This window comes from Mycobacterium palustre (assembly GCF_002101785.1).
Lineage (GTDB): Bacteria > Actinomycetota > Actinomycetes > Mycobacteriales > Mycobacteriaceae > Mycobacterium > Mycobacterium palustre.
Window position 1 is genome coordinate 56,540 of the sequence record NZ_LQPJ01000107.1, and the last position, 53,884, is coordinate 110,423.

59 protein-coding genes and 4 pseudogenes (1 of these 63 only partly in view) are annotated in these 53,884 nt (G+C 64.6%); 40 read left to right on the top strand and 23 right to left on the bottom strand.

The window, feature by feature from the left end:
- From AWC19_RS15605 to AWC19_RS15615, 3 genes are all read right to left on the bottom strand, one after another.
- A protein-coding gene (locus tag AWC19_RS15605; RefSeq protein ID WP_085078964.1) for an acyl-CoA dehydrogenase family protein crosses the window boundary here: on the bottom strand, window positions 1-1,140 show its 5' portion. Its footprint begins 33 nt before the window's first position; only the first 1,140 of its 1,173 coding nucleotides appear in the window; it begins with the start codon at window positions 1,138-1,140; its stop codon lies beyond the left edge, outside the window.
- Between the two features lie 39 nt (window positions 1,141-1,179).
- A complete protein-coding gene (locus AWC19_RS15610; protein ID WP_085078965.1) occupies window positions 1,180-2,094 on the bottom strand; it encodes an LLM class flavin-dependent oxidoreductase in 915 nt (304 codons plus the stop codon).
- Between the two features lie 61 nt (window positions 2,095-2,155).
- Window positions 2,156-3,397 carry an LLM class flavin-dependent oxidoreductase gene (locus tag AWC19_RS15615; RefSeq protein ID WP_085078966.1) on the bottom strand — a complete coding sequence of 414 codons (1,242 nt, stop codon included), beginning with the start codon at window positions 3,395-3,397 and terminating at the stop codon, window positions 2,156-2,158.
- A 546-nt stretch (window positions 3,398-3,943) separates the two neighbouring features.
- Here AWC19_RS15615 and AWC19_RS15620 point away from each other — a divergent pair.
- From AWC19_RS15620 to AWC19_RS31210, 9 genes are all read left to right on the top strand, one after another.
- The gene (locus tag AWC19_RS15620) at window positions 3,944-5,371 is read left to right on the top strand and encodes an aldehyde dehydrogenase family protein (RefSeq protein ID WP_245849003.1); all 1,428 of its coding nucleotides are present in this window, start codon (window positions 3,944-3,946) and stop codon (window positions 5,369-5,371) included.
- A 111-nt stretch (window positions 5,372-5,482) separates the two neighbouring features.
- Window positions 5,483-5,764, top strand: coding sequence for a TetR/AcrR family transcriptional regulator (locus AWC19_RS15625; protein WP_085078968.1), 282 nt, complete (start codon window positions 5,483-5,485; stop codon window positions 5,762-5,764).
- Window positions 5,765-6,034: 270 nt separating this feature from the next.
- Window positions 6,035-6,706, top strand: a complete 672-nt coding sequence (locus AWC19_RS15630; RefSeq protein WP_085078969.1) for a Rieske 2Fe-2S domain-containing protein — start codon at window positions 6,035-6,037, stop codon at window positions 6,704-6,706.
- A complete protein-coding gene (locus tag AWC19_RS15635; RefSeq protein ID WP_085078970.1) occupies window positions 6,646-6,918 on the top strand; it encodes a hypothetical protein in 273 nt (90 codons plus the stop codon). The genes AWC19_RS15630 and AWC19_RS15635 overlap by 61 nt, the downstream gene beginning before the upstream one ends.
- Window positions 6,909-7,202: a hypothetical protein gene (locus AWC19_RS15640; RefSeq protein WP_085078971.1), complete on the top strand. Its 294-nt coding sequence runs from the start codon at window positions 6,909-6,911 to the stop codon at window positions 7,200-7,202. The genes AWC19_RS15635 and AWC19_RS15640 overlap by 10 nt, the downstream gene beginning before the upstream one ends.
- A complete protein-coding gene (locus AWC19_RS15645; protein WP_085078972.1) occupies window positions 7,199-7,381 on the top strand; it encodes a hypothetical protein in 183 nt (60 codons plus the stop codon). Before AWC19_RS15640 ends, AWC19_RS15645 begins: the two co-directional genes overlap by 4 nt.
- Window positions 7,382-7,445: 64 nt before the next feature.
- The gene (locus AWC19_RS15650) at window positions 7,446-8,444 is read left to right on the top strand and encodes a cytochrome P450 family protein (RefSeq protein ID WP_245849004.1); all 999 of its coding nucleotides are present in this window, start codon (window positions 7,446-7,448) and stop codon (window positions 8,442-8,444) included.
- Window positions 8,425-8,625, top strand: coding sequence for a hypothetical protein (locus AWC19_RS30630; RefSeq protein ID WP_245849006.1), 201 nt, complete (start codon window positions 8,425-8,427; stop codon window positions 8,623-8,625). Before AWC19_RS15650 ends, AWC19_RS30630 begins: the two co-directional genes overlap by 20 nt.
- Window positions 8,567-8,695, top strand: coding sequence for a hypothetical protein (locus AWC19_RS31210; protein ID WP_281255283.1), 129 nt, complete (start codon window positions 8,567-8,569; stop codon window positions 8,693-8,695). Before AWC19_RS30630 ends, AWC19_RS31210 begins: the two co-directional genes overlap by 59 nt.
- A 113-nt stretch (window positions 8,696-8,808) precedes the next feature.
- Here AWC19_RS31210 and AWC19_RS15655 read toward each other — a convergent pair whose 3' ends face one another.
- From AWC19_RS15655 to AWC19_RS15665, 3 genes are read right to left on the bottom strand one after another with little or no spacing between them, the layout of a single operon-like run.
- Window positions 8,809-10,047 (bottom strand): cytochrome P450, encoded by a 1,239-nt coding sequence (locus AWC19_RS15655; protein ID WP_085079017.1) that lies wholly within the window; start codon window positions 10,045-10,047, stop codon window positions 8,809-8,811.
- A gap of 20 nt (window positions 10,048-10,067) precedes the next feature.
- Complete coding sequence (locus AWC19_RS15660; protein ID WP_085079018.1) at window positions 10,068-11,222, bottom strand: acyl-CoA dehydrogenase family protein; 1,155 nt, start codon at window positions 11,220-11,222, stop codon at window positions 10,068-10,070.
- Between the two features lie 49 nt (window positions 11,223-11,271).
- Window positions 11,272-12,936: an AMP-binding protein gene (locus AWC19_RS15665; protein WP_085078973.1), complete on the bottom strand. Its 1,665-nt coding sequence runs from the start codon at window positions 12,934-12,936 to the stop codon at window positions 11,272-11,274.
- A 94-nt stretch (window positions 12,937-13,030) separates the two neighbouring features.
- On the opposite strand from AWC19_RS15665, the gene AWC19_RS15670 reads away from it, so the two are divergent.
- Genes AWC19_RS15670 through AWC19_RS15680 form a run of 3 tightly spaced genes read left to right on the top strand, consistent with a single transcriptional unit; the run spans window position 13,031 to window position 15,694 of the window.
- Window positions 13,031-13,897, top strand: a complete 867-nt coding sequence (locus AWC19_RS15670) for an enoyl-CoA hydratase/isomerase family protein (protein ID WP_085078974.1) — start codon at window positions 13,031-13,033, stop codon at window positions 13,895-13,897.
- Window positions 13,884-14,531, top strand: coding sequence for a TetR/AcrR family transcriptional regulator (locus tag AWC19_RS15675; protein WP_142281216.1), 648 nt, complete (start codon window positions 13,884-13,886; stop codon window positions 14,529-14,531). Before AWC19_RS15670 ends, AWC19_RS15675 begins: the two co-directional genes overlap by 14 nt.
- A gap of 56 nt (window positions 14,532-14,587) precedes the next feature.
- Window positions 14,588-15,694 (top strand): acyl-CoA dehydrogenase family protein, encoded by a 1,107-nt coding sequence (locus AWC19_RS15680; RefSeq protein WP_211284934.1) that lies wholly within the window; start codon window positions 14,588-14,590, stop codon window positions 15,692-15,694.
- 268 nt (window positions 15,695-15,962) lie between these two features.
- Here the strand turns inward: AWC19_RS15680 and AWC19_RS30635 are convergent, their stop codons facing one another.
- The 5 genes and pseudogenes from AWC19_RS30635 to AWC19_RS30650 all read right to left on the bottom strand — a co-directional run bounded on the left by AWC19_RS30635 (window position 15,963) and on the right by AWC19_RS30650 (window position 17,924).
- Window positions 15,963-16,232 (bottom strand): hypothetical protein, encoded by a 270-nt coding sequence (locus tag AWC19_RS30635; RefSeq protein ID WP_245849031.1) that lies wholly within the window; start codon window positions 16,230-16,232, stop codon window positions 15,963-15,965.
- Between the two features lie 81 nt (window positions 16,233-16,313).
- Window positions 16,314-16,541: pseudogene (locus AWC19_RS31620) on the bottom strand (FAD-dependent oxidoreductase); the annotation flags it as partial.
- A gap of 388 nt (window positions 16,542-16,929) precedes the next feature.
- Window positions 16,930-17,070: pseudogene (locus AWC19_RS30645) on the bottom strand (helix-turn-helix domain-containing protein); the annotation flags it as partial.
- Entirely contained in the window at window positions 17,071-17,691 is a 621-nt protein-coding gene (locus AWC19_RS15695) for a spirocyclase AveC family protein (RefSeq protein WP_245849008.1), read from the bottom strand. It lies immediately after the preceding pseudogene.
- Window positions 17,580-17,924: a hypothetical protein gene (locus tag AWC19_RS30650; RefSeq protein ID WP_245849009.1), complete on the bottom strand. Its 345-nt coding sequence runs from the start codon at window positions 17,922-17,924 to the stop codon at window positions 17,580-17,582. The genes AWC19_RS15695 and AWC19_RS30650 overlap by 112 nt, the downstream gene beginning before the upstream one ends.
- 135 nt (window positions 17,925-18,059) lie before the next feature.
- On the opposite strand from AWC19_RS30650, the gene AWC19_RS15700 reads away from it, so the two are divergent.
- From AWC19_RS15700 to AWC19_RS31625, 5 genes and pseudogenes are all read left to right on the top strand, one after another.
- Window positions 18,060-18,299: a hypothetical protein gene (locus tag AWC19_RS15700; protein WP_142281217.1), complete on the top strand. Its 240-nt coding sequence runs from the start codon at window positions 18,060-18,062 to the stop codon at window positions 18,297-18,299.
- Window positions 18,300-18,347: 48 nt separating this feature from the next.
- Complete coding sequence (locus tag AWC19_RS15705) at window positions 18,348-18,656, top strand: hypothetical protein (RefSeq protein ID WP_085078980.1); 309 nt, start codon at window positions 18,348-18,350, stop codon at window positions 18,654-18,656.
- A 54-nt stretch (window positions 18,657-18,710) separates the two neighbouring features.
- Window positions 18,711-19,082 (top strand): hypothetical protein, encoded by a 372-nt coding sequence (locus AWC19_RS30655; protein ID WP_245849011.1) that lies wholly within the window; start codon window positions 18,711-18,713, stop codon window positions 19,080-19,082.
- A complete protein-coding gene (locus tag AWC19_RS30660; protein ID WP_245849013.1) occupies window positions 19,037-19,504 on the top strand; it encodes a hypothetical protein in 468 nt (155 codons plus the stop codon). The genes AWC19_RS30655 and AWC19_RS30660 overlap by 46 nt, the downstream gene beginning before the upstream one ends.
- Window positions 19,444-19,575 (top strand): annotated as a pseudogene (locus tag AWC19_RS31625) (PEP-utilizing enzyme); the annotation flags it as partial. The gene AWC19_RS30660 and the pseudogene AWC19_RS31625, both read left to right, overlap by 61 nt.
- A 79-nt stretch (window positions 19,576-19,654) precedes the next feature.
- Here AWC19_RS31625 and AWC19_RS15715 read toward each other — a convergent pair.
- Window positions 19,655-20,347: a TetR/AcrR family transcriptional regulator gene (locus AWC19_RS15715; RefSeq protein WP_245849015.1), complete on the bottom strand. Its 693-nt coding sequence runs from the start codon at window positions 20,345-20,347 to the stop codon at window positions 19,655-19,657.
- Window positions 20,348-20,351: 4 nt separating this feature from the next.
- Here AWC19_RS15715 and AWC19_RS15720 point away from each other — a divergent pair, with 4 nt between their 5' ends.
- A complete protein-coding gene (locus tag AWC19_RS15720) occupies window positions 20,352-21,950 on the top strand; it encodes a phytoene desaturase family protein (RefSeq protein WP_085078981.1) in 1,599 nt (532 codons plus the stop codon).
- 4 nt (window positions 21,951-21,954) lie between these two features.
- Here the strand turns inward: AWC19_RS15720 and AWC19_RS15725 are convergent, their stop codons facing one another.
- Window positions 21,955-22,602, bottom strand: a complete 648-nt coding sequence (locus tag AWC19_RS15725; protein ID WP_245849025.1) for a TetR/AcrR family transcriptional regulator — start codon at window positions 22,600-22,602, stop codon at window positions 21,955-21,957.
- Between the two features lie 166 nt (window positions 22,603-22,768).
- Here AWC19_RS15725 and AWC19_RS15730 point away from each other — a divergent pair, with 166 nt between their 5' ends.
- The 4 genes from AWC19_RS15730 (at window position 22,769) to AWC19_RS15745 (ending at window position 26,354) form a co-directional block, all read left to right on the top strand.
- Complete coding sequence (locus AWC19_RS15730) at window positions 22,769-23,578, top strand: hypothetical protein (protein ID WP_142281218.1); 810 nt, start codon at window positions 22,769-22,771, stop codon at window positions 23,576-23,578.
- An 8-nt stretch (window positions 23,579-23,586) separates the two neighbouring features.
- Window positions 23,587-24,630: a DUF7064 domain-containing protein gene (locus AWC19_RS15735; protein WP_085078984.1), complete on the top strand. Its 1,044-nt coding sequence runs from the start codon at window positions 23,587-23,589 to the stop codon at window positions 24,628-24,630.
- Window positions 24,631-24,671: 41 nt separating this feature from the next.
- Window positions 24,672-25,790, top strand: coding sequence for a phosphotransferase family protein (locus tag AWC19_RS15740; RefSeq protein ID WP_085078985.1), 1,119 nt, complete (start codon window positions 24,672-24,674; stop codon window positions 25,788-25,790).
- A 318-nt stretch (window positions 25,791-26,108) separates the two neighbouring features.
- Window positions 26,109-26,354 carry a hypothetical protein gene (locus AWC19_RS15745; protein WP_085078986.1) on the top strand — a complete coding sequence of 82 codons (246 nt, stop codon included), beginning with the start codon at window positions 26,109-26,111 and terminating at the stop codon, window positions 26,352-26,354.
- Between the two features lie 55 nt (window positions 26,355-26,409).
- On the opposite strand, the gene AWC19_RS15750 is transcribed toward AWC19_RS15745, so the two are convergent.
- The 4 genes from AWC19_RS15750 to AWC19_RS15760 form a co-directional block, all read right to left on the bottom strand.
- Window positions 26,410-27,135, bottom strand: a complete 726-nt coding sequence (locus tag AWC19_RS15750) for a crotonase/enoyl-CoA hydratase family protein (RefSeq protein ID WP_245849028.1) — start codon at window positions 27,133-27,135, stop codon at window positions 26,410-26,412.
- Window positions 27,136-27,212: 77 nt separating this feature from the next.
- A complete protein-coding gene (locus AWC19_RS30085; RefSeq protein WP_211284935.1) occupies window positions 27,213-28,217 on the bottom strand; it encodes an acyl-CoA dehydrogenase family protein in 1,005 nt (334 codons plus the stop codon).
- Window positions 28,214-29,368 (bottom strand): acyl-CoA dehydrogenase family protein, encoded by a 1,155-nt coding sequence (locus AWC19_RS30090; protein ID WP_211284936.1) that lies wholly within the window; start codon window positions 29,366-29,368, stop codon window positions 28,214-28,216. Before AWC19_RS30090 ends, AWC19_RS30085 begins: the two co-directional genes overlap by 4 nt.
- A 242-nt stretch (window positions 29,369-29,610) precedes the next feature.
- The gene (locus tag AWC19_RS15760) at window positions 29,611-31,179 is read right to left on the bottom strand and encodes a PEP-utilizing enzyme (protein WP_158090888.1); all 1,569 of its coding nucleotides are present in this window, start codon (window positions 31,177-31,179) and stop codon (window positions 29,611-29,613) included.
- Window positions 31,180-31,399: 220 nt separating this feature from the next.
- On the opposite strand from AWC19_RS15760, the gene AWC19_RS15765 reads away from it, so the two are divergent.
- The 5 genes and pseudogenes from AWC19_RS15765 (at window position 31,400) to AWC19_RS30670 (ending at window position 34,279) form a co-directional block, all read left to right on the top strand.
- Window positions 31,400-31,894 (top strand): Clp protease/crotonase-like domain-containing protein, encoded by a 495-nt coding sequence (locus AWC19_RS15765; RefSeq protein ID WP_085078989.1) that lies wholly within the window; start codon window positions 31,400-31,402, stop codon window positions 31,892-31,894.
- Between the two features lie 67 nt (window positions 31,895-31,961).
- Window positions 31,962-33,077, top strand: a complete 1,116-nt coding sequence (locus tag AWC19_RS15770; RefSeq protein WP_245849017.1) for a TIGR03857 family LLM class F420-dependent oxidoreductase — start codon at window positions 31,962-31,964, stop codon at window positions 33,075-33,077.
- Between the two features lie 97 nt (window positions 33,078-33,174).
- Window positions 33,175-33,306 (top strand): annotated as a pseudogene (locus AWC19_RS31630) (hypothetical protein); the annotation flags it as partial.
- 68 nt (window positions 33,307-33,374) lie between these two features.
- Window positions 33,375-33,725 (top strand): bile acid:sodium symporter family protein, encoded by a 351-nt coding sequence (locus AWC19_RS30665; protein ID WP_245849019.1) that lies wholly within the window; start codon window positions 33,375-33,377, stop codon window positions 33,723-33,725.
- 56 nt (window positions 33,726-33,781) lie between these two features.
- Window positions 33,782-34,279 (top strand): bile acid:sodium symporter family protein, encoded by a 498-nt coding sequence (locus AWC19_RS30670; RefSeq protein WP_245849021.1) that lies wholly within the window; start codon window positions 33,782-33,784, stop codon window positions 34,277-34,279.
- Between the two features lie 268 nt (window positions 34,280-34,547).
- Here the strand turns inward: AWC19_RS30670 and AWC19_RS15785 are convergent, their stop codons facing one another.
- Window positions 34,548-35,564, bottom strand: a complete 1,017-nt coding sequence (locus AWC19_RS15785) for an LLM class flavin-dependent oxidoreductase (protein WP_085078992.1) — start codon at window positions 35,562-35,564, stop codon at window positions 34,548-34,550.
- Window positions 35,565-35,577: 13 nt separating this feature from the next.
- Entirely contained in the window at window positions 35,578-36,621 is a 1,044-nt protein-coding gene (locus AWC19_RS15790; protein WP_085078993.1) for an LLM class flavin-dependent oxidoreductase, read from the bottom strand.
- 136 nt (window positions 36,622-36,757) lie between these two features.
- Here AWC19_RS15790 and AWC19_RS15795 point away from each other — a divergent pair, with 136 nt between their 5' ends.
- From AWC19_RS15795 to AWC19_RS15805, 3 genes are read left to right on the top strand one after another with little or no spacing between them, the layout of a single operon-like run.
- Window positions 36,758-37,651: a DUF1295 domain-containing protein gene (locus AWC19_RS15795; protein WP_085078994.1), complete on the top strand. Its 894-nt coding sequence runs from the start codon at window positions 36,758-36,760 to the stop codon at window positions 37,649-37,651.
- A 1-nt stretch (window position 37,652) separates the two neighbouring features.
- Entirely contained in the window at window positions 37,653-39,209 is a 1,557-nt protein-coding gene (locus tag AWC19_RS31215) for a phytoene desaturase family protein (protein WP_085078995.1), read from the top strand.
- A gap of 23 nt (window positions 39,210-39,232) precedes the next feature.
- Window positions 39,233-39,985, top strand: coding sequence for a hypothetical protein (locus AWC19_RS15805; protein WP_085078996.1), 753 nt, complete (start codon window positions 39,233-39,235; stop codon window positions 39,983-39,985).
- 62 nt (window positions 39,986-40,047) lie between these two features.
- On the opposite strand, the gene AWC19_RS15810 is transcribed toward AWC19_RS15805, so the two are convergent.
- Together AWC19_RS15810 and AWC19_RS15815 are read right to left on the bottom strand one after the other, a co-directional pair.
- Window positions 40,048-41,379: a protoporphyrinogen/coproporphyrinogen oxidase gene (locus tag AWC19_RS15810; protein WP_158090889.1), complete on the bottom strand. Its 1,332-nt coding sequence runs from the start codon at window positions 41,377-41,379 to the stop codon at window positions 40,048-40,050.
- 1 nt (window position 41,380) lies between these two features.
- Window positions 41,381-42,043 carry a hypothetical protein gene (locus AWC19_RS15815; RefSeq protein ID WP_142281219.1) on the bottom strand — a complete coding sequence of 221 codons (663 nt, stop codon included), beginning with the start codon at window positions 42,041-42,043 and terminating at the stop codon, window positions 41,381-41,383.
- A 376-nt stretch (window positions 42,044-42,419) separates the two neighbouring features.
- Here AWC19_RS15815 and AWC19_RS15820 point away from each other — a divergent pair, with 376 nt between their 5' ends.
- From AWC19_RS15820 to AWC19_RS15860, 10 genes are all read left to right on the top strand, one after another.
- Window positions 42,420-43,763 carry a protoporphyrinogen/coproporphyrinogen oxidase gene (locus AWC19_RS15820; RefSeq protein ID WP_085078999.1) on the top strand — a complete coding sequence of 448 codons (1,344 nt, stop codon included), beginning with the start codon at window positions 42,420-42,422 and terminating at the stop codon, window positions 43,761-43,763.
- A 197-nt stretch (window positions 43,764-43,960) separates the two neighbouring features.
- A complete protein-coding gene (locus AWC19_RS15825; protein ID WP_085079000.1) occupies window positions 43,961-45,601 on the top strand; it encodes a PEP-utilizing enzyme in 1,641 nt (546 codons plus the stop codon).
- Window positions 45,602-45,635: 34 nt separating this feature from the next.
- On the top strand, window positions 45,636-46,406 hold the full coding sequence (locus AWC19_RS15830) for a hypothetical protein (protein ID WP_142281220.1): 771 nt from the start codon (window positions 45,636-45,638) through the stop codon (window positions 46,404-46,406).
- A gap of 280 nt (window positions 46,407-46,686) precedes the next feature.
- Window positions 46,687-48,072, top strand: a complete 1,386-nt coding sequence (locus AWC19_RS15835; RefSeq protein WP_158090890.1) for a protoporphyrinogen/coproporphyrinogen oxidase — start codon at window positions 46,687-46,689, stop codon at window positions 48,070-48,072.
- Window positions 48,065-49,129, top strand: coding sequence for a phosphotransferase family protein (locus tag AWC19_RS15840; protein WP_085079003.1), 1,065 nt, complete (start codon window positions 48,065-48,067; stop codon window positions 49,127-49,129). Before AWC19_RS15835 ends, AWC19_RS15840 begins: the two co-directional genes overlap by 8 nt.
- A gap of 11 nt (window positions 49,130-49,140) precedes the next feature.
- A complete protein-coding gene (locus tag AWC19_RS29220; protein ID WP_142281221.1) occupies window positions 49,141-50,166 on the top strand; it encodes a DUF7064 domain-containing protein in 1,026 nt (341 codons plus the stop codon).
- Between the two features lie 5 nt (window positions 50,167-50,171).
- A complete protein-coding gene (locus tag AWC19_RS15845; protein WP_158090891.1) occupies window positions 50,172-50,993 on the top strand; it encodes an enoyl-CoA hydratase/isomerase family protein in 822 nt (273 codons plus the stop codon).
- A gap of 71 nt (window positions 50,994-51,064) precedes the next feature.
- Window positions 51,065-51,313 (top strand): helix-turn-helix domain-containing protein, encoded by a 249-nt coding sequence (locus tag AWC19_RS31635; RefSeq protein WP_085079005.1) that lies wholly within the window; start codon window positions 51,065-51,067, stop codon window positions 51,311-51,313.
- The gene (locus AWC19_RS15855) at window positions 51,271-51,702 is read left to right on the top strand and encodes a hypothetical protein (protein WP_142281223.1); all 432 of its coding nucleotides are present in this window, start codon (window positions 51,271-51,273) and stop codon (window positions 51,700-51,702) included. Before AWC19_RS31635 ends, AWC19_RS15855 begins: the two co-directional genes overlap by 43 nt.
- A gap of 108 nt (window positions 51,703-51,810) precedes the next feature.
- Window positions 51,811-53,061 carry an aminoglycoside phosphotransferase family protein gene (locus tag AWC19_RS15860; protein WP_085079007.1) on the top strand — a complete coding sequence of 417 codons (1,251 nt, stop codon included), beginning with the start codon at window positions 51,811-51,813 and terminating at the stop codon, window positions 53,059-53,061.
- Window positions 53,062-53,064: 3 nt separating this feature from the next.
- Here AWC19_RS15860 and AWC19_RS29225 read toward each other — a convergent pair whose 3' ends face one another.
- Together AWC19_RS29225 and AWC19_RS15865 are read right to left on the bottom strand one after the other, a co-directional pair.
- The gene (locus AWC19_RS29225) at window positions 53,065-53,343 is read right to left on the bottom strand and encodes a hypothetical protein (protein ID WP_142281224.1); all 279 of its coding nucleotides are present in this window, start codon (window positions 53,341-53,343) and stop codon (window positions 53,065-53,067) included.
- Between the two features lie 95 nt (window positions 53,344-53,438).
- Entirely contained in the window at window positions 53,439-53,819 is a 381-nt protein-coding gene (locus tag AWC19_RS15865) for a phytoene desaturase family protein (RefSeq protein WP_142281225.1), read from the bottom strand.
- Between the last annotated feature and the right edge of the window lie 65 nt (window positions 53,820-53,884).

Here is a 53,884-nt window from a genome sequence, read left to right on the forward strand (position 1 = left end):
GGCCACGAAGTTAAGAATCATCTCCTTCGACACCGGCCCCATATTGAGCATCCGAACCAACCAGAAGTACGGTGCGAGCTGGTATTCGTAGGTCACACCGTTTCCGCCATGCACCGCGACAGCAGCGTCCAGTGCTTCCAGCCCCGCGGCCGCACCAAGGTATTTCGCGGTGTTGGCGAGCTCCCCGACCTCCGCTCCGCTGTCGTAGAGCGCGCAGGCACGGTCGGTGACGAGTTCGGCGGCCTGCAGGTGGATGTGTGCGGCCGCCAGCGGATGAGCCACGGCCTGGTGCGCACCGATGGGCGTGTCCCACACCCGTCTTTGGTTCGCGTAGTCGACCGCCTTGGCCAAGGCGTAGCGTCCGATTCCGGTACATAACGAACTCGCGAGGATGCGTTCGGCATTGAGTCCGGTGAAGGCCACGGCAAGTCCCTTGTTGACCGCTCCGATCAGGTTCTCGGCCGGCACTTCGACATTGTCGAAGAAGACCTGGTGACTTTTGTCCGGTTGGTTCATCACGGTGCGGATCGGTGTCCAGGAGAGCCCGGGAGAATCTTTGTCGACCATGAACACCGACAGCTTCCCGCGTCCGCTGGCCTCGTCCAGGCTGGTCCGCGCGACCACCATCACCCACTGAGCCGACTCCATACCGGTGATGAACACCTTCTGACCGTTCAGAACGTAGCGGTCACCTTCGTGCCGGGCGGTCGTGGAGATCCGGTGCGCGTTCGAGCCGGCATCCGGTTCGGTGATGGCGAAGGACAGCCGGACATCGCCGCTGGCGACGCCGGGCAGCCAGCGTTCCTTCTGCTCGTCGTCCGCGCTGCGGTCCAAGATCGTGCCCGTCACACCGGATGAAAACAGCATCGACTGCATCGGACAGCCGGCGATGGCCGTCTCGCGGACGACGATCGCCAGCTCGCCGAGACCCAGCCCGCCGCCGCCGTACTTCTCGGGCAGGTGGACGCCCAGATATCCGTTGCTGCCCAATACTTTCCACAGCTCCGCACAGTTGCCGCCGTCGTCGACCTGTTGCTGGTAATAGGCGGGCCCGAATTTGGCTGCGATACCGCCGACCGCTTCGCGGATCGCGCGATGATCGGCCGTTTCCTCCAGGACGGTGCCGGTTTGTACGGCCATGGTCGGTCTCCCTTCTCGTAGAACAGTCAGCCCTCGGGTCTAAAAATCGTGGACTTTCGCCAACACATCCCTCGCGAGAGTCTCGATGATCCGGGTGCGATGCTCGCCGGATTGCGCGGCGATCTGGATCAAGACGGAGTCCACCCCCGCTTCTTTGAACTCAGCCAGCCGTTCGGTAACCGTGTGCGGGTCGCCGAGCAGCAGGTACCGGTCGGCCAATCCCGAGAAATCCTGTCGATAGGCGGCGCTGACTGTCGCGATGCCGGTGGTGCTTGCCCACGACGAGTCTTGGTCGACGGCCGTCCAGGCGAACAGCGCCGCCGACACCGCATCCTCGCGGCGCCCATGCTCGATTGCTGCGGCACGAACCCTGGCCAGCCCGCGGCGCACCTGCTCGGGTTCGACCATGTACGGCATCCACACGTCGGCGTACCGCCCGGCGCGGCGAAGTGCGCCATTCTTCCTTCCGCCCAACCAGATCCGCGGACCGCTGGGCCGAGGCGGCGGCGGATCGAGCGTGATGCCCGACAGCGCGGCGAATTCGCCCTTGAACGTCACCGGGCCGCCGGTGAAAAGCCGGCGAACGATCTCGAGTCCCTCGTCGAGGCGACGAAAGCGCGTGACCGGGTCGACGCCGGCGGCCGCGAACTCGGGTGGATACTCGCCGCCGGCGCCGACGCCCAACTCGAACCGGCCACCCGAGATGCAGTCGATGACGCTGGCCATTTTCGCCACCAACGCAGCCGGATAGAGGGGTAGCAGTGCGATCGACGTGACCAGACGGATCCGCGACGTCACCGCCGCGGCCGCGGCCAACATCGCGAACGAGTTCGGCGTCGGTCCGTGGAAGGACAGATGTTCGCCACAACCGAGGAGGTCAAACCCGAGCTCTTCGGCGCGGCGTGCTTCGGCCACCACGGTGGCCGGATCATCGGCGGTGATCCCCACTTTCATCCTGACCGCGTCCCTACCGTCACGCTCGGCCGCATTGTGCACGCCGCCTTAGCCGCAGTGGTCATCTGATGGCTCCTGGTGCGGAACGATCGTTAGCATACGGCTGGGTCCGGCCGACGCCGTCGATCGTCAAGGTCGCCGATGCCGGGTCGCGCCCCTTGAGAATTGCACAGACCTCGACGGCGCGCCGGCTCGCATCCGAGGCCTCCTCGGCGTTCATCACGAACGGCAACACGTCGGCCATCATCGTCCACGTCACACCAGCGTCGACGTACGCCTGCAGTTCCGCGGCGACCTTTTCCGGGGTGCCGATGAAGAAACACTTTTCGATGGTCTTGCGCGGGATGCCAGCGGTCACCTCCTCGACTTCTGCGGCCGACCACTGCACCGGCAGCAGTTTCATCGCATAGTGCCAATCCCGCGGCATCAGCGGTTCGATGCCCTCCTTGTCCCAATCGGACTGGTTAATCCGCCCGAACACCGCAGCCAGCCAACGGATCAGCGGGTTGCTCATCGCTGCTTCGACCAAGTCCTCGCGGCCTTCGTCGTGCAGGATCAGCAGGGGCCACAGGCCGAAATCGAATGCCTCCGGGTCACGGCCCTTGCTGTCTAGAGTCTGCTTCAGCTTCGAGATCTCTTCCCCCGCATGGTCGGCACTGGTCCAGACGCTTGGCGCGATGGTCGCGAAACCATCGGCATATGTGGTGGTCAGGTCGATGATCTTCGGACCACCGCCGAGGCCCCACACCCGCGGACGGCGCCCCTTTGAGCCGCCGATCCAGGCGTTGTCGAAGTTCCACCTGTTTCCCTTCAGGGTGACAGGGCCGTCGGAATTCCAGAATGCCTCCATGTAACGGAAGTGGTCTTCGAGCGAGCTGAGTCCCTGGGATCTCTTCCAGCCGAATGGCTTACACTGCTTGAGCTCGCCTGCCCCCAGCTGCAGGATCGGTGCGCGCCTGCCTGCGAGGTTGGAGATGGTCAGCATTGTCTGCATCAATTCGGCGGGTCCGCGGCGAATCGCATCACTGCTGATGCACATGCCCAAGTCGGGCGTGGCGTAGGCGCCGACGGCACCGAGGGCGAATTGGTCGGGAAATGAGTCGATATCGGGCAGCGCATTCGCCAGCGGCGTGACTTGGGGATTCCACATCTCCGGCGGCCACCAGCTGGTCAGCTGATCCCAGAGGTGGGCGTAGTCGACGACGCCCGTAGCCTCCAGGCCCTTGACCCGGTCGACGAACGTCGCCAACGCCATGTGGCGGCTCGCATCGACAACAATGGCGGTCTCGACTCGTTGAGGCATCTTCGTCTCCTACCCACCGGGGGTCGATTGATCAGACCTGATCGAGCGCGGCGAGGCGCAAGTCGCGCGACCACCGGTGTCGACCATCCCGAGCTGTTTATTCCGGATAAGTTGTTGCACAACGGTCCTGCCGGTTCTACCGGCGCTGCGGCGGTAGCCGCCCGTGGCGGATCGGCTATCGACGCAACTCGTCGACGATCCGACACTCATGGACCCACTACGCGCAACATTGATGATTGCTGACTCCGCCACTATGAACGATCGTTCACGCGTTGTCAATCTTTTCCCTTGCACACTTCAACGGCTCTAACGGGGGTGGCGGCAGTACCAACAGATCATTCCCCGCGCGGTCCGGGATCTTCGTGAAGTTCTCTCCTCAATCCCGCGCGACAAGGGCGAAATCGCATAAAAATTCCGCTTCACGGGCCAGGCGCCGCGTGAGGGTCGCGTGACTGGCCGCTGCTTGCCTCTCCGCCAGATTCGGCGCGATCGCGGAGGCCGCATCGCTGCGCTTTTTCCCGCCCTCAGCGTAGCCATGGCTTCGCCGTGGCCCGCAGGCTGCGCGTTGCTCAGCCGGCCTGGGCGGCGATGGGTTTCCAGGCCCGCCGCGTTTGGCTGGAGCGCTTCCGGGATTGGATTCTGGACAACGAGGATCGCCTACTGCGGCTGGTGCAGGACGAGACGGGCAAGACCTGGGGGGACCTACCGATCGGTGAAATTGTCGCGTCGGTCGACGTGCTGAACTATTGGGCCCGCAACGCCGAGAAATTCCTGGCGCCGGAGAAAGCCCGCCCGCACAACGTGATGATGGCGACCAAGCGGATGCGGGTCACCTATCAGCCCCACCAACTCGTCGGCTCGATCACCCCGTGGAACGCCCAGCTCGCTATGCAGATGCTCGACATTCCGGCCGCGCTGATGGCCGGCTGCGCCGTGCTCACCAAGGCCTCTGAGGTGACACCACTGGCCTGGGCCGCGGCGGTCGACGGTTGGAAGGAGATCGGCGCCCCGGATGTGCTCGACGCGGTGACCGGGCGCGGCGAGGCGGGCGCGGCCGTCGTCGATGCCGTCGACATGATCCAGTTCACGGGCAGCGTGGGGACCGGCCGGCGCATCGGCGTGCGCGCAGCCGAACGGATGATCCCCTGCTGCCTGGAACTGGGCGGAAAGGACGCGATGATCGTCCTGGCCGATGCGGACATCGATCGCGCGGCCAAGGCCGCGGTGTGGGGCGGCTTCTACAACGCCGGCCAGATCTGTGTCTCCATCGAGCGCGTTTACGTCGAAGCCCCGGTGTACGACGAATTTGTCGCCAAAGTCGTCGAGTTGACCCGCAAGCTCCGCGTCGGCACCGATGCCCCCAACAGCTACGACGCCGACATCGGAGCCGTCGCCACGCCCGACCAGCTGTCGATCATCGAGCGTCACGTCGCCGATGCCGTCGCCGGCGGCGCGACCGTCGCCACTGGCGGCCGCAGGGTTCCCGGGCCGGGACTCTTTCACCAACCCACCGTGCTGCTCGGCGTCGACGAGTCGATGGCCTGCATGAGGGAGGAGACGTTCGGGCCGACGCTGCCGATCGTCAAGGTCGCCGATGCCGACGAAGCTGTGCGGCGCGCGAATGACTCGGAGTTCGGACTCGCCGCCAGCGTGTTCACCCGCGACCATGCCAAAGGCCGGGCAATTGCGGAACGGGTCGACTCCGGTTCGGTCAACGTCAACAACGTGATGACCAATGTGTTCCAGTTGCCGGTGCCGTTCGGCGGTCGCCGCAGTTCCGGTTTGGGTGCCCGCCACGGCGGCGCTGAGGGCATCCGCAAATATTGTTGGCAGAAGTCGATCATCGAGGAGCGCTTCAACCTGCCCTCTGAGATCTATTGGTACCCAACCAAAGCGCGCAACATCCGCTTGATGACCCGCGCGGCGCGGTTGCTGTCGGCCGGCGACTGGAAGCGCCGCCTGCACCGGCGCTGATCAGCGATTCGTGGGCGCATCCGAGCCCGAATGCGGCACCATCTGTAGCCATGTGGCACAGCAGATCACCGGGTCGGCCGGACACGGCGCCGCTCGACGGAGTTACGGGTGATGGTGGTCGAGGCCGCCGAAAACGCGTTCAGCCAGCTCGGATACAAGGGCGGCATGATGGCCGGCATCGCCGAACGAGCCGGGGTCACCGGGTCGGAGGTGACCCGGCACTTCGCGACGAAGGCTGAACTGTTCGCCAAGGTGATGACCAAACCGCTGCTGCAGTTCATCGACGAGTGGACGCGCCGCTTGACCAGCCGGCTCGACGGCGAGCCCACCGAGCCCGAACTGGTCTATGAGAGTTCATCTCCGATCTCTACCGCAACAGCCGCGCCCACGTAGGTGCGCTGCGGCTGCTGATGTTCTCCGACGAGCACCTCGATCCCCTAGTGCGGCAACTGGTTTGGGCAACCCTGAACGAGGGCCTAGACGCTGTGCTGGAGATCGCGAACCGTGAGATCGGCTCACATGGCTACCCGACCCGTCATGTCGACGTGACCGTCCGGGCGCTCATCAGCATGGTGCTGGGCTACGTGACCTTGGACCCGGCCCTGTTGCAGACCGCGACGACGGACGACGACGAGGTCGCAGTACCCGACGTCGTATTGGCAGATCGCCTTCTCCGGCGACGTGGCCAGGGGGTCCGTGATTCCACTGCGGGTTCTCGAGCACGACGTCGTCCTGTGGCGCGACTCGGGCGGGACACTGCATTGCGCGGCCGCTCACTGCCTCCATCTCGGCGCCAACCTCGGGTTCGGTGGCGAAGTGGTCGGTGACACCCTGCGCTGCCCGTTTCACGCCTGGCGCTACAACGGTGACGGGAAGGTCGTGCACGTGCCGGGCCTCACCGAGGCGCCGAAGACCAAGGCGTGTCTGCCGACGTATCGGGTGATCGAGCGCTACGGGACCGTCTTCTTGTGGAATGGCCCTGAGCCGGCCGACCACGAGCTGCCCGACTTTCTGGCCGACGAGGGCATCGACGAGGAGTCAATCGTCTTCGAGCATGTCCGGTACAAGCTGCCCTTCCCGGCCAAGTGGTTCGTCGAGAATCTGCCCGACTCAGCCCATTTCGCGGGGCTCCATCGGTTGGGGTCCTGGGGCGACACCGAGGTTCTTTCCAAGTCGGACACCCGAATCGAGTACATCTGTCACTTCTACGGCCGGGCGCCCTATGTCGGATGGCAGGACCTCAAGCGCAGCTACCAGCGCGGCGAAATGTGGGGGTGTCCGATGCCGCCGGCGGCGACTTCCATGCCACGACCTACGGCGGTGGTCTGCACCTGATCGATCTGACCACGTCGCCGCCGGAGCTGGCGGAAAGCCGCGCCAAAGTGACTGCGCGTCTGCCGCGGGCCATGATCACGCTCACCGAGAAGATCAACGATCTCAGCGACAGCGCGCGGCTGATTCTCAGCTTCACGCCGGTCGACGCCGACAGTCACATCGTCTACCTGACGATGATCGTGCCGAAGTCAAGAACCCGGCGTTGCGCCTGATCGGTCGCCCGATCGTGCGGTCGTTGTTGGTGCGGCGCAACTGGTTTGCCATCATGCAGGACACCGCGTTGATGATCCATCGGCAGGAGCCCGAGCACCCGGCATACAACCGGTTCGATCGCGGCCTGGTGAAGTTCCGCCGCTTCTGGGACAGCCGACTCCTGGACCGCAGCCTGTGGGCCGGGGACAACGTGCACAGCGCCGGCGCCCGCGCGGGCTGCGCCTGGCCGGACGACCCAACCAGGACGGCGAACGGTAACGGAGCGGCAGGGGGCGCGCCGTGAACCGCGTCCGCGTCGGTAAGGTCGTCATCCCGCTGGCGGCGAGCGTCACGGGCTGGCAGGTTTACCGCCGGCACCGGCGCCGCCAGCTGGTACTGATGCCCAAGGGAATCAACGCGGCACACGGAATCACGATGCGCAGCACCATCAAGGCGGCCCGGCCGACCTCGGTAGGCCGCTGAGCGGCAACCACTTTGGGCGCAGGCCAAACCGACCCCGACCGATATCTGAACGGAACAACCGACAATGACTGCTGCCACACAACGACGGGCCGCGATCGGCGTGCTCGACCCCGACGTCTACGCCAGCGGCAACCCCGACACCTATGGTCTGCCCCTCGACCAGTACGCGTACCTGCGCGACAACGAGCCGGTCTACCTCCAGAAGTTCGACGACCCACTGCTGATCAACCAGGTGTGGGTGGTCTCCCACTACGAGGACATCTCCACCATCGACCGCGACCCGGAAACATTCGCCGCCAACCGCGGTCATGTCAACATCTGGACCGTCAACCCGATCGACCCGACCGTTGGCGGCAAACCCGCGATGCTCACCCAGGACGGGGCCGACCACAAGCGCCACCGGCAAGTCATCAACCGTGGCTTCACGCCGACGGTGGTGCGGCGCCTCGAGGAGAAGTTCCGCGACTACGCCCGCGTGGTGGTGGACGAGGCATTGGCCAAGGGCACCTTTAACTTCGTAACCGACGTCGCGCACGCCATGCCGATGGAGGCGCTCGGGGACGTCCTCGGGGTGCCGCCGGACGAACGGCCGCAATTCTTCGACTGGGTGGACCGCTTCGCAGCCCCGTTCGACACACGCCTCACCCCGTCATTCGAGACTGTCCTGGAAGCGATCTTCAATCTCACGGGTTATGCCGGTGATCTGGTCGCACGTAAAAGGGAGTCACCGGCCGAGGATGTTATCTCGCAGATGGTCCAGGCGGACAAGGACGACACGCTCTCGGAGGACGAGATCCTGGGCAATATTGTCCTGCTGGCCAGCGGCGCAACCGAACGCACCCGCACGGCCTTGAGCCATGGATTGCATCAGCTGATGCGCGACCCCGACCAGATGGCCTGGCTGCGGTCGCACGCCGACGATATCCCGGCCACGGCCATCCAGGAAATAGTCCGCATCGCAATCTTTCCTGCACTTCGTGCCTACCGTCACCAAAGACATCGAATTGCACGGACAATCCATCTCCAAAGGAGAGCGAGTGTGCATGCTGATGGCTGCGGGTAATTTCGACCCCACCGCGTTCGACGATCCGAATCGCTTCGACCTGGCACGCAGCCCCCAACCGTCACCTGAGTTGGGGCCGGGGCCCGCATACCGGCCTGGGCAAGCACGTCGCGGCGCTGGAGATGAAGATCCTTCTCGAGGAACTATTGCAACGGACCAAGGACATCCGCCCGGCCGGTGAAATCTCCTACGTCCGTGACGTATTCACCCGTGGTGTGTACCAACTACCGGTGACGGTGACCCCGGCCTGACCTATTAATCCGGAATGTCGTAGACGATCGCTGCCCGCTTGTCAGCGCCGACTGGTCAGGTCGGGGATCGCGGCATCGTCGAAGCCGGCTGTCCACTCGTCGCGCGTTCGGCGTCATGCCGGCGTGATAGTGATGGGCAGCTGATATACCCCGCGCGAGAAGGCATCTCGAATGTAGTTGATGTCGCCGGCGGGCGTGATGTCTTTGGTGCGTTGGAGCAGTTCTTCGAGCAGGATCTTCATCTCCAGCGCCGCCACGTGTTTGCCCAGGCACTGATGCGGGCCGCGGCCGAAGCTGACGTGCGGGTTCTTCTCGCGGCAGAGGTCGAAGGTGTTGGGGTCGTCGAAGGCGCGCTCGTCGAAGTTTCCCGCAGTAAACAGCATCAATACGATGTCGCCCTCTTTGATGTGCCGGCCGTGCAGCTCGTGATCGGCGGTGGCGGTGCGCACCAAGTGGGTGAACGGGGTGGCGATGCGCACGATCTCCTGGATGGCGGTGTTGGGGATGTCGTGGGCGTGTGCGCGCAGCCAGGCCATCTGCTCCGGGTTGCGCATCAGCTCGTGCATGCCATGCGAAAGCGCGGTGCGGGTGCTCTCGGCGGCCCCGCTGGCCAACAAGGCGACGTTGCCCATCAGTTCGTCCTGGGAGATCACCTCGGCGCCGGCCTGCACCAACTGGGTGATCACATCGTCACCGGGCTCGTGCCGTTTGACCTCGGCCAGCTCCACGGCATAGCCCAGCAGATCGAAGATCGCCTGCAGCACGTATTCGAACGACGGGGTGATGCGGGTGTCGAACGGCGCGGCGAAGGTGTCCACCCAGGCGAAGAATTTCGCCCGGTCGCCGGGCGGCACTCCCAGCACGTCGCCGAGGGCCTCCATCGGCATCGCATGCGCGATGTCGGTGACGAAGTTGAACGTGCCCTTCTCCAGGGCCTCATCGACGATGTTGACCGCGTAACCGCGGAACTTCTCCTCAAGCTTCTTGACCATGCCCGGGGTGAACGCCTTGCTCATCACCGCCCGCTGCTGACGATGCTTGGCCCCATCCGCCGTCAGCATCGCCGGCTTGCCACCCACACTCGGATCGAGCGGGCTGAACTTCCACATGAGCACGTGCCCACGATCAGCGGCATAAAGCTCGGAATTCTTGTCGACGGCCCAGATGTCGGCGTTGCGGCTGACCACCCAGGCCCGATCGATCAGCATCGGGTCGTCGAACTCGTACAGGTAGCACGGTTGCTCGTCACGCAGATACGCGTACTGCTCTAACGGCAGCCCGAATGTGGTCGGGTCGCCGTTGGCGTAGGTGTCCGCGTCCAGGACACGGATCTCCGGCTGTGTTGTCGTCATCATTGACTCCTTGAACGCTCTCAGTAAGACCGCGGCAGGCCCAGAGTGTGCTCCGCAACGTAGTTCAGCACCATTTCGTGGGACACCGGCGCGAATTTGATCATCCGCGCCAACCAGTACATGTCGGTCAGGCCGTATTCGAGCGCGACCCCGTTGCCGCCGTGCACCTGGATGGCATGGTCGAGGCAATTCACCCCGGCCTCCGCGGCGGCGAATTTCGCCATGTTCGCCACCTCCCCAACGCCGGGATCCCCGACGTCGTACATCATGCACGCCTTTTGGACGAAAAGCTTCGCGGCCTCGAGTTCGATCTTGGCCTTGGCCAGCGGATGGGCAACGGCCTGATGGGCACCGATCGGCACCCCCCACACATTGCGTTCTTGGGCGTATCGCACCGCCTTGTCCAGGGCGTACCGGCCGATCCCGATAGTCTGGATCGCGCCGAGGATCCGCTCGGGGTTGAGCCCATCGAACACCGCGCGCAGGCCCTCGTGTTCCTTGCCGATGAGCCGGTCAGCGCCCACGGTGACGCCATCGAAGAACAGCATCCACTGCTGATCGGGAACCTCTACCGCGGTCGGGACGTGTTGACGGGTCAGCCCTTCGGCGTTGGGATCGACGACGAACAGCGACAGCAACCCCCGCCCGTCCGGGCGCCTACCCGTCCGCGCCACCACCACAATCTGATCGGCACTCTCGACCCCGGAAATGAACGTCTTCGTTCCGCGCAGCACCCACTGGTCTCCCACCTTTTCCGCAGCGGTGCTGATGTTGTGGGAGTTCGAACCCGCATCGGGTTCGGTGATCGCGAACGAGAACCGCTGCGCACCGGTGACGATGCCCTCCAGCCAGGCGTCCTTCTGCTCGGTGGTGCCGTACTTGGCGATCAACTGCCCGCAGATGGCCTGCGAAAACACCAGCGGCACCATCGGGCAGCCCGCCGCCGCGAGTTCCTCGGCGACAATCATCAGCGTCCACAGGCTCTGACCACCACCGCCGTACTCCTTCGGCAGGCAAACCCCGAGGAACCCCTGTTCGCCGAGGGCATTCCATAGCTCGGTCGCCGATCCGCCCTCGCGCACCTGCTGCATGAAATACGAATGTCCGAAGCTCTGGGCGATCTGCGCGACGCTTTCTCGCAACATTTTTTCTTCGTCCGAGGGCACCAACCGCATGACTGGTTCGGCGCCGGGGTCGGTCTGGGTGATGGCTGTCATCTCTTCTCTACCTCACTTCTTCTGTCGTCGATAGTTGTGCGTCGCGGTCTCGATTTTTGTTGAGCCGCAACCCCAGTCGTTCGAAGTCCCACACGCGATCGTCCAGTGGTCGCTCACGCAGCTTGTACTTTTGGATCCGCCCCACCGCGGTTCGGGGAAGGTCGTCGAAAAATTCGACGTACCGCGGTATCGCGTAGGACGGCAAATGCTCACCAAAGAACGCGAACAGTTCCTCCGGTGTCACTGTGACCCCTTCGGCTAACACGACACACGCCTTGACGTCGTCTTCGGTCAGCTCCGAGGCAACGCCGTGCACCGCGACGTCAACGACCTTCGGGTGCGCCCGGATCGCCGCTTCGAGTTGGATGCTCGAGATGTTCTCGCCCCGTCGGCGCATGGCGTCTTTCCGGCGGTCGAGGAACTCGAGTTGCCCGCTGGGCAGGAGACGACCGTAGTCACCCGTGTGGTACCACCGGTTGCGGAAGGCCTGCAGCGTGGCCTCCGGCTGATCCCAATAGCCGTCGAACATGACGAACCGGTCCTTGGGCCGGATGGCGATCTCGCCGGCCTCCCCGTCAGCAACGGGACGGTCGTCGTCGTCGAGCAACGCGACCTCGAGATCGCCCATCGGCGCCCCGCAGCCGGACGGATCACGAGCGTCGGACAACGCCGTGCAGGTGATCGGCATGCATTCCGTCTGGCCGTACATCTGCGCATGCGGCTCGATTCCAAACCGCTCGCGAAATGCCTGCTGCGACTGCGGCGTCAAGGGAGCGACCACCATCGTCCTGAGTCGGTGGGCCCGATCGGCGGGGCCCACGGGTGTCGCCAATAGCGCGTTCCCCATGGCCCCGACGGCGAAGGCGACGGTCGCGTTGACCTCGCCCGCGCGCGCCATGAAATTGCGGGCGCTGAAGGCGGGATCGATCACCGCCGGAATCGCGTACACCAGCCCGCCGATCAGGCTGCTGAACATCGCCGCGGCGTGGAACATCGGCAGAGTGGTGAACAGGACGTCGTGTTCGGTCACCTCCACGCCGCGGCCCACGGCGCGGGCCGCGCGCTGGTAGTAGCCGTGGCTGAGCAGGCAACCCTTCGGGAAGCCGGTGGTCCCCGAGGTGTACATGATCGTCATGGTGTCGCTCGGATCGACCATCACCCGAGGGGGCTCCGCGTTAGACATCACCAATTCCCGGTAGCCGATCCGCTCCATACCGCCCAACCCGGCACCGCCTTGCCGGCCGTCGAGCAGCACGCACAAACGAAGATCGGGCAGCCCGCCCAGCACGACATCGAGCGCGGCCGCCCCATCAGAGTCAACCACGATGACCGAGGCCCGCGATTGACTGAGCTGATAGCGCAGGAAGTCGCCTTTCAACGCGGCGTTGAGCGGCACCTGCATCGCACCCAGCTTGGCCAATGCGAAGAACACTTCCACGACCTCAGGACGATTCGGGGTCAGCAGTGCCACCCGGTCACCGACACGCACGCCGTGGGCACGAAGAGCCGAGGCGACCGCGTCCGATCTGGCGTCGAGTTCAGCAAACGTGTAACCGCGCCCGCTGACGGTCACGTACGGGCGATCAGGCAGTTCCACGGCCCGGGTGCGCAGCAGCTCGCCGAGCGAGAGCCCGTTCTCGGAGCCCTGATCAGTCGTTTGTGCGAACGACATCAGCCGTGGTGCTCCACGTCAGGCCTCCTCCTCGCGAGAAAATCATCTTCGAGCAAGGTTTATATGCTCATATAACTTATGTTACCATATAACAATGACGTCGCAGAAAAAGCAACAAGGCGCGGACGAAGGCCGTGATGTGCTGGTGGAGCGCCACAACGGCACGGTCGTGGCGCGGCTCAACCGCCCGGAGTCCGGCAATTCTGTTCAGGGCACGCTGATGCGGGATCTCATTGACGCGTTCGAAGCGGCGGACGGCGACGAAACCGTCTCGGCAATCGTGACGATCGGAGAGGGCTCCACCTACTGTGTCGGAGCGGATCGTGAAGTGTTGCGCCGCGTCAACTCAGAGGGCGGAATCGACTTCCACGACCTCGGTTACCAAGGCACGCTCGGCGGCGACTGGGGTATGCCGCGACTGTCCGCCACGCAAAGGCGTTCGGACACCCTGGGCTTCGGGCGCTGGGTCAGGCGGGTCCTCGATGTCGGCACCCCGACGATCGCCGCAATCAACGGGGGCGTGGCCGGTGGCGGGCTGTCGCTGGCGTTGCTGCACGACATCCGCATCGCATCCAGAACAGCCAAGTTCGCGCCCAGCTTCCTAGCCCTGGGCGTTTCCCCGGAGATGGGTTTGAGCTGGTTGCTCCCTCGGATCATCGGAATGCCCAAAGCTTTCAACCTACTGACCCGGATCCGTCCGATCGGGGCGGACGAAGCGCTCGAGATCGGCCTGGTTGAGGCCGTCGTCGAGCCGCACGAGCTGCTTGACGCCGCGCTGGCGCGAGCGGCCCAGTTTGCCCAGCTGCCGTCGGTCTCGGTGCGGATGGCTAAGCGACTGCTGCGGCAATCGACGGAATCCACACTCGAAACCCAACTCGAGCGCGAATGGCATAATCAGACGCGACTTTTCGGCTTCGCCGACACCGGCGCCGCCGTCAAGGCCTACCTTGAACGCCTTTGAGACTGCCATGAGTGAACCAGACCTCGTCGTCATCGAAAACGGGCGGGAGCGCGGTAAAAGGCTGCGCGCTCAACGGATCATCGCCACCGCGCGTGAGCTTATCCATGAGCAGCCCGACCAGAGCCCCACCATCCCAGAGGTTGCTGCTCGCGCCGGCGTGGCACCGATGACTGTCTTCAACCTGATCGGAACGCGCGACGATCTCTGGGCGGCATTGGCCAACGAGTCACTGGCGGACTGGCAAGGCTTCGCGGCCGATATAAAAGACCCGCGTGAGCGTGCGCGCAAGATCGTCGACGAGGTGATGCGCATCATCAGCACGGAAGCCCCCGTCTGGCGCGCGCTGATCTCGGAGTGGCGCGACAGCGGCCGCGTGCTCGAGCGCGAACCCAGCAAGGCGCTAGTCGAATGCCTGCAGCAGGCGGCCGAGGACGGCGCAATCTCCGCCGGAGTCGACGTGCGCCGCCTCGGCGCGATGATTTTCAGTGGCCTGGTCGGCATCGTCCACCAGTGGGCCGCCGGCCTCATCGGTGACCGCGCGATGCGCCGACGCGCCCGTGACCTAGTCGACATCGCCTTTGCCGCCGGCCGGCCCGACAACACCTCCCCGGCGTGGGAATTGGGGTCCGACTAGCTCACCGAACGAGACGGCGACATGAGCGCAATCTCGCCCGGCTCCCAAGCCCACCGGTGCTGCCTCTGATTCCCGCCGATGAAGACCGGATGTTGCGGGAAGCCGTGTTCGCGATCTCATTTGACTTCGGCCCGGCCTACCACAAGAAGGTCAACGGCGAAGGAAGTTCACCGGTCGAGCTTTGGAATGCGTTGGGAGGGAGAGGTTTTAGACGTCTACTGCCCGGGGAGTATGGCGGTGCGGGACAGGGGCTCCGGCAGTTGACGGCGGTGCTCGAGGAGACGACGGCCGCGGGATACCCCCTGCTGCGACTGCTGATCTCCCCCGGCATCATCGGCACCATCCTCAACGTCACGCCACACCGGACCAAAAGGACCGCTGGTTGCGCGGAATCGCCTCGGCGCAAATGCGCTTCTCGTTCGGGCTCACCGAGCCGGCGCGGGATCGACTCGCACACCAGTTCGACCACCGCCCGGCGCGACGGTGACAGATATGTGGTCAACGGACAGAAGTACTACATCTCCGGGGTCGACGAGTGCGACGAGCTGCTGCTGGTCACAAAGACCGGCACCGATCACAAGGGCAGGGGCCAGCTGACGCTGCTCATGGTGGACCCGCACAGTCCGGGACTGTCCATGCAGCCCGTCGACACCGCCCTCGAAGAGCCCGAGAAGCAGTTCACGCTGTTCCTCGACAACGTCGAGGTGCCTGCCGATCGCCTGATCGGACAGGAGGGCCGCGGCCTGCAGGCCGCATTTGACGGTCTGCACCCGGAACAAATTCTCTCCGCGGCGGTCTCGATCGGCACTGCGCGTTACGCGCTGGACAAGGCCGCCGCCTACGCCCATACCCGCACGGTGTGGGACGGTCCCATCGGCGCGCACCAAGCGATCGCGCATCCGCTGGCCGAGGGCAAGATCAAACAGGAATCGGCAGGGCTGCTGACCCAGCGCGCGGCGGCCCTTTACGACGCGGGGCTTCCCGCCGGGGAGTCGAGCAACATCGCCAAGCTCGCCGCCGCCGAAGCCGGGGTGCTCTGTCTGGATCGGGCGATTCAAACCCACGGCGGCAACGGCGTTGCGCGCGAATCTCGTAATGAGCGCGGGGTACCGATCCGGGCAACCGGCAGACTCTGGCATACCGAACGACACCCCGCTCTGTAAAGCCGGCACCGATGTTGTTGGTGCCGCCACCGACGACCCACATATCGACCGCGTCGTCGTAGGCACTCATCATGGGCGGCAAACCTCCGGTGCCTGTAGGCACCCAGAACCCGCTCCCTGGCGCTGCGCATCTGCAGCTCGAGCACCCCACCGTTGCCGAGTGCCAACTTCGCGCCATCGATCAACCCGAAGTGTTCCGGTTGATGCCCACATCGGTGATCATGCCTTCCTTGCTCGGCCGAATCGAGGCGTCACCCGAATGACGCCATCACACCGCGGCAAAGCGCCGGCGCGGCGCGCGCAGCTGACCCAGTAACTCGGCCGCCGCGCGCTCGCCGGCCACCGTGGCGGTGCACATGTTCGACGACGAGCGGAACACGCCAGCCAACTGGATGCGCGACGTGACGGCCGCTTGCCGGGCCTGGAATTGCCCAAGTTCCTTGTACAGCCCGGGCCTGCTGTAGACGATCACTTCGTTCCACCGGGCGATGCGCGTGTAGTCAACGGTGTCGCTGACACCCGGGATCAGCTTCTCCATCCTGCGCAGGATCTCGGCGCGGATGGTGGCGCCCTCCTCCATGAGGTAGCCCTGTTCGCGGTGAGTGTGGATCATCCCGCCGGTTCGATCGCGCTTCTCCAAGACGACGACCGAAACCCCTCGAGCCCGTAAGCGGTAGGCCGCGGTGAGGCCGGACGGCCCGGCACCGACGATGAAAACCGGTCCGCGCTCGGCTAGTCCGTTCTTGCCGTTGGCTGTCATCTCTTCGCTCTCTTTCTCGGGTACCGCGTTGTGCGACCAGGGAGGGCAGCACGAAGTCGGTGACGAGCGCCTTCTCGGCTTCGGCATCGAGATCCTCGCGCAGCATCAACATCAGGTAGACGCCGCGCAGCCATTCGACGGCGCGGTCGTCGCTGACTTCGGGCCGGATCTCGCCGCGCTCACGGGCGCGCCGCAGCATGGGGCCCAGGACGTCCAAAACGATTCCCTGCATGGACGATTCGTGGCCGGTGATCAACCGGCGCAGGGACACGGTTTCGGTGGTGTCCAGCAGATGCCCCAATTCCGGATCGGAGCGGGCTGCGTCCACTGTGGCGATCGAGGTCTCCAACAGCAGCTCGTCAAATGGGGCGTCGCGGTCGGCGATGGGCCGGATGCCCTCTCCCAATTCGCGCAGTCGGGTCACGATCGCGGCTTCGGTGATCTCGCGGCGAGTCAGGCCGAGCCGGTAGACGCCGGTGCGTCCGATACCCGACTCCTTGGCGATGTCCTGCATCGTGGTCCGGTCAACGCCATAGCGTGCGAAACAGCGGCGAGCGGCATCGATCACCCGGTCGGGGAGGGCAAGTTGGTCATTGTCGGAAAGCACAGCGACCATCTAACCGCCTCCGGTCGCGGTGCTGCGGGTGTATTTGAGCTGTGTCAAATACTGGTTGGGGCACAGCGGTTTTCCGGGTTGACCGCAATAGATGCTGCCCTGCTGATAGGACGGCAGCACGGGAATGCTGGTCATGCCACCGGTCATCGCCACCCAGTCGTTGGGGATCTGGTAGGCCACCAGGGTGGTGAAGCCCGCCCAGCCACAGACCGCAAGGATGGATAGCAGCGTCTTGATCCGGGGGCCGACAGCCAGCTTGTCTACGTCACGGTCCACCGCGCAGCGACCGTTCGCGTCCCGTCCGTCCCGCAGCCAGGTGAACATCAAGCAGTACGACGAAATGAACAGCAGCTCGGTCAGCGGTAGCCGGTGGGTGGTGCCGGCCCACAGTGTCAGTGCGTCCGGCGAGGACACATAGGTGTACACGCCCATTCGGTTCCCGAAGGTGGCCAGATATCCGAAGGCCACCATGAAAGACGCCAGCACGACGGCATACAAACCGACGGTGCTCAGGGACGAGAACCGTGTGCGCAGGGCATCAAGGTACGCGCATCCCACGATGGCGGCGCCCACCCCAGCCAGATGTAGGCCGGCATGCACCAGCCCAGGCTCCACGCCCATCGATCGGCCTGGGGCGCGGCGAATCCGGGGAACTGCCTGGCCCAGGTGCCCAAGCTCAGGGAGTGGGCGTTCATCGCCCAGGTGGGGTTGAACATCTGGCACAGCACGTCGAGGACCGAGGCGAATAGTCCGCCCAGGAACAGCTTCCCGTCCAGAGTGACGGTCCGCTCGCGGTAGGCCGGGCGCACCAGCGTGAGCCAGAGCAGGAACGCGAACACCGAAAGGCTGACCACCTCGGTCAGCCGGATGACCCAGCCGAAGGAATACGGATCGGGACCGGGGTCGACGGGCGTGGCCTGTGGGGATAGCAGCCACCTCGTCCAGCAGGTCCCCCCGTACTTTGTTCCAGATCGTATATATTGACCCCGATGAGCAACTCACCAACGCCCTTGGTCGAGCAGCCGAACCTGCTGCACATGGTCAGCTCCCCCGACACCTTACTTTTCCACGGGCAACGTCGCCGAGGCGGCCCCCGGCGTGCACACACCGCTCGGCTGGAGCACGGCCTGACCCAACTGGTGCTTTCTGAGGTCGTCGTCGCACTCGGCGCATGGTCGCGCCGGCCTGACGTGTCCGACGCCAACCGGCGGTTCGGCTGCATCCTCTAAGGACCATACGCCGCCAACATCAACACTTTTCGTGCCTTCGGCGATCGAATGCCCGGAACCACGGGCGGCGCGGTGGAGATCCAGTTCTTCGGCGCCAAGATGTCGCAAGAGCGCAATCGCCCGGTCCGCCACACGTATCCGGTTGTGGCGGTCAAGATGCCATGGAATGCGGTGCAGACCCCGCGTCAGGTCGCCGCGTACCGGGCAGACAACTACACCTGGTGGACGAACCGGGTTTGCGACCGTCCACCGTCCGGGCTGGCCGAAGGACTTGCGGCCCTTACCGAAGGCAGCCGACGCTACGTTCCGGTCATGCGTGCGCACTGCATCGTCACGCTTCGCCCAGGCCTTCTATGACCGACTCGCCAAGCCGTGCGCCGCCGCCGGAATGGAGGGCCGGGAACGGAGCTGGTGAGCGGGTACGGCGGCATGGAGGAGTCGGCCGTGGTCGCCGATGTGCGCGAACTGGCCGACGGTCACCTTACGGAGAAGGAGTTCATCCGCCGGCACGAGTACCACGGCCGCGGCGAGGGCGACGTGTCGAGCCGCTCCTGGCGCGAAGACCTCACGCCGATCCGGGCATTGGCCGGGGCCTACCGCAAGTCCGGGGCCGATACCCTGGCCAACGCGGCGTCCACCCGAACATCACGTCAATCCGCAGAACGGGAACTGCGAGCGCGCCTGCCCCGGTCGCGCAGGCCGTTGGGGGCACCGACGCTGGCGCTACGCGCCGGTTCGTGCTCGGCCACGAGGTCGGCAAGGCCGGGTTCCTGTTGGCCATAGATGGGATGCGCGCCGGCGCCCGGGCCGCCGGCCCAGCGCTGCCCGTCGAGGGTGTATTGGACAACACCGAGGACGTGTTCTTCCTGACCCTCGACGAAATACTCACCGACCCCCGAGTCGACCGTGGCGACGTGATCGGCGAGCGCCGAACGTATTACACCCGGTACAAGACGTTGGACCTCCCGCTCACCTGGCAGGGCAACCCCATACCGGTGCCGTTAGACGCAGCGACCAGCCTGCCCAACGCGTCGATATCGTCTCGGGCATGGGTGTCAGCGCCGGAATCGCCGAAGGCACGGTGCGGGTCGTCCGCGATGCCGACAGCGACCAGGCCGATGATTTCGAACCCGGCGACATCCTGGTGTGCCGCATCACCGACCCGTCGTGGGCTCCGCTGTTGTCAGTCGCCGCGGCCGTCGTGATCGACATCGGCGGGTCGCTGTCCCACGGCGCCATCGTTTCCCGCGAACTCGGAATCCCTTGTGTCATCGACACTGTGGACGGCAGTCGCAAATTGCGCACGGGCGAACGGGTGACCGTCGACGGTGGTGGCGGGCTCGGTGCGGGTGCAGCTACGGTAGCGGCCGGCGGGCAATCTGTTTCGCGGTGGCCGAGTCGACACCGAAGCCGCGCAGCATCATCTCCGCTCCCCGCGACTCCGTCTTGGGGCCCGGCGGAATGCGGCCGGCCAAGATGGCCCGGATGGCCGCCAAGGCCGCGCCGACGATCGATGTCAGGGCCAGCTCGAGATCGTCGACGGCGAATCGACCGGATTTCCGTCCCCGGGAAAGGGTCTCCATGGCCCAGGGTGTCACCGCATCCTCGAAAATCGCATTGACGCGGTCGAGTTCGACGAGGACCCGCGCCAGTTCGGGCTCGTCCCGACTGAAACGCAGGAAACGCCGGTACGACACCGAGGCCGCCTCGGCGGGATCGGCGAACTCGAGCGCATCGGCACCGATCGTCGCGGCCAGGCCGGCAAGTACATCGGCCACGACCGCCTCGATGAGGGCGTCCTTGGACTCGAAATACGTGTAAAAGGTGCCGAAGCCAAGGTCGGCGCGATTGGTGACGTCGCCTATCCGAAGGTCCGACACACCGTTCTCGGCGATCAGCCGGTGGGCCGCGGTCAGGAGCCGTTGCCGAGCCTCGGCCTTACGACGATCGCGGCGTCCCATGGGGGCGGCCGACAGAGTCACGAGGACAGTATCGCATTCGATCCCTACCTCATTCTTGATTTTGTAATCGAGTTCGATGAGGATCACAGGTATGACGAAAGCCGCCCTCCCCACCGAAGCCGACTACGTGGTGATCGGGGCCGGTCACAACGGCCTGACCGCCGCGTGCTACCTGGCCCGCGCCGGGTTTCGCGTGGCCGTCCTGGAGGCATCGCCCACCGTGGGCGGCATGACCTCCACCAACGCGACGCTGCCGAAGGCGCCGGGCCACTATTTCAACGAGGGCGCAATCCAGTTGACCGGGATCTTCCGGCTGTCCGGTGTTGCCGAAGAGCTCGAGTTGCACAAGTACGGCCTGCAGCAGATCTCGGTGGACCCCGCACACATCCAGTTGGCTCCCGACGGCAGCTCGTTGGCGATCTGGAAGGACGCCAGTCGCACCGCCGACGAGCTACGCCGGTTCTCGCCGAAGGACGCCCGAGCCTGGCTCGACATGTCCAACGCGCTGGCACCGATCATGGACGTGGTCGTCGCGTACATGAAGTCCCATCCGCTGCGGCCATTCAACCGTGAGATGGCCGGCTCACTGCTGGGTGCCACCCGCCATCTCAAGCGGGTGTGGGGCCTGCGGAACATGCTGACCGCGTCGCACACGGAGTTTCTCGAGGAGACATTCGAAACCGAGTTGCCCAAAGGCGCACTTGCGGCCATGGCCGCGTTTTCGCAGATGCGCCTGGATGCGACGGCCTGGGCGATGATCTATCTCGGTGTCGTACAGAAGATTTCGAACGCGATGCCGGTCGGTGGCACGGGCGCGCTACCGGCCGCATTGCAGCGCTGCCTCACCGCGCTTGGTGGCACGGTGCACACCGACAGCCGGGTGGAGCGGCTCGCCGTGTCGAGTGATCGCGTGACCGGAGTGCTCCTCGAATCCGGACAGTTCATCAGATCCCGTCATGGTGTGCTGACCACCTGCAGCCCAGTCGTCACGCTGAACGAACTGCTGCCGCCGAACACGCTGAACACCAAATTGTCGGTGCGCGCCAAAGACATTCCGATCCGCAAGACGCACGCCACGTCGCTCAAGATCAACGTCGCCCTCGAGGGCCGCGTGACGATGAAAAAACACGAGGAGTGGCGCGGAGACGGTCTGGACCTGCGCAAGTACCTCACCGCCTGGCACACCCTCGAAGAGCAGGATGCCGGCTGGAACGCTCTGGTTCGCGGCCGGTGGCCCGACCCGGTCCCGGTGAGCTGCGCCATCATCCCCACCGCGGTCGATCCCACCCAGGCCCCCGAGGGGCGCGACAACCTGTGGCTGTGGTCCGGCGTTGTCCCCGTGACGCCAGAAGAGCCGTGGGAGGACGTGCGCGACAAGATCGGCGACAACGTGTTACGCGATGCCGCACAATATTACAACGGTCTGGACAAACTCGAGATCGATCGGTCTGTGTTGGGCGGACCCGATCTCGAAGCGAGGTTCAATGCCCCGGCGGGCAACGTCTATCACGTCGACCCGCTGATCTCACGGTTCGGGCCGCTCAAGCCGGCGGCCGGACTGGCTGGCTATCGGACACCGGTCAAGGGGCTGTACCTCAGCGGTGCGGGCACCCATCCCGTCGGCGGTGTGTGCGCGCTGCCGGGCAAGCTCGCCGCCCAGACGGCCATTCGCGACCACAAGAAGGGGTGACGGGCTAGTCGACCTTCTTGCCTTGCTTCGAATCGGCCGCGCGAACGACGGCTTCCGCCTCGTGCGGGGGTAGGCCGAGTGACGCCAGCACGTGACGGGCGAATGCCTCGTGGGCGTGCGCACCGTGGCGACCAGCAAGGATCTCCCGGATCAGCGCGAACGCGCCGCCGATCACCGCGGTGAGCAGGACCTCGATATCGGCGACAACAAAACGCCCGCTTTCGATTCCACGCTCGACGGCGATGCGCGCGGGCTGGTGAACGGCGTTGCCGAACAATGCTTCCGAGTGGCCGATGTTGACGAGCAGGCGGGCGAAGTCCGGCTCGTCGTAGGCGAGCCGAATGACGCGAAGATTGGCAAGCGCCACGACCTCGGCCGGGTCGGTGTCGTCGTCGACGTTGGTGATGATCGCCGACGTCAGGTCCGACAGACTCTCGCTGATAACGGCCTCGAGGAGCTCCTCCTTGGACTGGAAGTAGTTGTAAAAGGAACCCAGGGCGACGTCGGCCTCTTCGGTGATCTCCTGAATACGCAGGCCGGCAACGCCTTTCGCGGCAATCAGCGTCCGGCCGGCGTCCAGCAACAAGCGGCGGGTGCGCAGCCGCTGACGCTCGACACGCGTCGTAGCCTTGGGCTTGGTTTCCGACGGCACATCCGAATTCTTACCGGATGAATCGGTTTTCACTCTTGAAAATCCATTCATTGGCCGTTAGTTTAGTCCTACTGGCGTTGACTGGCTCACAATTGGGGGAGCGGCGATGATCACGACGACCTTAACGACAATTCCGCAGCCGCCGGTCGATGCTGTGATGCCCAAGGTGGCTGAGACGATTTTCAACATCTTCATCTTCATTCCGCTGGGCGTCGCGCTCGCCCTGGCGTTACGCAAGCTGTTTAAGGGCGGGGGGCCGCTGCTGCTCTACTGCATCCTCGGCGGCGCCCTGGCGGCCGGCTTCGAGCCGGTCGTCGACGTACTCGGCTTGGTGTTCTTGAAGGAGCGGGGCGCGCTGGGCACCTTCACGATCCTGGATCGCACGATGCCGCTCTACATTTGCTTCGTCTACCCCTGGTACGTGGGAGGGCTGGGCTACCTGGCCTACAAGCTGTTCACACGCGGCGTCACGATGCGTGACCTGTTTCTGCTCTGGGCGACAGACTTTCTCGTCGATATCTTCTTGGAAAGCCCCGGCATCCTCGCGGGTACCTACCTGTATTACGGTCACCAGCCGTTCAACCTCTGGGGATTTCCCCTGTGGTGGGGATTCGTCAACCCGGTGATGCCGATGGTGGCCGGCGCGTTGATCTTTCACCTCCGGCCGCATCTCGACACGGCGTGGAAGCTGCCCGCCGTGATCGCGTGCATCCCGATGGCCGACGGCATCGCCAACGGCGCCACCGCGGCGCCGATGTGGGCGGCGCTCAACCAAGCCGACGTGTCCTACGTCTGGACATACCTGGCCTCCTTCGTCACACTCGGGCTGGCACTGTTCTCGGTGTGGATCATCGGGCTCTCGGTCGTCGGCCGCGGCGACCTCGCACACCCGGAGTCGGAAACGTTGTGGCAGAAGCTTAAAGCGATCTCGGCGCCGTCCCCTCGGACTTCCGCACCAAGGCCCGTCAACGTCTAGGAGCGATCATGGCCCTTCCCACACATCCCGCCGAATCCGACCTGTGGCTGCCGCTGCCGGCGGCCGGCGAGCAATGGGATCCGCATCTGATCCACACGCACTACTTCGGCTTCTGCGTTCCCGAAGCCGCCATCGGCGCGTTCCTCTACGTGCGCTACCAGCCGGCGTTCCCGCTGTCACAGGGCGGCGTCTGCATCTTCGAGGGCACCGACAACGTCGAGTACACCGACATGGCATTCCTCGATTACGAGGTCACCATGCCCTGGCCGCGCGTCCAGGGAAACACGATCACCACGGATAACGGGTTGACCATCGATTTCCTCGAGCCCGGCAAGATCGCGCAGATCACTTACCGCAGTACTGACGGGGGCACCGCCATCGACGTCGTCGCGGAGGCCGTGACGCCGCTACTGGCCCGCGGACATGTTATGCCCGGTGAGGAAGACCACCACGATATGGCACGCGAGCCTGGCGGCACCGAGCAGTTCATGCACATGACCGGCGAATTGCTGCTGGACGGCACCACGTATCCGGTCGACTGTTATGCGCCCCGCGACCGCTCCTGGCGCCAGATCCGGGTGGAACGCCGCGGTGCGGTACGGGTCCCGCCCGTCGGCTGGTCACCCATGTACTTCGGTCCCGACCTCATCTTCAACCAGATCAGTTTCGAGCCGCCGGACACCAACCCCGCCTGGGCGGGGCTGTACGACGTCGGGGACCGGCCGTCGCATCACTTCGCTTGGGTTCAGCGGGGAGCGGAAACCCGGTCGATCAAATGGGTGCGCCGCAACGTCTTCGAATATCACCCGCGCATTCATCTGCCAATCCGACAAGAGATCACCACCGAAGACGAAACCGGGGAGATCTACCGATTCCAGGGTGAGGCGATTGCGTGCGCGTCGCTGCCTGCCTGGCCCAACGCGGCATTCCACGACAGCGTGTACCGCTGGACCGATGAGCGGGGCCGAACCACTCACGCGACGTACCAGGAACTCTGGTTCGACGAATACCAGCGGATGATGAAGCGCCGGGCTTTGGCGGCCTGGCACTAACGCGCTGTCGCACGCGCATATTGGCGCAAAAGGAGCATACGATGGCCTTGCAGAACGTCATCGATACGGAGCTGGCCGCCGAGCGCCTCGCCGGCTGGCTGCAATCGAAATGGCCACGGGCGCGGGACATCACGGTGACCGACGTGCTCATTCCCGGCGCCGGCGGACTCTCCAACGAGACGGTGCTGTTCACGGCGAGCTGGGTCGACGCCGGCGGCCCGCAGACCCGGGGCATGGTCGCCCGCGTACAACCCGTCCGTCCGGGAGTGTTTCCCGAATACGACCTGAACAAAGAAGCGACCGTCATCACCGCGCTCGCCGATCACTCTGACGTTCCGGTGCCAGCGGTCTACTTCTTCGAAGACGACCCGTCCGTCTTCGGTGCGCCATTCCTGGTCATGCAGCGCATCGACGGTCGCATACCCGCTGACGACCCACCGTTCACCGCTACGGGATGGGTGTTGGACCTGACGCCGGATCAGCGACGCCAAATGTGGCACAACAGCATCGACGTTCTGGCGCAGATCCACAGCGTCGACTGGCGCGCGCTCGGGCTGGAATTCCTGGACTCACCAGGAAACCAAAGCGGCCTCGACGCTGGTCTGGCCCAATGGCGACGCACCTTCGACTGGGCGGCCGAGGGCGAACCGAATCCGACGCTCGAGGCGGCGCTGCACTGGTTGGACGAGCACCGTCCAAACCCCGATCAACCCAAAGTTCTCAATTGGGGCGATGCCCGGGTGGGCAACATCATCTTCTCCGACGACCTCGCCCCCGCGGGTGTACTCGACTGGGAGATGGTGGCACTGGCCAGCCGTGAACAAGACCTGGGCTGGTGGCTGTTCTTGATGCGCCACCACACCGAAGGCGTCGGTCTCCCCCTCCCGGCCGGTATCCCCGACCGCGAGGAAACCATCGACTACTACCAACGGGCGACCGGTCACACACTTCGCCATCTCGACTACTACGAAGTCCTGGCCGGCACCCGCCTGGCCATTCTGATGGTTCGCGCCGCGCACATGATGATCGACGCGGGACTGCTGCCGCCGGACTCCCCCATGGCACAAAGCAATCCGGCAAGCCAGCTCGTCGCGAAGCTCCTTGACTTGCCAGCGCCCGCCGGCACCACCACCAGCTTTATCGGCAATCGAGGCCATTGACACGATGCCCAGGCGACGTTTCAGCGCATTTGCGCCTACAGCGGCATCATCTGCGTGCTGCTGTCTTCGCCGGATTTGTGTCCGCCGGCTTCCTATCCCCGCTGTGCCCATCCATCTCGGCGGCGCGGGTTGCCGCGAATGGGCCGTTCGTCGTCTGGATCCCAGCACGGTGTTCGTGGCCGCACCCCTGGATGCGGAAGCCACCGCACCCGGGGTTGTGTGAGATACCTAGTCTCAATATACTGGCTGATCGGTCGGAGAACTGGGCAGCACGCGACGATTCCCACGTGCCAATTGCCGGCATCGGGAGGGGGTTTTATGCCCGTCATCAAAAGGGCCGCGCTCATCTTGCTGGGCGCCATGACGACGGGTCTGTGTCTTGCCGTACCGGCCGGCGCCGACCCGGGCTTCGACCCTTGCCGCTCCAGCGTGCCCTTCATCTGCCGGATGTTCCCGATGATGCCCGACCTCGACCATGACCTTGATCTGACGCAGAATCCCGAGACGCGGACAGCCGGGCCCGGTCAGGTCGATCAACCGGACGCGGGCCTCGGCAGTGGCTAGACCCGTCCGTTTGTGGTGGCGCATCACATCGCTGCGAGATCGTTGAGCGGACCGCCTATCGACCCTGCCATTGCGGTGCACGTTTTTCAGCGAACGCAAGGGCACCTTCCTTGGCGTCGGCCGATTCCCTGACCCGACCGGTGATTTCACGCTGCCATTCAAACGCCGAAAGGTCGGTCCAATTGCTCTGGTGCGCAAGGATTTTTTTCGTGGCCCTGACGGCCAGCGGCCCGTTGGCGGCGATCTTGGCCGCGACGTCGCGCGCCACGGCCAACGCCTGGCCCGGTTCGGTGAGCACGGCGACAAGTCCATGACGCTCCGCAACATCCGCGGTGATCGGTTCGCCGGTCAAGGCGGTCAACATCGCCAGCGAGTATGGCAGCGCTTTCGGAAGCCTGAGCAGCCCGCCCGCGGCGGCGACCAGCCCTCGCTTGACCTCCGGCAACCCGAATTTGGCGGCCGTGCTCGCTACCACGATGTCCGCGGTCAGGACCAGTTCGCAACCACCGGCGAGCGCCCAGCCCTCCACCGCCGCAATCAGAGGCTTGGTCGGCGGACTTTCGGTGAGCCCGGCAAAGCCACGCCCCGGAATGGATGGTGACTCGCCACGCAGAAACGCCTTGAGATCCATACCCGCACAGAACGTTCCGTCAGCCCCCGTCAGGATGGCCGCGGTCAGGTCGTCGCGAGACTCCAAGTCGTCGATCGCCGCGGCGATACCGGTGGCGACAGAGCTGTCGATTGCGTTTTTGGCTTGGGGGCGGTTGATGGTAATGACCATGACGCGGTCCGCCGTGTCGACCAAGACGGTGTCACTCACTGATTGCCTCCTGAGGTCTTGCGCGGGGTCGCTTCCGGCTAAGCCGAGATGCTTTCCCACAACTCGGTTTCGCCTTCTGCGCGAACCCTTGCACCGAGCCGGCGGGAGTAGGCGAATTCGGACTCGTCGGCGTCTCGCAGCGCCCACAACTTGCTTGTATATCGATGCAGACCGTACTCGGCCGTGATACCCACCGCCCCGTGCAGTTGGTGGGAGGCTCGCGCCACCAGAGTCGCGGTGGTCGCCGTGGCGATGCGGGCGGCCGATACGGCGCCGAACCGCCGCAGCTCGGGTGTGCGATCATTTGCGCACGCCGTCGTCGCCCGGTCCAGCGCCGATTGGGCGAATTTGATCCGCACCGCCATCTGGGCCAGCGTCGTCGACACCGCGGGGATCTTTATCAGCGGCGCGCCAAACTGCACGCGCTCCGTCACGTATTTGCGGGTGAGGTCGTACGCCCCCGACGCATTGCCGAGCAAGGCCGCCGACCGCGCAAGCGCCAAACGATCGGCGACCTGCGGGCTGGTGGGTCCCGCAGGTATCCGCGCGACCGAAGCACCGTCGAGCTTCACGCGTCCGCTGGGCAGCCCTGCGATGTCGCGGTCCGCTTCGACGGTGACCGAACCTCCTGCGAGCGGAACGGTCACGACCCCGGATGCGGTCACGAGCACGAGCGCACGGGCCCTGCCGGCGAACGGCACCCGAGCCACGTCGGCGGTGATGGCTTCCGAGCAGGCATCCAGGTCAGTAACGGCGATCGTGTCGAAAGTGTCGGCCTCCGGAGCGGCGTCAACGGCGTACGCCGCCGTCGAGGCCTCGACGATAGGGGTGCTCACCCCCGCGTGCGCCAGCTCCCGGACGACGACCAGCAGGTCGGCCAGCGTTCCACCCGAACCGCCCTTTTCCTCGGGCATGCCGATTCCGGCGAGACCGAGTTCGCAGACCTGGCTCCACATCGGACCAATGTCGGCGTCGACCTTGTCCCCGGCGTCTTCGGCGAGATTTCGGATGAGGTCTGTCAATTCGCGCGCGAATTCACTCATTGCCGGGTCTCGCTCTTGGTGACGATCGACAGCAGGACGTCTGAGGCGCCTCCCCTGATGGTGAATCCGGGCGCGGCCAGAAGCGCTTCCGCCAGTGGGTCATTGCGTGCGGTCGTCAGTCCCACTCGGCGAGCGAACTCGATCACGTCGTTCTCGAACTCCGTGCCGAGATACTTCAAACTCGCCGCCTCAACGACGGGCGCGCGGCCGGCGTCGAGCGCATCAGCAATTTCCCAGCATTGTCGCCGCAGCGTGGCCAGGCGGGCAACGAGCGCACCGAGTTCGACGTCGTGACTCCCGTCAGACGTCCGGCGGAGGTGATCGAGCGCTTCGACCAAAAGCGGATAGGTGCTCAGGACTCGCTCGGGGCCGCCGCGCTCAAACGACAGTTGCTCGATGACCTGACGCCAGCCGTTTCCCTCCGTCCCGAGCAGACGATTTTCTGGAATAAAGACATCGGTGAAGCTGACCTCATTGAAGTGGTGCTCCCCCGACATGTCGGTTATCGGCGATACCTCGATCCCGGGCGTGGCCATGTCGACGATGAATTCCGACAGGCCTTCGTGCTTTCGGCCCGTCGAATCCGTGCGTGCCAACAGATAGGCGTGCGTCGCGCGATGCGCGTTGCTGGTCCAGACTTTGCGGCCGGTGACCGACCAGCCCCCGTCGACCCTTTTGGCGGTGGTACGCACGGCAGCCAGGTCCGACCCCGCCTCCGGCTCGCTCATGCCCAGGCAGAAGATGTATTCGGCGCTGATGATGCCCGGCAGCAACTCCTTTTGCAGCTCATGGCTGCCGTGGCGCAGAATCGCCGGGCCGATCTGACGATCCGAGATCCAGTGGGCAGCAACCGGCGCTCCGGCACGCAACAGCTCCTCGGTGACAACCAGCCGCGACCGGGCATCCAGCCCCCTACCCCCGAATTCGACCGGCCACGTGATGCCGATCAGTCCCCGAGCGGCGAGCTCGCGGGAGAACTCGAGATCGAATGAGCGCAGCCAACAGTCGCTCCGGGGAACATAGCGGCCCGCGGATAGCCATGAGCTGGTCAGCTCACGCACTTGCCGACGCAGCGCGCCGAGACGCTCGGTCGCATCAGGATCAGCGGTAGCGCGTAGGTCGTCTGCAGCGGGAGAGGCAGTCTGCGTCATGCCCGCTGGCCCGTCTCCGAGTGGCGCACGGATGCAAGAGTATCATTTTGAGTTTGGACGTCTCAAATCGTTCATTGGCGCCCGGGCCGATGCCGGACAAACTCATGGCACCAGGCTGCTGGATTGTAGGCGGCGCCGCTGGGCTGAACGACTCGTTGGACCGCGCCGAGGAGCGGGCGCACCGGATGTCAATGGAGCTGACGGACAATCGCCGCGCTGAGGCCTCCTTTTATCCCCGTGTGTCAAACACTATTTCTTTCCGATGACGCGATCGGGTCGTGAACGATGACGCGGCCTGACGTGCCGTCAACCGTGATCCGCACGCCGTCCGGAATAGCCCGCGTGCCGTTTTTGGTGTTGATCACACAGGTGACGCCGAGTTCACGGGCGACGATCGCACCGTGGCTCATCACTCCACCGGTATCGATTACCAAGGCGTCGGCCAGCATGAATAGCGGTGTCCAGCTGGGATCCGTGGTCGGACACACCAGGACGTCGCCCTCTTCGAGATCGGCGTCGTCTGGGTCGAAGACCACCCGCGCGGTGCCCGTTACCTGGCCACCGCAGACACCGATCCCGGTAAGTTCACCGACCGCGCGCCGATTCCCGCTGACGGCCGGCGAGGCCACCGGCATGGGATCGCCGACCCAGCGGTCTGGCACCTCGAGGCTGTGAAAGTATTCGTGGTCGGCCTTGCGCTCGAGCACCAACCGGCGCAGCGCCTCCGCCGGACGACTCGGCGCATCGCTGACCAGTTCGTCGTACGTCAAGAAAAAGACATCCTCGGGGTCCGCCAGTTGACCGGTTGAGGCCAGGCGATCACCGATGATGCGCGCGGCACAGCGGGCCGCATCTACGCAGTGCAGAAAACCGGCCTTGCCGACTTCGCGGACCGGGATGTATTCAGCCGCCAAGCGCAGTACCAGCCGTGCCCGAATCTTGTTGAGGGCATTTAGGTTTGCCAGCATCTCTCGTTCCGCGGTGCGCCGCACCCGCTGCTGACGCCGCCACATCTGGTCGGGATGCAGCGCGTCACGAGACCGGTAGCGGTTGGTCAGCAGCCACAGCGGTGTCTGATCCTCGCGCCAGACGCGACTGGGCAGATTGCCCTCATTCGGGCCGTGATAGCCGTGTCGGGCAACGAATTCCGTCATCGGTAGCGCGCCGTTGGCTAAGTTCCACAGGTCGGCGATGACTTCGGTCTCATCCACGCGCCCATACCCCGTCATCAGTTCCGCGGCCCTGTCGCGACTGCCGAACCCGGCCACCGCAAGCTGCTCAACCTGTTCGCCGAGCGCCTGACCCACCAGAGACAGGGTGGTATGCATGGTGCCGATGGTGACGAAGTTCTCGGCCGCCTCCCGCAGCAGCCGCTGGGCGGCGACGACGGTCGTGGGCGGGGCTTCGACGGTACCGCGTCGCCACCAGTCGCGGATTTCTTCGCGGGCCGAGCGGATGCGCTTGCGGTGCCAGTAGGCACTTGAGACGGTACTGGCCAAGATTACCGGGTACCGCAGCTTCGCGCGCAACCGCGACGTCGCGGACTGTGTGCCCCCAACGGTGCCGCGAGGTTCGCCGAACATTTGTTGTACGACAGTATCGCCGTCTGTTCCGGGCATCCGTTGGCCGATGCGATGAAATGTGTTGAGGTTTCCCGCCGGACGCCCATAGAACGCGGCGCTGATGCGGTCATCCGGACTCTGCGGAGGAGGCACTTCGGATCGAGTGAGCACGCCGAGCGCCCCGAACCCCCGGCGCACGGCGGTTTCCATCGCAAACTGCCAGAAGGTCCAGCTCAGCGGGGTCTGCACGCCCTGAATCGCCTCGGAGAAGTTGACTCTCGACCACACTGTCTGTGCGCCGGATCGGTTGTGCACCGGACTGTTGGCTAAGACCACTTGCCACCCGCCTCCCGTCTTCACCGCGTCGAACAGAGTGTTCGCATGACTGTACATCGCGTCCGGCTGATGCGGGCGCCTCACAGGCAAGCAGTGCTTGATTAACTGCGTCCGGCGTCAGCAAGCTCGCCAGATGACCATCCGGCACGGCGACCGTCGACTGGAGCGCCGCGGTGAGGTGGCCAAGATCGGCTGGGCGGCATCGAGGCTCAACCTATTCACCCCTGAGGTCGCCGACGCGCACGACGCCGTGTTGGACGACCTTCCCACCGGGGCGCGTGCGCTGATCGTGCGGGCCGAAGGCAAGGTTCTTCTGCGCGGGTCCGGGCGCAGCAGTTCACCACCATGGACGCCGCGGCCCGGCACAAAGTTCAGCCGTCGATTGCTCGGCCTCGTTCAGCGGATCGAAGGGCTCCGGTTGCCCACGGTCGCCGTAATGCACGGATTGAAACTCAGCTCGACCGGGGCGGGGTGCTGCACCCACTTCGGACCGGGAACGCACAGATTTTCTGCTGATGCTTACGCGAGAGCGGTGTGCTGCGGCCTTGACTCCGCCGTCGAGAAGGTGGATGCGAGCCTCTACGGAACCGGGCAGTTCGGCGAGGCGACAAAATGTTTGCGGGAATAATGGGATGGCGGCCGGCTTTGTCATGGATCTGGATGCAGAGACGGTCCTCGACTAGGAGATGACCCCGTTGGCAACGAACGATTTCGAAACGACCCCGGCTCCGGTCGCCGACGACATGAGCGCCTTCATCATCGCCGGAGCGGTCACGTCTCAACAGGAGCAGTCCGGTTACGAGACCGTGTCACGCACGCCGGCACAGGGCATCCAGGACGGCGTGGACGCGGAACGCATTGGATATCGCCGGATCTGGTTGTCGGAGCGCATCGACATTAAGTGGTCCGATGTGATCCTGTCCGGTGTGGCGGCGCGGACAAGCAGGCTCGAAGTCGGCACCGGCGTCATCGATCCGACGACGCGTCACCCGTGGACCGCCGCTGCGTTCGGTGCCACGATGCAGGCCTGCTATGGCGAGCGTTTCATCATGGGGCTCGGCCGCGGCGACAACGGATACTTCCGCGGCAGCGGCATCAAGATGGCAACCTACGCCCAGATGCACGACTACGTCGACATCCTGCGCGATCTGTGGGCGGGCAAACACGTCAAATACGACGGCCCTGTGGGCGCTTTCGAGGATCTTTCGTTCGCCGAGTGCTACCACGGGTCCCCGCCGCCGATCTGGTTCGGCGGTTTCTGCGCTCCGCTCGGCGCCCGATTTGCCGCCGCGAAGTGCGACGGCGTCTTGCTGGTCCCGATGATGACGCCGGTCGCCGTCGCCGCCGCCAAGGAGCAGATCATCAAGGCTTGCCGACGAATAGGTCGAGACCCTAGTGAGATTCGGGTGGCGGCGCTGGTCGTGACGGCGCCGAATTTGGATGATTTCGAAACCCGCGCGCTAGCGCACGGACGGATGGTCACCTACCTGCAGTACCCCGGCTATGGTGAGCAGCTTTGCACCGCCAACGGCTGGGATCTCGGGCTTCTGGACAAGATTCGGAATCACAAGCGGTTCGAGAAAATCACCCAGGTCGCCGACCGCGAATTCCAGCGCCACGAAATGATGGACGTCGCCGGCGTCATTCCGGACGAGTACATGTGGGACTGCAGCGCGATCGGAACCGTCGACGAATGCGTGACGAACCTGCGGCGTTTCATCGACGCGGGTGCCGACGAAATCGTCACCTACGGTTCGACTCCAGCGCAGAACGCCGAGCTGGTGGCGGCCTGGCGTGACCGGGCGCGCTGACGGAGCCCGGACGCCCGGCCGGCACGACGCCCGGGCCGACCGGCCCTGCCGACCCAGGAACGGTTAGCGCGCGAGGCATTCGAACTCTTTCGACCAAAAGGGAGTGGCGGCGCTGACGATCAATCGCCTGGTCAAAGAGCTCGGCGTCGGCCCTATGACCATCTACGGGCACGCCCCGTCAGTGTTAACGATCGTGCACAGAGCGCGACGAAACGCCTTTCACCGCTAGGGTCTCGAGAGGGAACCAAGGACAACCGGGTCGAGACTGACCACTGCATCGCGACAGCGCGGAGGATCATGGACAACCGGTTCTTTCCACTAGTGGTCGTGGCCGTCATGCTCGCTCTCGGGCTGACCCTCACGGTCGCGGACTTCCGCCGTGCGGCCACAATGTGGCGGCCGCTGGCGGTCGCGCTCATCTGTCAGGCCGTGGTGTTACCGGTGCTGTGCTTGCTGACGGCGGAGGCTTTCCATCTTCCACCGACCATGGCGGTCGGACTAATGTTGATGGCCGCGACCCCGGGTGGCACCACGTCGAGCATCATGAGTCATCTGTTCAACGGCGACCTGGCGCTCAACCTCACGTTGACCGCGATCAACGCGGTGCTGTCGATTGCCGCGATACCGGCGATCTTGCCTTGTCGATGACATGGTTTCTCGGAAGGGGCCGCTTCATCCCGCTCCAATTCGACAGATTCCTCGGGGTGATTGGCCTTGTGCTCGTACCCACCGCGATCGGCATTGCCATCCGCCACCGACGACCCGACCTTGCACGGCGACTCCAGACGCCGGTCAAGGTGGCCGCCGCAATCCTGTTGGTATTGATCGCCACTTCGGCGATCGCGAAATCCGGGGGGACGCTGTGGCAGCACCTCGGTGTCCTCAGCGGCGCCGTCGTCAGCTTCTGCCTGGCCAGCTTGACGGTCGGCTACCTGGCGCCACGTTTGATGCGTCTTGCTCCACGCCAGGCCGTCGCTATGAGCCTGGAAATCGGTATGCACAACGGCGTGGTTGCTTTCGGCATTGCACTGAGTCCACAGCTACTAAACAACTCTGAAATGGCGATCCCGCCGGCGGTTTACGGCGTCATCGCGCCATTTGTCGCCGTGTCGCTCATCCTTGTCATTCGCCGGCTCGATCCGGCCTTCCGCGTGCCCCGCCGGTCGGTCGCCACGACCGAGGAAACCACCGAAAACCTTTGATGGCGGTCAACACCCCCGTGTTGCGGCGGCGCGGGGTGTCGGGGACGGATGGCGCGGCGCCGCGCAGGAAGTTGCGGAGATGGCTTCGGCGAATGCCCCTGTCGCGAAACGCTGGTCGGCGGCCACCGCGGTGACAAAACGGGTTCGCTCGCCGGGCCGGATCACGTATGGCCTGCCTCCTCCGCAGGATGGGGCCGACAAGCGGCCTCTCGATCGCTTGCCGGCCCGAGAGCCTTGCGACGCTCCAAAGGCATCCGTTACAGCAGCCCTACCGTTTGAACGCGTCGATGATCTGCAGGTAGCAGTCCTCGGATTCCTCGGCGGTGAACGGAGGGACGTAGGACGTGTGCAGGGCCAAGTGCGGCAGAGCCTTGTAGTTGTCCACCTTTTGGCGACATTCCTCCGGCGTTCCGGTGATGGAGAACAGCTCGACAAGCTCCTCGGGGGTCTCCTCGAAGGCCGCCAGCCCCTTCTGCATCATTGACGCGCGCAACCCGTTGACGAGGTCCTGCACACCCTCGATTTCGGCGACCACGTCGGAGACCGGGTGTGCGATGTAGAACCCGACATGCTTTTTGGCGCGCGCCAAGGCAACGTCACGATCGGGGTGCACACAGCAGATGATCTCGCAGGCCAGATCCAGCGCGTCTGGATCACGGCCTGCCGAGCGCGCGCCCTCGGTGATGTTGGGCAACACGACCTGCTCGAAAAACTTTGGTGTCCAGAGGTATCCGATCCATCCGTCGGCCTTGGCCCCGCACAACTTGAGCAGCTGCGGGCGCATCCCCGCGATCAGGATCGGTATGTCCGAGCGCACCCCGTCGCGCAGCCCCCATGGGTTGATGGGCGGGGCGGTGAACTGGTAGTAGGTGCCGTTGAACGGCTCGACCTCTTCGCCGGCGAGGTACGCCCAGGATCTGCGCAATGCCTCGACGTATTCGCTCAGGCGCTTGATGGGCCTTTGGAAGTCGGTGGAGTGAAAGGCCTGCAAGAACTCTGGAACCCCGGTGCCGAGACCGAGCTTCATGCGGCCGCCGGAGAGCTCATCGACGTCGGCCGCCGCGTTCGCCGCCTCGAACGGGGAGCGGTTGAACGCCGTCGCAAGCCCGGTGCACAACTCCGCGTTAGAGGTGGTGAGCGCCGATGTGCACAGCATTGAGAACGGGTTTCGGTATAGCTCGTACGTCCAGATCGATTCGAAGCCCGCCTCATCGGCCATCCGCGCGTAATCCGGTATGCGGGAAAGCGGCGCCGTGCGGCTGGGCATGGTGATTCCGAGTTTCAAGCCTTTACCCCTTTCAGGTTGAACTTCCGACTGTTTCGTACAGCGCGGGCATGACGGCCCGCGCGAAGCGTTCTTGGTTGGCTGCCGCGACGTCGGGAGCCAAGTTGCCGAACGCCGAGACGACGATGAGGCCACCGGCATCGGTGCGACGCACGATCTCGCGGGTCTTCTCGATGACTTCGGCGGGCGTGCCCCACGGTTGCAGCTCGGCCAGGAAGTGTGCGAACTGCTCGCGGCCGTGCTTGGCGATGGTGCGCGCGATGTTGCCGTAATACTCGTAGCCCGGTGTCGCGGCCATCGTTTCGTCGGCGAATCCGTAATGCTCGATCGTCGACCGGTAGTAAACGACGACCTGCTCGAACATCTGCGCAGCGATATCAGGGTCCTCGTGGCAAGCATTGAAGATGACCACCATCGGCTTGGGCGGATCGATACCCCGGTACCGCCGGTAGTGCTCGGTGTAGCGCTGAAGATCGCCGACCGTTTGGTCCCAAGGCTTCTGCAGGAAGATCATGATCCCGGCACCGAGGCGGGCCATCACCTCGGCGGACTCCGGCGAGATCGACGAGGCGAACACTCTCCCACGCAGCGGCGCCAACGGCGCCGGCCGCAACTGGACACCACGGATGCGCCCGGTTTCGAACGCGTCCAGCAGCTCTGCGGCGTAACGGTCGAAAATCTGCCGGGATTCGCCCATCTCGACGCCGAAGCCGTCGAACTCCTGGCGGGCCAGCCCGCGCCCCATGCCCAGAATCAGCCGTCCGCCCGAGAGATGATCGAGCACGCACGCGTGTTCGGCCAGCCGGACCGGGTCGTGCCACGGCAGCACCGATACCATCGTGCCGAGCTGCACCCGCTGCGTGCGCGCCGCAACCCACGTCAGGAACTGCAGCGGGTCCGTCGACATCGAATAATCCGCGAAGTGATGCTCGACCGCCCACACCGAATCGAAGCCTAGGAGTTCAGCACGGTCGGCGAGCGCCATCTCCGTTTGCCATACGTCGTGATCAGAACGGCCGTCGAGGTTCTGAAAGAAGTGGCCGTGCCCGATGCGCATCAGCGGGCACCAGCATCGCACGGCGGAGATAGCTGAACGACCGTAAACGTGCGGTGACGGTAGCGCATGTGGAAAACCCTAGCAGTGTTTCAAAAGTTTGTGACCGATCGTTCTCAAAATTTGTTAGGGTGGCCCCGTGAACGATCTGGTCAGTAGCTTGGGTGTTAACCCGTCGAGCGACCTCAGTGTGTTTCTGTTCTGCGTTATCTTCACCTTCACGGTGGTGACAATCCTGTGGGTGGTCGGGCTGCTGCAGGGCAACCACTCGATGATGGACGCCTGGTATGGTTTTGCCTTCGCCGTTCCGGCGTTGTTGGCGTATCTGATCGTCGGCGCACAGTCGGTCACCGCGGCGTTGCTGTTGTTCATGGTGATGCTGCACGGTGGGCGGCTGGGATGGTATCTGGCCGCGCGCTGGCGCCGGTACGTGCCCGTGCACGGCGGCGACCCGCGCTATTTGAACTTCGTCAAGGAGATGTCACCCGGCTACTGGTGGAAGAGCTTCTTCCGGGTGATGGAGCCACAGGCCGTCATCATCGTGCTGATCGGCATGCCCGCCGTGGTCGGCATTCTGAAGAACCGGACACCTCACGGCGGCATCGGCCCGCTCGCGTTCGCCGGCCTGCTGGTGTTCATGGTCGGCCTTTACTTCGAGACGGTTGCGGACGCGCAATTGCAGTCGTTCCTGGCGCTGGATCAGCGCCCGCGCTACCTGAACACCGGCGTCTGGAAGCACAGCCGCCACCCCAACTACTTCGGGACCACCACGGTCTGGTGGGGCATGTGGCTGGTGGCGGTCGCCGGCAATCCCGCCTGCTGGTGGACGGTGGTGGGCCCGATCATCAACACCATCATGCTGACGTCGGTCCTGGGTTCGGCCTTCCAGGACAACTATATGGGCGTACGGCCGGACTACCAGGAGCTGATGGCCCGCACCCGCCGATTCCTGCCGCTCCCCCTGTCGGCAGACACGATCGCACGCAACCAGACCAAGTTGGCCGAGCAGCGCGCCAAAGCAACCGCCGGCTGAAATGTACGACGCCATCGTCGTCGGCGGCGGCCACCACGGCCTGACCTGCGCCACCTACCTCGCTCGCGCCGGCAAACGCGTCGTGGTACTCGAGCGCAAGCCCTGGCTTGGTGGCATGAGTTACTCGCGCGAAACAGTCGCTGAGGCTCCAGGTTTCGTGATGAACCCATGCGCGGTTGACCTGCTCTTCACTAACTTGGAGCCGTCTATCATCAGCGAGCTCAAGCTGGAATCCTTCGGCCTGCGCCAGGCCAGCCCGGATCCGTGGGGGGCTTACCTCGGGCCAGAAGGCCAGTCGATCGGGCTGTGGCGCTCACTCGACCGCACCGTCGAGGAGATCCGGCGGTATTCGAAACGGGACGCCTCCAAGTTCGCTCAGCTCTGCGAGATGTGGTGCGACTTCTGGTACGTGGCGGCGCCTTACCTCATGGACCACCCCACCCGACCGCGGGCGAAGACCGTCGCCGAACTGGGGTGGCGCGCCGTGCGCAAGCGCCGCAATCTCGCGCCCGTCGCGCGCATGTTGGTGGCCTCCCCGCATCAGCTGATCGAGACGATGTTCGAGTCCGAAGAGGTCAAGTCGCTGCTCGCGATCTACGCCTCGGGTTCCGAAGCCCCGCTGCGGGAACCGGGATCCGGAGCGGTGCTGGGGGTGATCATGCTGCACATCGGCTGGGGCATCAAACGCCCGGTCGGCGGCATGGCCGAATTCACCAACGCCCTGGCCGCGTGCCTGCGCCACCACGGCGGCGAGACCCGCACCGACGCTGAGGTCGAAGAAATCCTGGTCCGGGATGGGCAGGCCGCGGGGGTGCGACTGGTCGACGGTGAAGTGTTGCACGCCAAGCACGTCATTGCGGCCGTCGACCCGGTAACCCTCATGTGCAAACTGGTCGACTCGGCGCATGTCTCCGAGGCGGTGCTCGACGAGGTCCGCAACATCCGCATCAACGGCTGGGGCATCAACAACTCCAAAATCGACGTCGCGCTGTCCAAGCGCCCAAAGCTGTTGTGCGACAGACCAGAGCTGTGGGGCAGCTACATGCTCATCGGGGACAGTAAAGACTACGTCGACCGAGCGCTCGACACCGCGATGCACGGCCGAATTCCCGCCGAGATCCCGATGTGGGCCCTGATGCCGTCGGCCTTCGATCGCTCGCAGGTGCCGCGGGGCAGTGAAGGCGACACGATGTATCTGTTCTGCACCGCAGTCCCGCAGAACTTCGCCGACGGCAGCGGCTGGCAGCAACACCGGCAACCGTTCGCGGCTCAGGCGATACACAAGGTCGATGAAGTGGCGCCTGGTTTCGCCGGCACGGTCATCGGCAGCTGGGTAAAGAGTCCCGACGAACTGCGAGAGATGACGCACGAGGGCAGCTACGTGGTCGCCGACATGTCGCTGAACCAGATGGGCCCCAACCGCCCGACCGCGGCGCTGGCGGGCTACCGCACACCCATCCCCTGTTTGTGGCACACCGGTGCGGGCGCGCATCCGATGGGCGGCGTGCACGGCTGGGCGGGCAGGACCACCGCTCGCACGGTCCTCAAATCGCTCTAATCCTGTTGTGCGAAGGGAAAAGCATGGCGTTGAGCTCCATTTCGCCTGACAGCGCAATCAACATCGCTGCCGTGCGCGAAGCCAAAGTCCAGCGAGTCCTCATCTGGACCGGACCTATCATGTTGGTTCTGTTCTTGGTCTCGTTCTGGCTGGCCGGCTTCCTGCCACCGCACCGGCCCTCCGCCGCCTCGGATCAGATCGCGGGCCTATACAACGCACACCCGACGATGATCAGGGTGAACCTTGTGATCACCATGGCAGCGTGTGCGCTTTGGGTGCCGTGGGGCGTCGCGATAGCGGGCCAGATCCGGCGGATTCCGGGAGGCAAGGCGTTGGCAACGACGCAGATGCTGTCCTGTACGCTTTTCTCGCTGGAGTTCATCTGTCCGGTGGGAATCTGGATGGCGACGGCGTTCCGTTCCGATGACCGGCCCGTCGACGTGACCCGCGCGCTCAACGACGTCGGATGGATCCTGTTCGTCCTCGTCATTTGGTCGGTGGAAGTCCAGATGTTCTGTATCGCCGCGGCCGTTCTGATGGACACCCAACCCGACCCGATCCTCCCGCGATGGGTCGGCTACCTTTCGATATGGGCGGCCATCCTGATCATTCCCGCGGGGCTGATTCTGTTCTTCAAAACCGGCCCTTGGGCCTGGAATGGGATTGTGGGCTTCTTCATTCCGCTGACCGGGCTGGTCGCCTGGTTGCTGTCGATGACCTGGACGGTACACAAGGCACTGACTCAGCAGATCGCTGAGGGTACGGGGCCCGAGTAAGCGGGCCCAGCCGCAACCGGGTTTGCGCTTCGCTCACGGTACCTGGTTGTCCCGGCGCGACCTCAGCAGAAGCGACCTTCCCTACATCGACGCCCGCGTGAGCCAATCAGGTTGCGCGCGGCCCGGTTTCCGAATTCCACCGCGGTGTTCTGCCCGGCCGCCGACATGAAGTCGGCGGCGTACTGCACCGGCGATGCTGGATCGAGCCCGGCGTTGAGGCGACCGATCTCCTGGTAGGCGCCGATGCGGGTGAACGGCAACGCCCGCCGCCATCGAGTCACGTGGGTGAACTCGACGGAGCCACGCAGTTCGGGGAACACCTTGAAGACGCTCGCCAAGGTGTGCTCGATCAACTGCTCGTCTGGTGCGTCGATCATCCGCTCCGACGCCCCGGTCTCCCACAGGCAACTCAGCAGGCCGTGGCCGGCCGGTGCTCGGTCCGGCGCCTTGTTGTGGTCGAGGAACATCAGCGCGACGTCGGGATCCTCCACCGAGGGAAACATCACGAGGAACGCCGGGCAGTCCGGCGGCCTGGTGGTGCCGACGGCGACACTGACACATTGGGTGTAGCCAAGGCTTTGGTTGAGCGGACCGAGGACGCCGCGATCATCGACGCAGATGGCTGTCGCCTCGGGCAGCGGGCAGGTGACGACGCAGGCGTCGTACTCCGTTGCGGTGCCAGAATGGCTTACGCGCACTCGGTTTTCGGTTCGAAGCACCTCGGTGACGGGCGTTTGTAGGTGTACCTTGAGCCGCGCGGCCAGCGCCTCGGGCAGGCTGCCCTGCCCGCCGACGGCAGCAAGGATCTTCGCGGTGAAGATGTTGGCGATTCCGGAGAACAATTCCACCTTTGACACCTTGTCGGTGTCGGCGATCAGCATGGTGCGCACGATCGGCTCACACAGGTAACTGTCCAGTTCGGCGGACAGCGCTCGCGTGGCGTAGGCGCGGGCGCTTTCGGTGTCGAGCGGTGCGGCCTTGCGCATGTCGGCGTAGTCCAGGCGGCCCCGGGCCTTGGCCATCGCCACGTCCACCACCAGCCGGGCCACCCGAAGCTTGGCGCTCGGCGAAAGCAGCGGCGTCGTCACGCCCGACCGCACCATCTTGTCCATATCGAGCAGATGGGTCGTTCCGGCGCGACGAATCCCGATATAGGGCGCCGTGCGGCGCATCTCGATGCCGAGTGCGCGCGCCAGCTCCAAATAGCTGTGGTAAGTCGAACCCAGCGCGGAGGCGCCCGTGTCGATTGCGTACCCGTCGCGCCGTACCGTCTGGACACGCCCGCCCGGTGAGTTGGTGGCCTCGAAAACATCGACCTCCCAGCCCGCCGCCTGTAAGCGATAGCCCGCTGTCAGTCCCGCCACGCCCGCGCCGACGATCGCCGCCCGAACCACGTCAGGCCGCCTTCGCCGTTGCTGGCGGCATGGCGGGCACGTCGTCGAGGCGGTGCAACGCACGGCGGACCGTGTACGTCATCACGAAGAACCAGACCCAGAACGTCGCGAAGGGCAGGTAGAAGCCGAAAATTCCGTTCCAGGCGAACGGCCCGGTCTTGAAGAAGAAGATGATGCTCAGCGGGATCAGGTCCAGCATGAAGAACACGTTGAACCACCCCGCCCAACGAGGAATGATCGGATCGGGGTCCTCATCGGCCAGTGAGGCGTAAATGATGCTGATAACCACGAAGTAAAACGGGGCGATCACCCCGAGGAACTGCAACCAGGCGATGTCGTTGAGCAACTGCACAAGCTTCGGGTCGCGGTCCGACCGAAACGAGGCAGTGAGCCACCAGCCTGCGGGGTAGGCGGTGAGCAGCACGTTAGTGCAGCCGGCGATGATCTGACAGAAGGTGAGAATGCCGGGCTTGCCCTCCACGGCCGCGATGAGTTTGGCAAGCATTGCCGTCCACGGCACATAGAACATCGAGCCGACGAGCACCAGCACCATTCCGACGCGGATCCCGGCGACGTTGGAGTGATAAACGTGGGTGATGTGGATGGCGTCCCAGGTGGGAGGTTGAGAGGGAAAGAACCGCGCGAGCGGCAAGATGCCGACCATGAGGAACGCGATGTAGACGAACCCACTCCATGAAGTGCGTTGCAGGAGCCTCAGATTGGCCTGTGGCGATAGCATCTCACATCCTCCTTGATGTAGGACCGTCCCCTACGTCGACGTGAATCGGAGAAACGTAAACGGTCGTTGCCATCCTCGTGTCGTCACAGACTATCGCGCAGACTAATGCTTCCACCTCCGCCGTGAAGTGGGCAACCCGCCATCGGGATGAGCGTCACGCGGTTGCGGTAACGATAGTTGACAACTTCCTTTTATAAACCCTAGTGTCTCAAAATAGCCACCCACACGGACGCCGGGCTTCTCGAGTTGTGCTCCGTACCAGGAACCCGGCGTCCAACGATGTCTGAATAGGGGCGAATCGATGACCGGACCGGCTCCGTCCGGCGATCCGTACGACGTCATTGTGGTCGGCGCCGGCCCGTCAGGACTCGCGGCGGCGCACCGGTTGGCGAAGGCTGGTCTTGCGGTCCGGATTCTGGAAGCGACCGACCGGGTCGGCGGCAAGATGTCGACCCGCCAACGCGATGGGTTTGTGGCGGACAACGGCGCCCTGTTCGTCACCAGCACCTACCACAACGTGCTGTCGATCGTCGACGAGGTCGGCATGGGCAACGACGTCGCGCCGACCAAGTTCATCCTCAGCGTGGTCCGCGACGGCGTCCTGCACGATCTCGACGGCGATCACCTGGTCTCGTCGATCGCCACGACCAAGCTGTTGTCGGTGCGGGCCAAGGCCGAACTCGTCAAGCTCGTGCCGGAGCTCATCCGGTCGAGAAAGGCGCTCTACGATCGCATTCCGACGACCGGGCGGTACGACACCGAAAGCGTCACCGACTGGGCGCGAGCGCACTTGAGCCCGGAGTTGCAGGAGTTTCTGATCGGTGCGGTGATGCGGGGGATTGCGGCGACCTCCGGTGACGACACGTCACGAGTGGACTTCCTGGCGCTGCTCACCCTCCTCGGCGGGGCGAAGATCCTGGCGTTCAAGGACGGAATGAGCTCCTACCCGGAGCGGTTGGCGCAGGACAAGAAGGTCGACCTGGGTGCCGCGGTGAACCTCGTCGAAGACGTCGACGGCGGGGTGACCGTGAAATGGGCGGACGTCAGCGGAACCCAGCGGATCGAGCGCGCCGCCGCCTGCGTGGTGGCGACACCGGGCCGAGTGACCGCCGAACTGGTTCCCCAGCTCGACGACTGGCGCAAAGGTTTCCTGCGGCGGGTGAAACACAACCCGGAAATGATCATGACCGTCGGACTGTCCCGGCGGCCGGCGCTGCGGTCCACCTACGTGTTGGTACCGAAATCCGAACACCCGTTCATCACCGGTGTCATGGTGGACCACCATAAGGCCGAAGGGCGGGTGCCGGGCGGCAAGGGTCTGCTGACGCTGGCGATCCTGGACACCTGGGCGCGAGACCATTGGAACGACGATGACGACGACATCCGCCGCGCGGTGCTGGGCGGGCTGGAGAAGATCCTGCCGGGAATCGGCGACGCCGTGGAGTTCGTCGACGTCAACCGCTGGTATCTAGAGGTCAGCCCGATCGGGTTCTACCGCGATCTCGGCAAGTTCCGCGCGCTGTGTGAGCACGACACCCGCATCCAGCTGGCCGGCGACTCGCAGAGCATGCAGAACATCGAAGCCGCGACGACGACGGGGCTGCGGGCAGCCGACCGGCTGCTGGCGACCGGAATTCTGCGCTGACGCGCCTGGCCCCGGCGCCGACTGCGCTTTGAATGGGCTGCAGCGCAAGCGGCTCCACGAGGCAGATCGTCGGCCGATCATCGCCGTGCCGGATGGTAACTGGGCATGCGCGTCTCATATTTGCAAACCCGTTGCGCATCAGCCAAGATGCCAGAAGCTAACGATCGTTAGTGCGGCGCCTGTGACGGAGTCTTTCGATGAATTCAGATTTGCCTTCCATCGACGAGAAGAAGTGGCCGGACCCGCTGCACGAGCGCAGTGGGCCCCGAACCTTCTGGACCACCGTCAATGTCGGTGAGGCGATGCCCGGTGTCCCGACGCCGCTGTCCTGGTCGATCTTCGCGATCGGCAATGAAGTGTCTGTGCCTCGCACCTACTACCGGCTGGGCATTATGCCCAAGCGTGAGGTGGTGCGTGCGGAATGCGTCGATGACCGCTTTGCGGCCGTGTTCTACGGCCGCGCCTCGATGAACGTCACGCGCCTGCGGGCCGCCGCCGACCTGACGCCGGGTACGTCAGGAGACGCGATGGAGGCCCAGTTGCTGGGGTCCGTTCGCGAGGGCGTCACAAGCCACAACTCGGTGCGCCGACTGCCCTTCGTGGCGGTGAAATTTCCGTTCGAGGTGAGCCGCCTGCCGTCGCAGCTGAAAAAGCTTCACGCCGAGCAGCACCAGTGGTGGCGGGCGCGGACCAGCGAGAGCCCCAAGAACACCCTGGCGCTGCTCGAAGACGCGGTCCGACACTTCGATGACGCGATGTGTACGCATGTGATCGGGGTGGCCGTGACTCAGGCCCTCTTCGCTCAGCTCAACCGCCTGGCGCAAACTGCGGGCGATCCCGCGTTGGTCGCCGAATTGGCCAGCGGCTACGGCAACTTCGAGGAAGCCGACATGGTCCGCGCGCTTTGGCAGGTCTCGCGTGGCCGGCTGCCCGTCGCCGACTTCGTAGCGCGCTACGGTTTCCATGGTCCTGACGAAGGGGAGATCTCCGCCACCTCATGGCGCGAGGATCCCGAACTCGTGTTGGCGATCGCCCGGAAATACACCGAGCGCGGTGTCGACGACGGCATCGCCGCCCAAGCGGCTCGCCGCGAGCGCAGGCTAACCGCTGAGCGCAAGTTGCTGGCCGGCCTGCCCGCGGCGCAACGCATCAAAGCCAAGCTGCTGCTCCGCTTGGCCCAGCGGTATTTGCCGCTGCGCGAGGTCGGCAAGGCCGCATTCTTGATGGCGCTGGACGTCGCGAGGTTCGCGGCTCGGCGCCACGGTGAAGAGCTGGTCAATACGGGCGATCTTCCGCGCGCCGACGATATCTTCGCCTTCACCGTCGACGAGGTGCTGCGCGGGCTTGCGGGTGAAGCCGGTGTAGCCGACGTCGCCGCCTGGCGAAAAGCCAAACGCACCGAATACCAAGCACTGTCGCTGCCCGATCGGTGGGAAGGCAACCCCGAGCCGCGCGCGGCGGTGACCGCGACGCTGGCCCAAGAAGGCGAGACGATCACGGGAGTATCGATCACCAACGGCGTCGTCGAGGGGACGGCGCGGGTCGCGGCGACGCTGGAAGTCGCCGAGGAGCTCGAAGAGGATGAGATCCTCGTCTGCGAGGTCACCGATCCCAGTTGGTGTGCCTTATTCCCGCTGGTGTCAGGCATGGTCGTGGATATCGGAGGGCCGCTGAGCCACGCCGCGATCGTTGCCCGCGAGATGGGCATCCCCTGCATCGTCAACACCAAGGACGCGGTTTCACGGTTGTCAACCGGTATGCGGGTGCGACTGGACGCGGCCAAAGGCACGGTTACCGTCCTCGACGCTCGACCCGCGCAAGCACCGGTGTCGGGTTAGCGGCGGGCTGTCAACGTCTTGTGAAGGAGAGCTGATGGGGACTCGTTTACAGAAGATCAGCGCCTACCTCGGTTTTGCTTGGGTGGCGCTGTTCTTCCTGGGATTTTGGGCCATCGCCAGGTTCGTCCCGCCGCCTTCGCCGCAATTGGGCCCGCAAGAGATCAAGCAGTTTTTCGCCGCCAATACCTCCGGCATCCGCATCGGCATGCTCATCAATATGTTGGCGGGGGCGTTGATGCTGCCCTGGTGCGCGGCGTGGGCGGTCCAGATGAAACGCATCGAGGGCCGTACCTCGCCGCTGACCTACACCATGCTGATGTGTGGGGCCTGCTTGGTGCTCGAGTTGATCTTCCCGTGTGCGTTTTGGCAGGTTGCTGCGTTCCGTCCGGAGGGCGACGCGGAGACGATCCAGCGGCTCAACGACCTGGCCTGGCTGCCGTTCCTGGGCATCTTGTCCACTGCGGTCATCCAGGGATTCGTGATGGGGGCCGCGATCCTCATGGACGCCCGTCCCGTGCCGGCCTTTCCCCGTTGGAGCGGCTATTTCAACTTCTGGATCGTGATGATGTTCTTCCCGGCGTGTTTCATTTACTTCTTCAAGAGTGGCCCGTTCGCCTGGAACGGTCTGCTGGCGTGGTGGCTGATCGTGTTCGTGTTTGCAACCTGGATCCTCGTCGACACCGTCCTGCTTCTCGGTGCCGTCCGCCACCAGGAGACCCACCCGGACGCACCGAGCCTCACGCTCGACGACCTCGCCTCCGAAGTCGAGCGGCTCCGCCGCGACCGTGCGGCGCACGCAAATTGAGCCGCGGCGGTTCAGGTACCTTGACGGGGTAACGATCGTTTACGGACACCGCGCGGTATAGGTGAACCGACCTCCACTAGGGGGTCATGCGGCGAAAGACGACCGTCGCAGTTTCCACTCTTTCAGCGCATTCCGTTGATACGGCTCGAACATCGCGCTTGCGCGGGTCCCGGCCGAGTGAGGGGTCCTCGCGGATTCGATAACGACGGTTGACAGCGACCATTTAAAAACCTTACTGTCTCAAAATAACCTCCACCACGAGAGTTGCAGAAACCACCAGGTGTCCCACCCGTCAAGTGTCAAACCGCGGCGAGCGGTCGTCGCCGGCGCTGGAATCGCCGGCCTCACCGCCGCCTACCGTTTGCAGCAAGCCGGCTGGGAGGTCGAAGTCTTCGAAGCGGCACCCCGCGCAGGCGGGAGAGTCGAAACAGTCACGCGACAGGGTTACCGCGTCGATACAGGTGCGACGGCGTTCGCGGCGCGCTACCCCGTCGCCACGCAGCTGGCCGAAGAGCTCGGCCTGCGTTTGGTCGACACTGCCCCGTACCTCGGCGTGTATCGCGACGGCCGGATTCGGCTGTTACGGCTCGACCGGTTGATCCGCTCAGGGCTGCGGACCGACGTACTCACTTTGTCAAGCAAACTCAGGCTCGCCCGGGTGGTCTTCGACGTTGCGCGAGCCAGCCTGCGAGGAATGCTGTCATACGACGACTTGCGTGCCGCCGCGCCGCTCGACACGGAGACTGCTCGCGACTATGTATGCCGGCTGGCCGGCGCCGAGGCCGACGCCTACTTCGGCGAACCGATCACGCGTGCGCTGTTGCTGGCCGATTCGGACAAGGTCAGCCGAGTCGAGCTGATGTCGGGTCTGGTCAATGCGGTTGCCGGTCGGCTGTCCACGCTGGCCGGTGGGCAAGCCGCGATCATCGACGCACTACTGTCACGGGTGCGTACGGTCCACTTGAGCTCCCCCGTGCTCTGTCTGACCGACACCGCCGAGGGCGTGCGCCTGGATTATCGCGGTATCGGCGGCGAGACGAAGACCGTCGAGGCCGACGCGTGCGTCGTCGCGACCCCATTGCCGGTAGCGGCAACCATCTGCGCGTCGGCCCGACCACAGCTCGGCCCCCTCAATGACACGTTGCGCTTCACGAAAGCGATCAACGTCGCCATCGGCACCACCCGACCGGCGAACACACCGGCGTTCCTGGTGCAGCTGCCGGCCGCCGAGGACCACGAGATCTGCATGATCATCGTCGAGAACAATAAGGCTCCCGATCGTGCCCCCGCCGGCCACGGCCTGCTCTCGGTGTCCTGGGAGATGTCGGCGGCTGCGGCCTGGATGCAGCGCTCCGATGAGGAGCTGGTTGCGCGCTCGCTGCAGACGGTCCTGCGGCTGTTCCCGGAGCTGCGAGACACAGTCGATTTCACCTACGTGCGCCGTTGGCCAGTGGCATTGCCGCAGACACGCGTTGGCGTGTATCAGCGGATCGCCGAGTTCACCTCCGGTATCGATCCGACTTCTCGCGTCCAGTTCGCCGGGGACTATCTGTCGCAAACCGGGCAGAACACCGCCGTCGCGTGGGGCAACCGCGCGGCGGCGAACCTCAACAAGCACCACGGTGCTCACACCCACACGAAATACGAGGAGCTCACTCATGGCTGATGTGCAATCGATGCTCAGCTCGGTGATCGGCGCCGGCAAGAACGTCGTTCATAAAGTCGGCACCGAAGAGATTCGCAGCTTCATCGAGCATCAGCCCGGCATCGTCGGTGAGGTTGACGTGACGGTGGTCGGCGACGGCGGCGAGGTCGGCGCATCCAGCGGCACAGTGCTTTTCGACGCAACCTTCGACGCCGGCCAGGGCCGCGTCACCCGCGAACTCGTGCTGCGGCACGCGCCGGTCAGCGATAAGCGCTTGTTCTTCGAGTACGACCTGTCGCGACAGTTCCGGGTACAACGCGCCCTCTACGGCACCGATGTGCCGGTGCCTGAGCCGTTGTGGCTCGATCCGGACGGCCGCTGGCTCGGCGCACCCGGCTATGCAATGGCGCGCGTCAAGGGAAGAGGCCAGCACCCGGCCGCCTTCATCCAGGGCCCCCTCGCCGAGGCGTCACCGGAGGACCGGCAAGAGATGCTCGGCAAGGTGATGGCCGCGCTGGTCGCCATCCACAAGACGGACATCAAGGCGCGGGGTCTGGAATACTTCACGATGGATGCCCCGGGCTCAACTCCATTGGAGCGCTGCGTCAACTGGTACTGGAAAACCTGGGATTGGGTTCATCTGCCGGAATACGAGCGCCTGGTTCCGGCGCGCGCCTGGTTGCTGCAACACCTTCCCGCCGGGGAACCCGAACTGACGCACGGCGACTCCACACTGCAGAACTACTTCTTCGACGGCACACGGTTGTCCGCCGTGCTGGATTGGGAGATGTCGACCCTGGGCCGCGCCGAGCTGGACCTCGCGCTGCAGTGTGTCAGCAACCGCATTTTCGCGGCACCACCCGAGAGCGGACTGTTGCAGCCACCGAGTGAAGAAGAGTGGCTACAGATGTATTACGCCGCCGGCGGCCGTCGTCTGCATGACTTCGACTACTTCAAGAAGTTCGCGGCCTACATGATCCTCGTTGCGGTCAGCGCTTTGCAGCGGAACATGACGGAAGCCGAACGGGAGGCCCAGGCGCCGCTCTTGCGGCCGTGCTGGCAGCTCGTGGAATCGTAAAAGGGGAACTGATGTCCACCAACATTCAGGAAACGCATGACGGGCCGTTCTGGGAAGCAAAGAACCTGTCGTTCGGGACCGCGACACGCGAGGACGATCTGCTGCATCCGCAGTACAAGGGCATGAACTCATCGCCCAGCCTGACCGAAACGCAGTACTTCGGCTTCAGCGTCCCGGAGGAGAACATTCACGGGCTGACCTACCTCTGGCACCACCCCAACCTCGGCGTCGTGAGCGGCGGAGCCTGGGTGTGGCAGGGCGTGAAGCAGCACATTCTGCAGTCCGAATTGATCAACTGGACCTCCTTCATGGGCGAGGACGTCCTCGCAAAGGATCTGTGGGAGTACGAGTTCGACAACGGCTACCGCGTCCAGACAATCGAACCCCTCAAGAGCCATCGGCTGCGCTATGTCGACGAAGTCCGAGAGAATTCCTTCGACATCCAGACGGAAGCCTTGATGGAGCCGATGCTGCTTGACACCGGCATGCACTTTGAGCAGGCGGTGCGAGCGCGCGGCGAACTGACGTTGCGCGGCAAGACGTACACGGTGGACTGCACCAACGTCCGCGACCGGTCGTGGGGTCAGAGTCGCAGCGAACAGCACTCCCCGACGCCGCCGATCGACTGGATGACCGGTGTCTTCAGCGACGACTTCATGTTCGGTTGCACCGCATTCGACCACCCCGATCTCGAGCCCGTGTGGAAGGGGCACCTGCAGGTGCCCGGTGGGGATCCGACGAGGGGCGGCTGGGTTTACCGCGAGGGCGAGTTGGTTCCGGTTGTCTCGACCCGCAAGCGTGTCAAGAACAACGCTGCGACGCTGGTGCCGACCACAGTCGAGATGTTGATGGCGGATGCGAACGGCCACGAATACGAGATTCGTGGCGAAGTGGTTGCAGCCAATCGCATTCCGCTGTGGCCCAACATGGAAACCTGGGTCTGCCTTTCGCGGTGGGAATGCGAGGGACAGGTTTGCTACGGCGATCTGCAACAGGTGCACTGGCACGATTACATCCGACAATTCTTAGGGCGGTAATGCCGATGGTCTCTTCAACCCCTGCCGTCGACCACTCGCAGCCCGCGGCCGATGTGCTCATCGAACGTGACGGCCCCGTGGGCGTGGTCACGATCAACCGGCCGGCTCGACTCAACGCGGTCAACCCCGAGACCGGCGACACTTTGAGGTCGGCATTCCTCGAGTTGGAGGCCGACAGCCGAATTCGCGCCGCCGTGCTGACCGGCGCCGGCCGGGGTTTTTGTGCGGGCGCCGACATCTCCGGCGACGTGGGTAACGCCCGCGATGTGCTCCTGAACTCGTGGAATCCGCTCGTACTCACCATGCGATCGCTGCAGCTGCCCATCATCGCCGCGATCAACGGCGTGGCGGCCGGCGCGGGGGTGTCGCTGACCCTGGCATGCGACCTACGCGTTGCCGCCACGTCGGCACGATTTGAGTTGTCATTCGCCAAGATTGGGCTGATGCCCGACGCAGGCTTGACGTGGTTGCTGCCGCGCGTGATCGGACTGGGACGCGCCAACGAGATGGCCTTGCTGGGAGGGCGCCTGTCGGCAACAGAGGCCCGCGACTGGGGCCTGGTGAACAAGTTGTCCGAGGACGGCGAGGCGCTTGCCGACGCGGTCGCTATGGCTCGGCGTTTCGCCGAGCTGTCCGTCAGCGTGGCGACGATCAAGCAGGCACATCATCGGGCCCTGGAAAGCGACTTCGTCAGTCAGCTGACCTACGAAGCGGATACCCAGGGCTGGCTTCAGCAGCAACCCGATTTCGGCGAGGCGACACAGGCCTTCGCCGCCAAACGGCCACCACGGCTGGCGCAACGCACGCCCCCGGACCGCACGGGGTGAGGTGAGAGAGGCCACCCGCATGGGACAGCGGATGCCCGGGCGCGCGGGCACATCTGCGCTAACGTAACGGGTTGGCCAATCGTAACGACCGTTCAGAACAAATTCGACGCACTGCGATGCACCTATTCCACGAGCGCGGCTTCGACGGTGTCGGCGTAGATCTCATCGGCGAGAAAGCGGGCGTCTCCGGACCCGCCATCTACCGTATTTCAGCGGCAAGGACGAGATTTGATGACACTTCTGGACGGGGCGATCGACCGGGTCCTGATGTCGACAGGTGGCCCAGTTCGACGATCGACTCGAAGAACTGGAGCACCTGATGCGCGGCCACGTGCAGCGGGCGCTCGAGGAACGCGAACTCTTGAGCGTATGGACCAGAGAGCGTAATTCGATCCCCAAGGCAAACAGAGTGAGGTTGAGCGCCCGGATCAAGCGCTACATAGACCGATGGGTGGATTGCCTGGACGCCTGCTACCCGGGAAAGTCGCCCGACGTGCTCACTGCCGCAGTCCATGCCACGCACGGGCTGATCGATTCAACCTCGATCTGGCCGGAGAAGTCGCTGAAAACCCCCGGACTCGCTGACATCCTGACCGGGGATGGCCCTGCAGGGGCTGGAATGGTTGGGCAGCGACGCGTCGCGCCGCACCACGTCCGCACCGAAAAGCGGCCGGCAGAAGCGACCTCCGATCCGTTCCGCCTGAGATGAGGCGGGGCGACATGGCCGCCGACGGCCAAGACACTTCGCCGATCGGTAATTTCGATATAACGTGTATCAATAACGTGATCGTTGTCGCCAGCACGAAAGAGAACTTTTATGCCCGAGTCGCTTATCCAGAAGCTCAGGGTCGCCGCTCAGTTGGGACGAATCGGCGTGCACATGATCGACGAGCGGTTACGCCGTCCCCGACCGACGACTCTGGCCGAGATTCCACCGTCGGTCGACGCGCTGACCCCAGAGTGGCTGACAGCCGCCTTGTGCCGCGGACACCCGGGAGCATGGGTGACCGCGGTGTCGAAAGCCTCGGGAAGCGATGGGTCCACCAGCAGGCGACTTCTCACTGTCGATTACAACGATGTGGGCCGCCAAGCCGGGCTGCCGACGTCGGTATTCTCCAAGTCGACGCCCAAGTTCACCTCGCGCGCCGTGACGGTTCCGTCGGCGGCATTGACATGCGAGGCGCTGTTCTATGACCGAATCCGCCCAACTCTCGACATCGAAGCCCCCGTTGGTTACTACATGGCGTTGGACAACAGATCCGGGCGCTCGATGTTCTTGATGGAAGACGTGGCGGGCACCAAGAACGCGACTTTCGGCGACCCGACCAAGCACTACATCGACCGGACCCGGGCCGAAGCAATCATTGCCACGTTGGCCACGGTCCACGGAACGCTGTGGGAGAGCCCGCGTTTCGCCGGCGATCTGGCCCTGGTCAAGGACGCCCTGCGGTGGCAAATCGACGTCAATGTGACAATCGACTTCCCGCGTCGCACCCTGATCGGCTTCGACCGCGCGGAGTGGGTCTTCCCCGCCGGATTCCGTCGTCGCCGTGCCGAGGTCTTCCCAGCCCTGATGAACTCCCTGGCGATGCACAGTTCGGCCCCCAATACGTTGTTGCACTCCGATGTGCATTCCCGCAACTGGTATCTCACCCCAGACGGCGGCATGGGCCTCTACGACTGGCAGCTGATCAGTCGCGGCATCTGGGCCCTCGATGTCGCCTACGCGCTCAGTTCAGCGCTGACAGTGAATGATCGCCGCAGCTGGGAGCGGGAGCTGATCGAGCTGTACGTCGACCGCCTGCACGCGGCGGGAGGACCCGCGCTGTCCTTCGAGGAAGCCTGGCTGGCGTACCGTCAACAGGTCTTCCACGGTCTGGTGTTCTGGCTGTACACCATCGGTGCCGGCCGGATGCAGCCGGCGATGCAACCCGACGAAGTATCGCTGGCCAACCTCGAGCGGATGACGGCCATGATCGACGATTTGGACTGTTTCGATGCTTTGCTGCCGTCCTTGGCCACGCAGGTGCGCCTACCGTATGTCCCTAGCTCTCGGACAACGCCTTGACGCTCAGCGCCAAACACCCGCCGAGGCGAACGTGAACAGCGCCGCGCTCAGCCCGCAGATCATGCCGCGCCGGCGCGAGGCGCCGACGGCCACGATGTCGCCGAGATCGCACGCCGAGGCGACTTTCAACAGCTGAGCCCTCGAACGGCGATCCCTCACCAGGGGAGCAGCTGCAAGCGCCAAGTTACGCGTGCCGCGCAGCCTGAGGAACACCGAACTGCTGCGAGACCCGTCGTAGCCATCAGAGCCGCTGAGCATCGATTTTTTTTCCGCGGCCGCCATCCCCCGTCCACCCGACCGTGAAACGATCGTTCGCACCAAGTGGTAGCTAGAACTTTAGCTACACGCGCTCTCGATAGCGACTCATTCGGACAGGATCAGCGGACGGCACCCAACAGGGCGCGCCCACGCCCGCGGAGCGTGTCCGCTGATCCCCGCAGCGCTGCGTCGATCATGCGGGCCGTGGTGCGTCCGCTCCATCCGGTGAGGCCACCAACCGGATGTGCGCCCGACCCGCTGTGCCACAGGTTGCGCACCGGGGTGCGATAACCCGACAGAGATGGCGTCGGGCGCCACGGCCCGAGCTGAGCCAGCGTCATGTCGGCGTGGTACAGGTTCCCGCGGCCCGCCATCGCGTTGTAGTCGTCCGGCGTGCGCACAAAACTGCCGATGACCGCGTCCTTGATGCCGGGCGCGTGCTCGTCGAGGAAACCAAGCGCCCGCTCGCCGAATTTCTCGGCCTCGTCTGGCAATGTCAACTTGAAGTGGCCCCAGTGTGACGGCTAGTTTTGGCCCCCCCTTCGCGGTGCGTTGGGATTTTCTG

Bases quoted from the DNA above. Each gene is read 5' to 3' on its own strand.
- AWC19_RS15825 (WP_085079000.1), top strand. From the start codon at position 43,961: ATGAATTCAGATTTGCCTTCCATCGACGAGAAGAAGTGGCCGGACCCG.
- AWC19_RS15790 (WP_085078993.1), bottom strand. From the start codon at position 36,621: ATGCGCATCGGGCACGGCCACTTCTTTCAGAACCTCGACGGCCGTTCT.
- AWC19_RS29225 (WP_142281224.1), bottom strand. From the start codon at position 53,343: ATGGCGGCCGCGGAAAAAAAATCGATGCTCAGCGGCTCTGATGGCTAC.
- AWC19_RS15735 (WP_085078984.1), top strand. From the start codon at position 23,587: ATGGCCCTTCCCACACATCCCGCCGAATCCGACCTGTGGCTGCCGCTG.
- AWC19_RS30665 (WP_245849019.1), top strand. From the start codon at position 33,375: ATGGACAACCGGTTCTTTCCACTAGTGGTCGTGGCCGTCATGCTCGCT.
- AWC19_RS15615 (WP_085078966.1), bottom strand. From the start codon at position 3,397: ATGCCTCAACGAGTCGAGACCGCCATTGTTGTCGATGCGAGCCGCCAC.
- AWC19_RS15765 (WP_085078989.1), top strand. From the start codon at position 31,400: ATGACCATCCGGCACGGCGACCGTCGACTGGAGCGCCGCGGTGAGGTG.
- AWC19_RS15660 (WP_085079018.1), bottom strand. From the start codon at position 11,222: ATGCGGTTGGTGCCCTCGGACGAAGAAAAAATGTTGCGAGAAAGCGTC.
- AWC19_RS15705 (WP_085078980.1), top strand. From the start codon at position 18,348: ATGCCCGGAACCACGGGCGGCGCGGTGGAGATCCAGTTCTTCGGCGCC.
- AWC19_RS15740 (WP_085078985.1), top strand. From the start codon at position 24,672: ATGGCCTTGCAGAACGTCATCGATACGGAGCTGGCCGCCGAGCGCCTC.
- AWC19_RS15860 (WP_085079007.1), top strand. From the start codon at position 51,811: ATGCCCGAGTCGCTTATCCAGAAGCTCAGGGTCGCCGCTCAGTTGGGA.
- AWC19_RS30630 (WP_245849006.1), top strand. From the start codon at position 8,425: ATGCTGATGGCTGCGGGTAATTTCGACCCCACCGCGTTCGACGATCCG.
- AWC19_RS15720 (WP_085078981.1), top strand. From the start codon at position 20,352: ATGACGAAAGCCGCCCTCCCCACCGAAGCCGACTACGTGGTGATCGGG.
- AWC19_RS15665 (WP_085078973.1), bottom strand. From the start codon at position 12,936: ATGTCGTTCGCACAAACGACTGATCAGGGCTCCGAGAACGGGCTCTCG.
- AWC19_RS15815 (WP_142281219.1), bottom strand. From the start codon at position 42,043: ATGGTCGGCATCTTGCCGCTCGCGCGGTTCTTTCCCTCTCAACCTCCC.
- AWC19_RS15655 (WP_085079017.1), bottom strand. From the start codon at position 10,047: ATGACGACAACACAGCCGGAGATCCGTGTCCTGGACGCGGACACCTAC.
- AWC19_RS29220 (WP_142281221.1), top strand. From the start codon at position 49,141: ATGTCCACCAACATTCAGGAAACGCATGACGGGCCGTTCTGGGAAGCA.
- AWC19_RS15745 (WP_085078986.1), top strand. From the start codon at position 26,109: ATGCCCGTCATCAAAAGGGCCGCGCTCATCTTGCTGGGCGCCATGACG.
- AWC19_RS31215 (WP_085078995.1), top strand. From the start codon at position 37,653: ATGTACGACGCCATCGTCGTCGGCGGCGGCCACCACGGCCTGACCTGC.
- AWC19_RS15830 (WP_142281220.1), top strand. From the start codon at position 45,636: ATGGGGACTCGTTTACAGAAGATCAGCGCCTACCTCGGTTTTGCTTGG.
- AWC19_RS15700 (WP_142281217.1), top strand. From the start codon at position 18,060: ATGAGCAACTCACCAACGCCCTTGGTCGAGCAGCCGAACCTGCTGCAC.
- AWC19_RS15610 (WP_085078965.1), bottom strand. From the start codon at position 2,094: ATGAAAGTGGGGATCACCGCCGATGATCCGGCCACCGTGGTGGCCGAA.
- AWC19_RS15650 (WP_245849004.1), top strand. From the start codon at position 7,446: ATGACTGCTGCCACACAACGACGGGCCGCGATCGGCGTGCTCGACCCC.
- AWC19_RS15695 (WP_245849008.1), bottom strand. From the start codon at position 17,691: ATGGGCGTGGAGCCTGGGCTGGTGCATGCCGGCCTACATCTGGCTGGG.
- AWC19_RS30085 (WP_211284935.1), bottom strand. From the start codon at position 28,217: ATGAGTGAATTCGCGCGCGAATTGACAGACCTCATCCGAAATCTCGCC.
- AWC19_RS15750 (WP_245849028.1), bottom strand. From the start codon at position 27,135: ATGGTCATTACCATCAACCGCCCCCAAGCCAAAAACGCAATCGACAGC.
- AWC19_RS15625 (WP_085078968.1), top strand. From the start codon at position 5,483: ATGGTGGTCGAGGCCGCCGAAAACGCGTTCAGCCAGCTCGGATACAAG.
- AWC19_RS15805 (WP_085078996.1), top strand. From the start codon at position 39,233: ATGGCGTTGAGCTCCATTTCGCCTGACAGCGCAATCAACATCGCTGCC.
- AWC19_RS15840 (WP_085079003.1), top strand. From the start codon at position 48,065: ATGGCTGATGTGCAATCGATGCTCAGCTCGGTGATCGGCGCCGGCAAG.
- AWC19_RS30635 (WP_245849031.1), bottom strand. From the start codon at position 16,232: ATGGAGAAGCTGATCCCGGGTGTCAGCGACACCGTTGACTACACGCGC.
- AWC19_RS15670 (WP_085078974.1), top strand. From the start codon at position 13,031: ATGACGTCGCAGAAAAAGCAACAAGGCGCGGACGAAGGCCGTGATGTG.
- AWC19_RS15845 (WP_158090891.1), top strand. From the start codon at position 50,172: ATGGTCTCTTCAACCCCTGCCGTCGACCACTCGCAGCCCGCGGCCGAT.
- AWC19_RS31210 (WP_281255283.1), top strand. From the start codon at position 8,567: ATGAAGATCCTTCTCGAGGAACTATTGCAACGGACCAAGGACATCCGC.
- AWC19_RS15820 (WP_085078999.1), top strand. From the start codon at position 42,420: ATGACCGGACCGGCTCCGTCCGGCGATCCGTACGACGTCATTGTGGTC.
- AWC19_RS30090 (WP_211284936.1), bottom strand. From the start codon at position 29,368: ATGACGCAGACTGCCTCTCCCGCTGCAGACGACCTACGCGCTACCGCT.